Genomic DNA, 56660 nt, shown 5'->3' with positions numbered 1-56660 from the left:
TGTGAACGCCCTGAATCCACTGTGGGAGCCAGCCTGCTGGCGATAGTTATGCGCCAGGCTTGCTCTTACAGGGAATCTCCTGTGCACATGGCACTTGTGAACGCCCTGAATCCACTGTGGGAGCCAGCCTGCTGGCGATAGTTATGCTCCAGGCTTGCTCTTACAGGGAATCTCCTGTGCACATGGCACTTGTGAACGCCCTGAATCCACTGTGGGAGCCAGCCTGCTGGCGATAGCGATGGTTCAGGCACCGCCGATCTCAACCGAACACCCCTCCCCCAATCCCCGTATAATCGCCGTTTTTACCCGAAGGCACCCCGCTCGTGGCAGACAAACGGTACAGCTGCATTGGTTTGTATAACCCTAAATCACCGGAAAACGTTGGCTCGGTGATGCGCGCCGCCGGCTGTTATGGCGTGGCGTCCGTGTTTTATACCGGTAAACGATACGAGCGTGCCGCCGACTTCGTCACCGACACCAAGCGCGTTCACTACGATATCCCGCTCATCGGCATTGATGATCTGAAAAAAATCCTGCCGCTGGGCTGCGTTCCCGTCGCCGTAGAGCTGGTCGAAGGCGCCCGTTCGCTCCCCGAGTACACGCATCCGGACCGCGCGCTGTACATCTTCGGTCCGGAAGACGGCTCGCTGGATAAGGACATTCGCGACTGGTGCGAAGACGTCGTATACATCCCCACCACCGGCTGCATGAACCTGGCTGCTACGGTCAACGTCGTACTTTACGATCGGATGGCCAAAGGCCTGAACACGCGTTCCGGGGCGAAATTTCGCTGAGCAACGAATATTTGATGGAACAAGCCGCCCGCCCCGGCAGTCAGCTTAACTATCTATTCTTGAAGCAGCCCTTTCGCCAGGAGACAGATCATGACCGACATCAAACGCGTAGCTGAACGTATCGAATCCACTCCGTTCCAGACCCATACGGAACGCAACGTCCACGGCTGGGAACGCGCCGGCTCCCTCGCGGGTGGCGTAGTGATGATGGGCAAAGGCCTGCGTCGCGGCGGCATTTTCGGCCTGATTCAGCTGGCAATCGGCGGCGTGGCACTGGCGCGCGGCATCACCGGCCATTGCTCGGCCAAGAGTTTGCTGGAAAAGAGCCGTCACGAAATGAACACCGTGCGCGCAAAAATCGAGCGGGCTGGTGATGATCTGACTCGTTTGAAGGCCAATGCCGAAGCGGCGACCAGCACGGCGACCGTGACTGGCAATGATTCGCTGACATCGCCTAAAACCGGCGTTTAGGACAGAACCGATCGCAGCCCGCAGCAGCTCCTACGGGAATCTCTCGCCCACTGTAGGAGCTGCCGAAGGCTGCGATCTTTACCTATGTCACTGAATCCGTGTGCTGTCCAGGAACGCAAACGCGTTATCTGCCTATACACTCCGTTGTAAATTTCAGCCCGCGCGGAATATCAGGTGGTCTTCCCAATCGTCTTCGGCCACGCTGCCTTCGGCGAGCATGCGCCCTGATTGTGAAATTCGTTCGTGGTGCACGGCGTCGCGATCACCGCAGACCAGGTGATGCCACAGCGGCAGGTCCTTGCCTTCACTGACTAGCCGGTAGCCGCAGGTCGGCGGAAGCCATTTGAACTCGTCGGCCTTGCCCGGGGTGAGCTGAATGCAGTCGGGGACAAACTCCCGACGGTTCGGGTAATCGCTGCACTGGCAGGTTTTCAGGTCGAGAAGTTTGCAAGCGATACGTGTGTAATAGACGCTGTTGTCGTCTTCATCCTCAAGCTTCTGCAGGCAGCACAGGCCACAGCCGTCGCACAGCGATTCCCATTCCTGCTGATCGAGTTGATCGAGGGTTTTGCGTATCCAGAACGGTTCGACTTTGGCGGCCATGGTTCGAGCATCAACATCAAGGTGGTGAAAAGGCCGACAGTCTAGTGCCACGGCCCGTGCCGGCAAAAGCATTGGCGACTGCCAGTACAATCGGCGCGGGAATAGAGCGTTCAATACCCGCGATCGAAATCCACTTCGCCGCGCAATGCTTCGCCCGCCTGATAGGCCCGCAGATTCTCGACAAACAGCTTCACCATCAATGAAGGTGACGTCGGTGCCGAGCTATGGCCGGTCAGCAGCAGCCCCCAGGCCGTCCAGAACGGATGACGTTGTGGTAAAGGCTCCTGCCGGCAGACGTCAATAACCGCGCCCGCCAGATGCCCTTCCTTCAAGGCTTCGACCAGATCCGCATCGACCACCGCGACGCCGCGCCCGACATTGATGAACAACCCGGTCGGCTTGAATTGCTTGAACAGTGCTGCGTCATACAGGTCGTGGGTGGTCGGTGTGTTCGGCAGCAGATTGATCACATAGTCTACCTCGCCGACCAGGCGCGGCAGATCCGCCAGCGTTCCCACCTCGACAAAAGGCGCCAGCTCCCGCGCTTCGCTGGCAATGCCGTAAAGCTCGACGCCGAACGGCAGCAAAAAGCGCGCGACGGTCTGGCCGATGTCGCCGGTACCGACGATCAGGACTTTGCGCCCGGTCAGGCTCTGGCCCTGGCGGCTGTCCCACTTGCGCTCGACCTGGCTGACCAGACGCGGCAGCACTTCGCGCTCATGGCCAAGCATGTAGGTCAGCACGTATTCGGCCATCACCTGACCGAAAATTCCCACCGCCCGAGTCAGGCGATAGTGGCGTGGCAGACCATCGACCAGCAGCGGCGTGATGCCGGCCCAGGTCGATTGCAGCCATTGTGGCTGGTGCCCTTGACGCAGCAGGGTTGCCAGCAAGTCCGGCTGCCCTAGCCAGATCGGGCAATCAGCGGCCTGGCTGGCCAGCTCGGCAGAGTTACCGCTGGTAAGGACTTCCAGATCGGGAGCTGCCTGGCGCAGCAATTGGGCGTACACAGGGTGATCGTGTTCAGCAATCAGAACGCGCATGGTTCAAACCTTTCAAAAGCAGTGCAAACGGCCGCCGGTGGAGCAGCGCTCCAGCGCGGCGGCCATCGCCAAAATCATTCCAGTGTTTCAGGCAGATTCTGAACAGAACCTGTCTGCAGATCACATCGGATCGTTGCGCCGCAGCAATTCTTCCGGCAAGTGCTCGATGTACTCGTCCTCGGCCGGCGGCATTTGCAGGTGATAGCCCTGCTTCTCGAGATTGTCCAGGACCACGGTGATGTCCTCGCGCGACAGTTTGCGCTCAGGCGTCAACACCAGATCGAAGGCGTGATGCGGTTTGCCGAAGGCGGCCATCAGATTTTCCGGAACGCGCTCCAGTGCATCACTTTTGAGCACATAGAGGTACATTTCGTTTTTCTTCAGGCTTCGATAGATGGAGCAAATACGTTTCAAGGCTGTTCTCCGGGGGTGGCCAGGCTGTCGAGCAGCGCCTGGCCCATCAATTCGCGGCGCCAGCCACGCAGCGAATCAGGCAATTGGTAAGGACCGTTCGGGAAGCCGCTCTTGAGCAAGGCTTCAAGGGTTTTCTTGCGCAACATAAGCTCAGGCGCAATGTTCAGGCGCTCTGCTTCGGCCTGGCCAATGGCGCGCAACTGTTTGACCACCGCGGCGGCTTCTACTGGCAACGGCTCGGGCACATCAGGCGGCCATTGCTCGGGCGGGACATTAGCGCAGCGTTTGATCAGGTCCAGCAGGAATTCGCCGTCCTGACGCACAGTGCGCGGGTGCATGTCTTCGATTTTGGCCAGTGCACCGAGGTTGTCGGGCTGAGTTCGGGCAAGCGGCCACAGCGAATGTTCGCGCACGATGCGGTTGCGCGGCAGATCACGGGCGCGGGCTTCACGCTCGCGCCAGGCGCAGAGTTCACGCAGCACGGCGAGTTGCGCGCGGGATAGCTTCCACGCGAGCTTGGCGTCGCGGTACACCTCGTTCGGATCGATCTCGCGACGCAGGTTGGCCACCAGCTCGGCGCCGTCTTCCAGGACCCATGCGTATTTGTCGTCAGATAATTTCGGACGCAGCTGTATGAAGACTTCCGCAAGGTGCAAAGCATCTTCAGCGGCGTAGCTGATCTGCGTCTCGGATAGCGGACGTTGCAGCCAGTCAGAGCGCGTCTCGCCTTTAGGCAGGTCGATGCCGAGCACGTCCTGCACCAGACGCGAATAACCCATGGAGAAACCGAGGTTCAGGTAAGCGGCGGCCAGTTGCGTATCGAACAGTGGCACCGGCAGGCTACCCGTCAGGCGCAGCAGCACTTCGAGGTCTTCGCTACACGCATGCACGACCTTGACCACGGCAGGGTTTTCCAGGAGAGCCGCCAACGGTTGCCAGTTATCGATGGTCAACGGGTCGATCAGATAAGCGCGCACACCATCGCCAATCTGCAACAGGCCTGCGATTGGGTAAAAGGTGTCGACCCGCATGAATTCGGTGTCGAGGGCAACGAAAGGCAGCTGTTGCCACTCGGCACAAAACTGACCGAGGCTATCGTTGTCGCGAATCCAGTGAATATCGATGGCCACACGGCTCTCCCTTGAAGAATGGCGCGCAGTATATATCGCTACCGGCGACTTCCGCGCGTCCACTCATTCATTCTTTGCCGCGACCTGCGAGCGTGGCTGCAAACGGTTCAGGCATGATGCAGATACCAGCGCCAATCCTGCTCACCGACTTCGCCCATGAACTGTCGATACTCGGCTCTCTTCACGGCCATGTAGACGCCGAGAAATTCACCGCCAAACGCTTCCCGCGCCCAACTCGAACCTTCCAGTGCGCGCAAGGTGGTCAGCCAGTCGGTCGGCAACAATTCCGAAGCCTGGGCGTACCCGTTACCTTCAACGGGCGCGCCCGGGTCGAGTTGTTCGCGGATGCCGCGATGAATGCCGGCCAGAATGGCTGCCGCCGCCAGATAGGGATTGGCGTCGGCCCCGCAGATGCGGTGTTCGATATGCCGGGAAAACGCCGGACCACCGGGGACACGCAAACTCACAGTGCGGTTGTCTACGCCCCACGTGGCCGCCAGCGGCGCATAACTGTTGGTCTGAAAGCGCCGGTACGAATTGGCGTTCGGGCAGAACATCAGCAACGAATCGAGCAAGGTGCTGAGCATGCCGCCAACGGCCTGCCTGAGCAACGGCGTGCCATCCAGCGCTTCACTGGCAAACAGATTGTTGCCGTCCTTGTCCGCGAGACTGACGTGCATGTGCATGCCGGTGCCCGCCAGATCATCAAAAGGCTTGGCCATGAAACATGCAGTCATCCCGTGTTTATGCGCCACGCCCTTGACCAAGCGCTTGTAGCGCACCGCTTCGTCCATCGCCTGCAACGCGTCGCTGCGATGTTCAAGGGTGATTTCGACCTGCCCCGGCGCATATTCGGAAATCGCCGTGCGCGCCGGAATGCCCTGCAGTTTGCAGGCGCTGTAGAGATCGGCGAGGAACGGTTCGATTTGTTCCAGTTCGCGCAAGCCGTACACCTGCGTTCCGCGCGGCCGACCGCCATCGACGTCCCGCGCCGGTTGCGGCCGACCGTTGCTGTCGCGTTGCTGGTCGAGCAGGTAGAACTCCAGCTCCGCTGCCATGACCGGGTAATAACCATCGGCCTGAAGTCCCTCGATGACGCTCGCCAGCAGATGGCGCGGGTCGGCGACGGTTGCCGGCATGCCCTCCTTGGGATGCATGCTCACTTGAACGGCCGCCGTGGAAATCAGGCGCCAGGGCATGCGCGTCAAGCTGCCGCTGATCGGGTAGGCCCGGCAATCGATATCGCCGACGTCCCACACCAGTCCCGAATTCTCTACGTCGTCGCCATTGATCGTCAGGCCGAGAATGGTGCTCGGCAACGGCCGTCCGCTTTCGTAGACCGCCAGCAATTCATCACGATGCAACAGCTTGCCCCGAGGCACGCCGTTATTGTCGATGATGAACAGCTCGAACATTTCGATATCCGGGTTCTGCTCAAGAAAGGTCAGGGCTTCTTGCTTTGTGGCAAAAGAGGTCGTGGCACAACTCATGGGAATTCTCTGCTTTATACGTCAGGCATTCGCGCAGGCGATGCCGATTTGCCCGGCGCATGGCGCAGGACCTGTAAAACCATTCAACGCAGAAGGCAGGCATCCGGTGGGCGCGCGTGACGACAGTGCCACAACGCCCAAAAGGCGAGTTCGGAGGGTAAAGCGACTGGACAAGCGTCCATAAGGAAAACCGCAGCAGGCAGATGTTGGGCAGCGTCACATGCTGTGATGAGCCGATCAAGCAGGATATGACGAACCTTGGGTGAGAAATTACTAAACAATCGCTGAAATATGCTGCAAGAGTTTTTCCCGACGCCGTCCTCGCGCTACGATTATTTACATCAACCGTGCACGGAACGCGATGATCAAACGGGACAGCATGGGACCGACTCTCAAAGCATCCGCCATGTATCCCCACGTTGTGAAAAAGATCGAATGCCTCGATCTGTGTCACGCCGGGACGTAGTCGTTCATCCCGGCGTGACAACTCAGGCAAGGCTTGAGGTTAACTCAGTGCCCGATTGCCACTTTGCTGTAAGACTCGCGATCAATGTCCAGCAGCTCCACTGCGAGCTGGACCTCCACGTCTGCGGGCCACTGACAAAGATCCTGCACCACCGCCAACAGGCTCTCGGACAACTGCTTTTTGATCTGCGGCGAACGCCCGCTGAGCAAGGCAAGCTTCACATGCACAAAAGCACGCTCGCTCATCGCAGTCCCCACCTTGAAGGTCTCGAGCTTCACTGCACGGCTCTTGATGTCGAATTCGGCAGCAAACTGTCCAGAAGCCACCAGCGCATTATTCAGCCTGATCAACGCGACGTCGGCATTCAGCTCAGACAGATTGGCGGTGTATTCCATGTGCAGGTGAGGCATGAGTCGGCTCCTGAAAATAGGTGGAAGGGGCGTAGATATAACACAGCGTGGCTGCGATCACTCGGGCAACGGCAAGACCGCACGCTCACTCATGAAACCTTCAAGGCGCGAGCGCAGCCAGCGTTCAGCGGGATCGGTATCGACGTGGCTGAGCCAGACCATGGACAGGTCCAGCGTCGGTGTCTTGAACGGGAACGGCTCCTTGAACAGCAGGCCGGATGCGGCCATGGCCGCGGCAGTGTAATCCGGCAGACTCGCAATCAGATCAGTACCGGCGAGCAAGGCAGGCAACGCGCTGTATTGCGGCACCGATAACACCACCTGGCGCGTCCGGCCGATTTCCGCCAGCCATTCATCGGCGTAGCCGCTGACATTGGCAGTGTGCGAAACCAGCACGTGCGGGCGTGAGCAATATTCATCGAGCGTCAGCGGTGTATCGGAGGCATCGGCACGCAACACACTGGGCAGGATATGCCGTAGCAATTTGCGCTTGGCATTGGCCGGCAAACCGCGCGTCTGGCTGATCCCTACGGTGATGTCACCTGAGGCGAGCAAATCCGGAATCCGCCAGTAATCGACATGCTGCACAACGAACACCACCTTGGGTGCCTCCTGACGCAGCGCTCTCAGCAATGGCGGCAGCAGTCCGAATTCAACATCGTCCGACAGCCCGATACGAAACGTCATGGTGCTGCTGGCGGGGTCGAAATCATGGGTCAGGCTCAAGGCAATCGACAACGAGTCCAGCGCCGGCGACAAGTACTGAATCAACTCCTCGGCCCTGGCCGTCGGCTCCATCCGGTGGCCGACGCGAATGAACAGCGGGTCGTTGAACATCGTGCGCAAGCGGTTCAACGCCGAGCTGATGGTTGGCTGACCGAGAAACAATTTTTCCGCCACCCGCGTGACATTGCGTTCATGCATGAGTGTTTCAAACACCACCATCAAATTGATGTCGGCCTTGCGAAGCTCGTTGCGATTCATCCGTTGATTCCAATGCCTAGAACTGCTGACAGTTTAGGTATGTGGGGCGAGCGGCGTCTATCAGACATAAACACTAGAGGCTGGAGACTTGGGGTGTGAAAAGCTGCGGTGTTCGAGCTGCTCTCGATGGCGACGTCCGCTGCGATGTTCAGGTTCTGAGCGCTGATCAAGGCATAAGTGGCGCCGCCCTTGGCGAAGTCCGCACCCTTTGCGTTGATCACGACAGTCGAACCGCTGGCCAGCGTTGCATCGCCGGCCACTTTGATAACAGGGGTACCTGCCACGGTTGCGAAAGAGCACCGCATTCCACTCTGCCCGCAGACCATGAGGCTGCTCCGCCCTTTGATCGAAGATGCATCGAACGAGTCAGACTACCTTTTCCCCGGAAACAAACCCGGTACTCACCTCTCCAACATGGCCTTGCTTCAACTGCTGCGGCGGCTAGAGCGCCCAGGTCTCACCGCGCACGGCTTTCGCTCCACTTTCAGGGACTGGGCCAGAGAGACGACGACTACCCACTCTGCTCAACCGAAGGTGGTATTCCACCAAAAGCCTGGCCCCCTACACTGCAGAGAGCCGGGCCCCAGACGAAGGAAGCAGTTATAAGACGAAGGTCAAATGCACTTCCAGCTGGAGTGCGCGGCCCAACCCTTGCAACGTTGGGTAGCTTTTGCCCCTCATTTGCGGCCAACGCTCAATGAAAAACAGCCCCTTGTCGTCAATTTGAATTGGCGTGGTAATAAGTTCACCACTATTGGAGCGGTGGACCAGATTGACCTCGGTCCCTGAAGGCCGCTCGAAATGGAAACTACCGATAGCCCCGAGCCGCCCGCGGTCCGGCAGAGTTACGGCTTGAGGAGACGGGATACCGGCAATGCCGACCTCCAGCTTGAAATCACTGCGCACGGCCCGGGTGCCACGGGCCCCGATGCCCTCTTCGAAGATTTCCCAGCCGCCCGGGTGCAGCGCGCGTGCGCTGCCGGGAGCGACGTCGCGCACCGTCAAGCTGACCGCATCCTGCAATTGCACGATACCCGGCACACCCTGGAACATATTGGAGTGGGCGGAGCCCATGAATGCCACCCATTTATGCGGCCCCAATACTGCCTGATCCGCCTTGATCACCTCATTGGCGAAATAACTGAACAGGGTTGCACGGGGGTCCGTTCCTTTCAGGCCTTTGACGTTGTAACTGGAAACGCAATCCAGTGCCCTGACCCGTATCCCATACTTGTTCGCGGCTTTGACCACGTTGGTGTAAGTGTGCTCGCCCCCGTACCCGTACATATGCCCGATATCCTGTGTCTTCAAATAGAGTTTCAGGCTTTCCGGCATTTTCTGCGTACTGAAAAAGGCCTCCAGTTGCGCCTGATGCAGATCCGTGAGCAGGTGTTCCACGTACAGCGTCTTGACGCCCTGTGCCTTGAATAACTTCATGTGCTTGATCAGGAACTGTTTGCTTGAGCTGTGACCATGGACCTCGCCGATAATCAGTCCCAACTTCTGTTTGTAGAGTTTCTCGATAAACACCTCTTCACTGGCCGCCGTGGCGAGGTCGGAGAAGTCGGCACGCGCCGGGGGGATGTAATCGGCAAAAGCTTCGTTGGCGGTTTTCTCCAAGCGGTCACGGGTACCTATGAAAGCCTCGAACGCATCTTTATCCGGGCTTCCGGTTCGTGGCGCGTAGATGGGATCGAAGGGGTGACGCCACTGGCTCAATCCTTCCAGGTTGCTTTTATAGACCGCAGGCAGATCGAACGCACTGTAATGGGACGCTGCAGCGGGTACCTGTACCGTCTTTGAAGGGCCGGCAGTGGGCAGCGTTTGTGCGGCCGGGGCCATTGTCAGCTTGTAATCGCCTCGGGACAGCGCGGCGGAAGACGTATCGAACTCGACACCGACAGTTTGGCCCGGCGCAACGTCATCCACGCGCAGGGCAATGACATTCTGCAGATCGGTCAGGCCTGGCAACTCGTCAGAACGGCCTATGCGGTTGTGATCAACCAGGGCGATCCAGCCTTCATCGGCATTTTTTGCCGCCAGCGCCTTGTGAGAATAGAAGTTTCTGAGTTTGCTGCTGCGCGGGATAAACCGTTCGCCGCCGCGCAGCTCCAACACGTGTTCCATGTGATAGGAACTCGACGCATCCACGCCGTCGATCGCGACCTTGTGCTTGCGCGCTTCCTGCAACAGTTTGCGGTAGCTGAACGGGGCGTCAGTGCCCCAGCCCAAGGCTCTGTCGACCCGCGTAAGGTGGTCTTCGACGCGACTCAAGGCGTGAGCGATATTGCCCTTGACTTCCCCGTTGATAATTCTAAGTTTGCTGCGAAAAACATCGGCCGGCAGGTTTTCGATGTACACACGCTTGAGCCCTTGCTGGGCCAAGGCCTGCATATTGTCGATCAGTAGCTGCTTACTGGCGACGCTGCTGTTGGGCGCGCCAATGATCAGGCCCTTTTTGAGTGGGAACAGGGTGGCAAGCACGGCGGCGGGGCTGGCGTCCTGCGCCAGTACCGGCAAACCTTCGCGAGTGGGGCGCGCTGGGGGCGAGGTGTAGAACGCCTCGGCATCCTGGGTCAGCTGTTTCACCTGATTGGGATAGCTGTCGCGCAGCGGCGTCAACTCGAGATAGGCGCCTTCCCGTGCGCTTTGCGCAATGGCTTCGTCCCAATGACCGGCGAGGCTTTGCGTGAAATCAGGGTCGAGTGCCGCTCTGAAATCCCTGCCCTGCGCAGGTGAAATCTCATAGAGCGCCAGTGGCTGTTCAACCTCCTGCTGGGGTACCTGATACTTCTTGCGCCCCCCTCCCGCAACGCCAGAACGTACCCAACCGCCTTTGGCACTGTGATTGACCAGACGCGCGGTTGAACGCATCTGTCCGGTGAGTGGGTCATAGCGATACAGCAAATAACGCCCCAACGAATCCGGAGTGTTCTTTACCCAGAATGCCTTAGCGTCGAATAGCACGGGTTTCATATCCACAGGAATACGCGGATCAAACTCTTTGAGCAGCGCGGCCTGTTTTTGCGCTTTAAGGGCCGGCCTGATGGAAATCGCGTTGAACGGGCCTTTGAACGCTGGGCGAAGGTCGAACAACACGGCGCCCCCCAGGTTGCCCAGGTAACCGATGAAGTGTTGCAGCGCGCCGTCCTTGTCGCCCTGCTGGAAGGCATGGATGGCGAGCATCGCATCCTTGAACGCCAGCAAGCCACCCAGGCTCAGGCTCAGGACCGGAAAGGGAATGGTGGCAATGGCGGTGACCAGCTCGACACAGGTCCACAAAATTTCCATGATCATTTGAGTGCGATTAACCGTGGTGGCGGCCACGTCATCTGTCTTGCGTTGCAGCACCATGTTGTAGAACTGATGCCGCAAGTCGGTCAAGGGCGTGACACGGGCAATCGGGTCATGGCGCGCGGGGCTTGGCGTGGTGCGGTTTATTGCCTCCGGCAAGCCATTGCGGGCAGCTTCCAGGAAAGCCGCGACGCGGGCCTTGCCCTTGACCGTCACGCGGCTATGGAGATAGCCCGACACGCCGTCGACCTTTTTCAGCCAATAGTTGAACAGCTTCGCCTCACGCATGTCGACGCCGTCAGGAGCGTCGGGGGTGTACAGAAAAACCGTGTTATCGCCATGGCTGAACAGGTAACAGCCCATGACCCATTCGCCGTCGATCAGCAGCCGATGGACCTTGTAGAGGCTGCGAGTCGCGACCGCGGTATCACCAAGGCTGTCGATAGCACGCTCCAGCCAGGCCAGGTCGACACGGGCGATATGGCCGCGCAGGCAGCAGTCCAGCGCCGCATATTTCATCTGCAATTGGTTGATCGCCAGCGTGGCGTTGCGCCGTTCGGTGTAGCCCGGGCTGGTCGCGCTTTGCAGTTTGGCGCGAACTTCATCGGTGTAGCGCTGGCCGATCCACACACCGGTGACCGAGCGGGCCACGTTCTGTGGGGTAAGGCGGCCCAGGTCGACGCCGTCCGGCCCGCTGAAGGTGGCCGAGGTGGAGAACTTGGCGTCGATGAAGCCCACGTTATCCTCGTAGCCGTCTCTGTAGAGTCTGGTGTAGGACATGGGACGCGGCATGCCACCCAGCAGGGGCCAAGGGGCTGAAACGTACACGGTGTCCGGGTCGATATCGTTCTGGCGTCGGCCCAGCAGGGTGTTCAGGCTGAGTTTGGCTTGTGCGTGCAGGTAGGCGTTGAAGCTGATGAAGTTCGCTTCCGAATCGGGCCAGGCGTTATAGACGCGCAAGGCGCCTGCGGCGTCTTCGCCCAGGCGGGTCAACCGGGCCCGATCCGCCGCCGGGGCCGAGCGATACCACAACGGGGTGCTGTATTCGTAGTCGTCGATTGCCGTGCTTTGCGAATGAACCACCATGGCGTCCAGGCACACCGTAAGGGCGCACGAAGGCCCGAAGGTCACCTCTTCGTGTTCCTTCGCGCCGGGCTTGAAACCCAGCCCGGCGAGGAACGCGGCTATCTTCGGGCGATAACGCAGCGGGCATTGCTCAAGCAGGTAGTCGCTCATGGTCCGGTTGTTGTAGCGGGTTGTGTCATCGGCCCAGGCGATGATATGCGTCTGGCATTCGCGGTCGGTGGCAAATGCGATGAACTGCTGCTCGCGCGGCGAGCCGGGGGTGCACAACAGCAGGCGTCGGGTTTGACCGCCGCCGTCCTCCTCGCGCAGCAGCCACAGGTCTTTGAGCTGCGCGCCATGCAGCAGCACGGTCTGCCCGCGCAGTTGCGGGTTGGTACCAGCGCGCAGGTCTTCGAACAGCTGGTAATCCGCCTGGGCCAAGTCGCCGCGCAATTTTGCGACATAGGCCAGCAATACCAGGCGCTGATCGAACAGGTCACGGGCCGCCTGCTTGATTGCAGGCTGGCCCTGCATGTCTTTTTGCAACGAGGCAAACTCAAGGCGCGGTTGCAGGTCAGGCTCGCAGAGCATGTCGAGCAGGCCCTGCGCATTCAGGTCGGCATGCTCACCTTGCAGTGCCGCCCCCGCATAGGTAAGGGTGGTGTTAGCCAGAAAATCCGAGCCAGGCAGCTCGTCGCCTGCATGCAATCCCCAATAGCACAACTGCACCAGGCTGCGCTGCTGCTCGTAGGTACCGACGTTGGCGACTTTACGGCGGGTGGTGACTTGCAGGTGCTGGGGGTCCAGGTCATGCATCTCCAGCACTTCGTCGAGGTACTCGGTCAACTGGAACTGGGTCAGCGCCTGGGGTGAAGCGACAGGCCCGAGTAAATCGACCAGGGTGTTGCGGGCCTGGTTGTAAGCGCGGATGCACCGACTCAGGGTTTCCTGGGCCGACGCGTCTGCACTGCGATACCAGTCGGGCAGGCTGATGTACAGGCTGCGCTCCAGCAGCCGTTGTTGCCTGAACGCCAGGCGCAAGGACAAGTCCGGTAGCGCGGCTTTGACTGCATCCTCCAGCGCAGACTTGAGCAGCGCGGCATCCTGCGTCGGGTTGTCGACCAGGCTCAAGGCCCGGTCGATGTCCTGGCGGCGCTTGCCGAGCAATGCAGTGTAGGTGTGCTCAAAGAGCGGCTCGCCTTCAATCGGGAGCAGGTGCAGGGGCCAGATACCTGCGGCGTCCAGTGCCTGGTACTGCACCGGCAAGTGCCGGCAGATCTCGTCACGCCCTGCCGGCACTTTCAGAATCGCCTTGAGCGCCAGGTCGAGTTCCGCCAGGGAATCAAAGGGTTCCAAGCCTCGGTTGGGGGTAAACAACAGGACCTGGCCGAGGTCCTGCCCTGACACCAGATTGTCCACCACAGGACTGGATTTGCGCGTGAGGACGAAGGCCCCGGCAAACTCCACGGTTTGGTCCTGGTAACTGAAGTTGAGCGAATACATGCCCGGCCGGAAGGACGGGCCTCGGGCGCAGTCTTCAATCATGCGTTGTTCAGCGGGAGACAGCAGGTAATCACGCACATCAACGGCAGCCTGCTGTTCCAGCGCGGTGAGGCCCGCCGTCAGGGCGAAATAGCTCTTACGGCCCAGACCGTCCACCGGGTTGGCTTCGTCCAGGCGCTGCAGGTCGCTGTTCAAAGTGGCCTTGAGACTGGCGAGCAGCGCCTTGCCGGAGTCGAGGGTGAGGTCTGCCTGAGCCAGGGCCTGGAACAGGCTGCGCGACTGGCTCAGCAATTGTTCATTGGCGGCGATCAGTGTGGTATTGAGTTTTTCCAGCGCCAGCAACTCGACCGGCATCTGGACGGGAAGTCTGGTTTTGCTGCGCAGCTCAGGGTCGACTTCCAGCAAGTGCGTGCGCAGTTCCTGAAACGTCGGTCGGGGTGACGGAGTGTTCGGCGTGCTCATTGGCACTGTCCTCATGCTGATGGGATGAACCTTCAGTATGAAGAGAGACCCAGGCGTGGCCGCGGTAGATATTTATCGCGTGGTTGCCCCTCAGCTCAACCGAAACCTTGCCGTATTGCCACTCAACGCCTGGCTGCCTTTACTCATGGTATCGGCCGCCTGGTTGACCGCCCGGGGCCCCTCCAGCAAGCGCCCTGCCGCCTGATCCACTTGTTGGATATTGCCGCTGACCTCATCGGCGGTGGCGGCTTGCCCCGCCATCGCCGCGGCAATCTGCGCCAGGGTGTCGGATTTGCACCGCGCCGGCGATCTCGGCCAAACGTGCGCCCAGCCGGTGACGGACGAGCTGCGCACTTCATCGGCCACCACGACAAACCCCCGCGCCCTGTTCACCTGCGCGGGCGGCTTCAATGGCGGCAGGCGCCACCACGTAGCCATTGAGATCAAATTGGTAAAGTTGCTCTGCAGTCATTGCCCTCACCTTGGGCTCGCAAAAGCGTCCTTGGCTTGAAATGCCTCCAACTGCATATCGCTTTCTTTAGTTACATCGTCGAGCAGATCCCAACAACCTGAAAATACCCTCGGACAGGATTTTCATACCGAAACAGAAGCTGTTTGATCCGGCTGATCGAGAGAATCCAGGTCGCTAGCATGGCGCGCCGCTCGTCTTAAAAGACGATCCGTCCAGCAGCCACGGACAAGCATGAACGTCCATTGAATGGCGCACATCGTGTGATAGTCGATTTGATAGTAGACGGACAGTTCAGCGGGCAAAAAAAATCCCGCAGAGCGTTTAACTCGCGGGATTTCTTATATATTTATGGCGGAGAGATAGGGAATCTCAGATTTCAGAGCGACAGCCCGCAGAACACGGTATCTCTTGGCTTACAGCCTCAAGAGTGGTCAAATTGAGTGGTCAAAATAGAGATCTATCAGCATGGCGACTCACCTTGTACAGAAACCCGGCGAAAGCACTTGGTATGTTCGTATGGCAGTACCAGCCGGCGTTCGTCATGCCTTTGGTGGTCGCACCAAGCTGATCAAGACCACGGGCACCAGCAACAAAGCTGAAGCTATGGATAGACGACTTCCAATCCTTGCCCAGTGGAAAGCTCAGATTGCGGCAGCGAAGGAACAAAAGCTCACTGCGGGTGACCAGTGGCGCCCCGAACTGGCAGACAGAGGTTTGACGCTGGAACAGAAGATAAATGCACGTTTGCTAGATGCGATAAAGAACCGTCAAAAGGTTTAGATTTTCTCTCTCGTGCGTACCAGTTGGACGTCCCTGCACAAGAATTACCATGGTCCGGTAAACAACCGGGGCAACCAATCCCTAGCGAATATGTAGAGGTCATGAAGGCTGCTTTCAAACGAGAACCTTCCTCAACTGTCGATGCCGTGTTGGGTGGTTCTCAATTCACTGCTGACTTTATGGTGTTACTCGCCAAAGACAAATACAAACTTTCTCAGCTTGAGTCGGAGGAAGCTCGTGAGTTGATCCTTAACCCAACAAGCTACAAACCAGTTTCACCTATTACGGATCGCCGTTTGGAACAGTTCCGAGCTTACCGGGTGAAAGACGGTATTGCCGCGAAGACCATCGACCAGCAGGAAAGTAAGCTCACCAAACTGTCTGATTACCTCCGTGATCAAGGTTCGTCGCTGACCAGTGTGACCATTGCCGCGTGGCTGGAAACGCTCAACCTCTCGAGCAAGACTAAAGCTCAATACTTGCTAGCAGGTTCAACGTTCTGGCGGTGGGCAATAAAGAATGATGCGCGTTGGCAAGAGTTGCACCTGGGACTGGACAACCCGTTCAAAGGACAAGAACTTCCCAAGGTTCGTGGTAAAGCCAAAGCAGATGCAGCCCGCAAGGCGTTTGCCCCAGAGCAGATTGAACACCTGTACGGAGTCGCCAAAGCAGACGACAACCAGACGTTGTGTGACTTGATCACGTTGGGTGCCCATACCGGCTGCCGTATCGAGGAACTCGCCCAGCTGCGCAAGGAATCGGTGGTGAAAGTCGAAGGCGTTCTGAGTTTGAAGATTGACGACAGTAAGACTGTTGCTGGCATCAGGGAGATACCTGTTCACCCTTCCCTCTCAGCCACGGTAGAACGCCTGATTGCTGATAGTGCAGACGGATTCCTCCTACCAAGCTCAGCCGGTAATAAGTACGGGATTCGATCCGACTCACTCAGTAAAGCATTTGGTAGATTGAAAACAGCACAAGGCTTTGGCAAACATCACGTCTTCCATAGCGTGAGGTCTATGGTCGTTACCCTCTTACTCCGCAGTGGAGTACCCGGCCCTACCGTCGCAAACATCGTTGGTCACGAAACTGGATTGGTTACATTTGACGTTTATGACGAAGGTGCAAGCCCTAGGCAAAAGCTTGCCGCCCTCTCCAACCTGTCATTTAACTTTTCAGGCATCAACCTTCAAACCTCTTGACTGGCTGGCCTTAACGACCACTTTGACGACGACGAAAATAAATGACGAAAGTGGTTGACGTGGTGGCAAATAGTTGATCTATGGTCTTGACAGAAATGCGAATCGTTTGCTATAATGGCCAACATAAGGAGAGGGAAACTAACCACCCCATACCAGCACCCTCAATGTTCTGCGTTCCTCTACTGACCTTAGCCTTCCTTCTAAGCGTCAGTAACGTGTTAGTAACCTTCTCCGCCAAACTTTAGAGCCACAATCTTCACAGGTTGTGGCTTTTTGTTATCCGATGCACAACACATTCATCAACTCTTTGTAACCAACTCTAAATGGAGCGATAACTTATGCCTGTAGTAAAACATTGTCTGTCCTGTAACAAGCCTTTAGCTGGATACAGATCGCACGCCGTGACTTGCGGCAGTACGTGCAGGGGTCGCCAGTGGCGTGCAAACAAAGAAGTGGTTGTACCTGTAAAGCTTGCCTTTAGTGTAAAGCACTTTGAAGCTATTAGGACTGCTGCTGACAAGCACGGTGTAACAGTTGCAAGCTACATCATCAGCCGTTCAATCGGTTCTGATATCGCCACCATTATCAGCGTTTGATAGCAATGCTATGTAGTACTTACATATGTTTGCGCATCGACCTGTAAGCCTTATAGAGCGTGGCTTGTAGCCAGAAATAGGAGCATTAAAAATGAAAATTAGACTTAACCCTGAAGCGGTGGAACAACTCACCTCAATCATGGACAGAATGGGCTACACAAGTCCTACACATGTTATGCAGGTGATGATCTCATCGACCTATAACAAGCTAATCAAGAATGCTAACAAGCATACATCCCCAATTAGAGAGGATAAACATGGCAATCAATCGAGTAAGAGAATGTAAAACGTGTACTACGGAATTCAATACTAGTCAGTTCAATGCGAAGTACTGTCCTGATTGTCGGTCTACATCCTACAGCAGAGTACAGAAAGAAAAACGACAGACACTGGCACAGAAACGAACCTTAAAACTATCCCAGTCTGATGAATGGTTGTGGATCGCAAGAGAGTGCAAACGATCAGGTACAGTTGAAATACTTCAAGGTGTTGATATTGTTGCGCTACTCGCAGTGTACAAAGCTCGTTTCAAAACGTATGGTTACAATCCTGAGACGAAGAAGAGTCAATACCACCTTTGCCATATTTCCCCAGCAGTTGGAAAAGACAGTGTTGGTTTATTGAATCACCAGAATCTATTTGTTGGCACTGCATTTCACAACCTAAAGCACAGCAACAAGAGCTACAAAGATCGTGGGTTATGCATTCCAAAGAAGAAACTTAACTCCAAATGGAAAGTATCCAAGGAAACCAGTGATCGTATTGTGTTGGATAAGGTCACTGAATATCTTGGCAAAGTGTTAATCGACTACGCCAAAGAAAACCCGATCACAAAGAGTCAGCGATACTGTGTTGCAAAGTGGGTATTCCAGAATGATCCAGACAACACACTGTCACTGAGCAAACTTGAAAGTATGTCGATGTATGAGCTTCGTGCGATTAGGGCAAGGGTACAAGATAAAGAAGCTTTTACGATTGAGTATACAACCAAACGATCATTCATTGTCATGCTCGAAGAATGTCAGCGATTGTCTGTACAGCTACCAACTGGTCAACATCAGTCAGACATCGCGTTCATGATTCCAGTGTTGCAAGTTGCAATTGCTTTCCTTGGTCGTCAACCAGATCAACATGGATTATCTAGCGTACTGGCAAATCCATACGGTATTTCATGGAACCCATTAGCGCTGCGTGAAGATATGAGCGCATCGACGTTCCGTGACCTCATAGGATTCCAGACGTTTCAAGCGCTTCAGGGCGCTCCGGTTGACCGTAAGATGATACGTAGAACCATGAGTAGGTATTTGAACGTCACGTCGCTCACGCCGGATTACAGTCACTCTAGCAATGCCATTCAGAACCACTACGCAGATGGTTACACTCAGTTTGTTGGACAAGTGCCTGTGATCAAAAATGCAATCATTTCACTAGGCATGGTAGATAAATACATGTTGGCTGAAGAGATTGCAAAAGCCGAAGAAGCTGCATACGAAGAATCAATATTCGCCGGCTTTCAGATGGAACTATGTGAGGGCTTACACGATTACTCAACGATCCATTATGAGATTGAAGATGATTACATAGCTAACCCTAACCTTGTAACATTCAAAGAACCAGTATTCGTGCCACCTAAGCCTCTGCCTGCATACCTGTCGAACGTCTGCGAGTTCTAACACGGAGGTAGTACTTACCGATGATTGGGCATGTGCCTGAAAGCGTGATTCTACAAGGCTTGTAGCTACATAAAGCTTGTCATTCTCTGTCAAACTGAGACAGAGCCCCACATTTATACAAACAAACTCAAGAAAGGAAACCAGATGAACAAGATGAAAGAATTGACTACATACGATGTAGATCGAACATTGATTAACCATAAGGATGAATTGCAATGAATAGCGTAGAGTCATTCAGGCGGTCATATGCAGTTGCAGTCGCTAGAGTTAAAGATAGGAGTGCGAAGCAGCAAGTAACTGTACGACAGGTTGGCGGTGAAGTTGCCACCAAAGCTGCAACCACTAAGCCAATCACCACAACTCAACTAGATCGCGATGAACAATATCAAGCCACAATCACTAAGTTGATGATTAACCACATCAAACAGAAAAAGGAACCCCACAATGAATAACAAGACAAATGAACGCATCACCATCCAAGGTACTGCACCGAAATTTGATGAGGCAGTATTAAAGCAGCGCCAAGCAGCACGACATAACCAGTACCATTTAACATCTGAAAGCCACGCCGTCGCAAGAGGTACGATTGCATTTGAGTTTCTTACCAATGTAATCAAACTCGCTGGTCAAGGGTATGATCTGAGCAATAACTACCCTGTGACAACTGACCCAATGTCTTATCAAGCATACATGCGTAAACCAGATGCAATCCAACAAGCTGACCTTGAGGCACTTGATGCCAAAATGAAATTAGATTACATCGCCGACTTGGAACTTGAGCGAGAAGATTACCGAGTGAAGCTCACTGCACAATTACTTCAGACTGCTGAATTGAAAGAGCGGAAAAAGGAAGAAGAAAAGAGAGCAAAACTTCTGAAGGAAATTGAGAAAGAAGTTAACGATGCATTTGGTGAGCTTGTTATACCAGCGTAACCAATAATAACACCTGTAAGACTCTACAATTGGTTCTGAGAGAGTTTACAATGTTAGTCATAAAACCAGCAACGTTACGAGCCTCTGAGTGCCTACCAGCGTTCAGGGGCTTTTTCACATCTGTAATATGCCAACCAGTAAACAGGGTGATAGCAGGTTGCTATACAGGTACGGATACAGGCAGCCATAACCACCAATAAAGTGACCAACACCTCTGAAAGTATGATTATACCTGGGGTCGGTGGATTCCCTGTTAAACACACGCTTCGCATTCTCCTCCATTCGTGCACATAACTAAGCATTTTGATTGTAATTAACGATAAAACAATAAAACTCTACCGCAGTTGATCACTCGCCCGATAATCGGCACCAAAAGACAACAGGATTATCCAACCTTCAGATTCTTCATAGCATCACCATACCCTGCTTCCATTACAGCCCATTGGCGCTCTAGCTGACGCTGAAGGTTTGCCACATCACATGCAATGCCAAGGTCAGCCCGTATAGCGACCATAACTTTCAGTTGAAGCTTAGATAGCTCTTTCATTTCAGGGAAAAGCTTCATGCTATATTCGCGTAGTGCGGCGTTCAGACGCTCATAAGCAAGCGCCACTGCATCTGCGTACTGCTGAGTCTGATTAGAGTGAAACTCATATGATCCTTGAAGATTCTGAAATACCATCCGATCCTGCCGACCTTCTTCTTTTAATCTGTTCATCTCTTGAACAACTCGTGACACATCACCAGACGAACTTTCATGCAGTGACTGGTTGATCCCTATGTCGGTTCTCGCGTCCTGTATGACCGCAAGCTGAGGCAGTAGCTTTAGAAACAATGATCCAAATTCAACTCCTAGATTTCCGGCTAATATGGAGGTTTTAGGTTCGGCTACTAACCTTAACCTTGCGATAGACCCGCTAATCAGTTGAAGTTCTTTTGTGAAGTTTAAGTCGGTAAAGTCACGATTGGCCATTTCACTCAGACTGAGATTCGTGTTTTCAATATCTTCACTTACTTTCAAATATACGTCACGCCTAAGATCGCTGATTTTCTCTTTAGCTTTCTCGGTTGCGTCATGATCAAGTTGCAATTTGAGACGGGCAGTATTGCCTCTATTCGAAAGCATAACCCCAAATAAAGTTATGACTGATGCGAGAATCGCAGACCAGATCACATCTGGAACAATTTTAATAAGTTGAACAATTTCTGAGATCATTACATCACTCCTTGATATCCATGGTACTTCAAGCATGGCCGCCGCCCAGAATGATTAATCTGGATTGTTGTAACTTTCCTGATATTCATCGAACGCTGATTCAGACAGTCTTACTCCAGTTTCGATATTCACCCAATCCTTCACTGTTTTCGCCACGCCTTGATAGCCGGGAAAAAGCGTAGAGCCGTCAACCCCAAGCTTAGAGCAAAGGTCCAACAACTCCGGAGCTTCACTGATTGGTAATGTCATTTTTATGAGTGCCTGCGTGGGTTGTGCGTAAATCTCCTCCACGTCTTCCAGCGCCTCCACTTTATACACATCCCGAATGTCGTAGGTGGTGATGTTGTGTGTAGTGAACAGTCCAGACTGAGCCGCTTGGTTTTTACTGGTGCCACCCGGAGTCTTAATTACTTGGACCGTTTTCCACTCAGCCGAATGAGTCGTATCTAACGCCCAAACCGCTAGCTTTGCATCTCCTCTCTCAAGCTCGAAGTTTGCTGAAGACGCTGCAAAATAGCAGGCAACAAAGCTCCGCTCTGTCCAGTCCAGAAGCCGCGTTGGTACATCATAGTGCTGAGCGACGGCCATGATTTCATGCAGCAACGCAGGCGGCCAAGGTTTGTCAGTCTCCAAGTAGTTGTCGTAGTAGTATGAATCTGACAATAACCTCTTAACCTCCGTATTGTAGCTGGGTAATGTTAACCCTGCCCGGTCACAGCCGAGCAAGAATCTTCTGAGAACTTCATACTCGAATAAAACCTGGCCTGAAGTTGTTTCGTCAAATACTCTTCTTGGGGAGCCATGAGCAAAAGAACCTGCACCACGTCGGCAGACTGAAGGTGTAAGTGGGTATCCGTCACTCGGCTGACCTCTAAAGATGTACCCGCTCTTACGCCAGATAGGGTTCAGCGGGGACACGTAATCCAGCAACTCAAGTGCCGTAGTGAAAGGTATTACGCTCGGACTACCCATCGCTTTCCATTCCTCATCCAGTAGATATTCCCAGTGTACCAGCGAGATGCCACTACACCTGCTGAATGCCACTACAGGGCATCTACGTCGTCACAGCAGCTGCGCATTACGCCAGCTAGTCACGTCGAACTACCTTCCAGACGCCTGCCGATGAGGTAGCGTCTGATATCAGGCGGTGTCATGAATCGTCCATATAAAGCTACCAGCCTAAGACAACTAAAACTGGTGTCATAAAATAAGCTTGACCACTTAATGATACCAGATGATAATGACACCACACTAAAAGACACCAGTGACACCTTGTCATGGTAAGCGGGTAAGGACACACAGCATGAGCCGCACATTTCTCTACGCACGAGTAAGCACTACAGACCAGACCACAGCTAACCAAGTGCTGGAAGTTCAAACAGCAGGCTTTACCGTAGAGGCTCAGCGTGTAATTGCAGAGACTGTGAGCGGTAGTACCTTGGCAGCGGAACGTAAAGGCTTCATCAAACTATTAGAGCGTATGGAAACCGGTGACTGTTTGATCGTTACTAAACTGGATCGTCTCGGCCGCAACGCCATGGATGTACGCGCTACGGTAGATAAATTGGAAGCATCTGGTATCCGTGTTCACTGTCTTGCACTTGGTGGTGTAGACCTCACCAGTGCGGCGGGTAAGATGACCATGCAAGTATTGGCAGCAGTCGCAGAGTTTGAACGTGACCTACTTGTAGAGCGTACCCACGCAGGCATAGCACGTGCCAAATCACAGGGTAAAACACTAGGTCGACCAGCCGCTATCGGCACCACAGCGAAAGTACAGAAGGTTAAGGCTGATGGTCTGTCACAGAGTCAGGCGGCCGCCGCGCTACAAATTAGCCTCGCTACTATCAAACGCCACTGGAATATCTAAGCCTGCAAATCTCCTGCAATCCTATGGAAGCAACGTCAAGGCTTCGGGCGTGCTGAGAGTGTCGTGTTCAGCCGACACGTCCTGTACGCAATCCTGCGCACGCTGATCAGTGGATTCCTAGAAGATCGGACGGTACGGTATTTTGGGAAGTCTGGCGTGTCGAACCGCAGCGATCAATATCCACGGATTCCAGCACCATCAAAATACTGCTACACCTCGAAATCGAGATTCTAAATTAGGTAGAATTGGGCTGATGCGGCTGACGCGGTCAACGCCTGCTGAAACAATCCATTACCCCAACCTTCACATATTTTTGAGATGGGGATTTGGCGTGCCAGCGTCAAAGGCTTGAAGTGTAAATGTTTCGAATGATCCATCGACAACAATATCTACACTAGTAGACTTATCGACTTTATCGGTTCCGCCGACGATAGGCTGCCCATTACGCCACACAAATTTGCCGTGCTCCTTGAGCATCTTTGCAATCTCCTTCGCCACCACACCCTGCACGTACTGAGGGTCGAACTGCATCCTTTGCAAAATATCCACCTTCCCGTCTACTGGCCCTTCCTCACCCTTGTAGTAAACGTAGGACATGCTCACCGAAACTTCATTTGTGTCTACCACCCGGCTTCTCCTTAGCTTGGTTTAACAGTGCAGTGCCGCATAGACACTCGATAGCACAGTGCCACACAGGGGATAAGTTTACAAAGCCCGTGACGGAAGGAAAAATGGGGACAGATTGAGTGGTCAAACTGAGTGGTCAAACAACAAAAACAACAGACACAAAAAAGCCCCGCAAATCAAAGACTTACGAGGCTTTTCAAATAATGGCGGAGAGATAGGGATTCGAACCCTAGGTACCGGTGAAGGTACAACGGATTTCGAATCCGTCCCATTCGGCCACTCTGGCATCTCTCCAACGGCGCGCATCATAACAACACTTTTGCCGGAAGCGAACCCCCTGAGCGAAATATTTCTGTGCTATCAGATGCTTGCGTCGATTAAAGCGGTACGCCCAGACGATTGGCGACTTCTTCGTAGGCTTCGATGACGTCACCGAGGCCCTGACGGAAGCGGTCCTTGTCCATTTTCTTGCCGGTGGCCTTGTCCCACAGACGGCAGCCGTCCGGGCTGAACTCGTCACCCAGGACGATAGAGCCGTCCGAGAACACGCCGAACTCAAGCTTGAAGTCGACCAGCAGCAGGCCGGCGTCGTCGAACAGTTTGCTCAGTACTTCGTTGACCTTGAGCGACAGTTCTTTCATGCGCACGAGCTGCTCGGCAGTGCCCCAACCGAACGCCACGACGTGAGATTCGTTGATGAACGGGTCGCCCTTGGCGTCGTCCTTCAGGAACAGCTCGAAGGTGTAAGGGTTGAGCTTGATGCCTTCTTCAACGCCCAGGCGCTTGACCAGGCTGCCCGCTGCGTAATTACGTACAACGCATTCGACCGGGATCATGTCGAGTTTTTTCACCAGGCATTCGTTGTCGCCCAGCAATTTATCGAACTGGGTCGGTACGCCGGCGGCTTCGAGTTTCTGCATGATGAAGGCGTTGAACTTGTTGTTCACCATGCCTTTGCGATCGAGCTGCTCGATGCGTTTGCCGTCGAACGCCGAGGTGTCGTTGCGAAACAGCAGGATCAAGCGGTCAGCGTCGTCGGTGGTGTAAACCGATTTGGCTTTGCCGCGGTAGAGTTCTTCACGTTTTTCCATGATGGGCTCCGCTTGCTAAGTAGGTGGGCTAGGCGATGTGGCGCCAGTCGAGCCCTGAATCTTGATCGGCCAGTTGCAGCCAGTCCGGGTCGCACCCGAGGGTGTCGACAAAACATTGCCGGGCCAGCTGCGGCAGGTTGTTCTTGCTGCTCAGGTGGGCCAGGACCAGGTGTTGCAGGCCTTGCCAGCCCAACTCGGCCACCAGGAATGCTGCCTGATGGTTGTTCAGATGTCCGTGTTCACCGCCCACCCGCTGCTTGAGAAAGTAGGGGTAATGACCGCGCGCCAGCATGTCACGGCAATGGTTGGACTCGATCATCAACGCATCGAGGTCACGATAGCCGTTTAACACTCTGTCGCAATAAGAGCCGAGATCAGTCAGCAGGCCGAAGCGCCGCTCACCGTCACTGAACACATATTGCGTCGGCTCCTGTGCATCATGGGCCACCGCAATGACGCCGATGTCCAGGCTGCCGATCTGAAGTTGCTCGCCGCCTGCGAGCAGGCCGGCCGGTTCAATCGGTTTGCGCATCCCGCGCAGGGTGCCGCGGCTGAGATACACAGGCAGATTGTAGCGCCGAGACAGTAAGCCCACGCCATGCACGTGATCGGCATGCTCGTGGGTCACGAGTATCGCGCTCAACTGCGCAGGGTGAACACCCAGGCGCAGCAAGCGTTTTTCGGTTTCCCGCAGGGAGAATCCACAATCCACCAGCACGTACGTATCAGCACTGGCTATCAGCGTGCCATTCCCTTGGCTACCGCTGCCGAGAACGGCAAAACGCATGTGATCAGCCCAGATTGTCCTGAATCACGCTCAACACTTTGCGCGCTACGTCAGCCGGCGCCACGGTGTTGATGTTTTTCTCGACGGTGACCTGGACGTTTTCACCCACCTTGCTCAGGCGAACCTGATAACGCTCGGCGCGCGCTTCAACTTCTTCCTTGTTCGGCGCACTGCCAAACAGGCTGCTGAAGAAGCCGGGTTTGTCGTCGGCTTTCTCGGCTTTTTCGGCGAGGTTGATGTAGTACAGACCCAGGCTGCGGTTGATGTCTTCAACGCGCCATTCACCCTGTTCCAGTGCACGACCCACGCTCGACCAGGCGCGATCCAGATCAGGACCGACGTTCAGAACCGGGTTGCCGCTGCCGTCTTCGCTCAGGCTGACACGACTTGGCGTATCGAAATCACGCGAAGCCAGCATCGACACCGAACCGCCCTGCTCGGAGGTACTGCTCATGCTCGCGAGCATGTCGTCGACCAGTGCCGCGTCGAGGCCGGTGTTGACCGAACGGTTGGTGAAGGCGACATCGGCCGTGCTGCCGGCGGGACGTTCGGCGGTCACCACGTAGATTTCACTGGTGTTGCGCTGCACACCCGGCTCGATGCGAACACGAGCCCGCACTTCGCTGTCGCTGCTGACGCCGGCGGCGCCCAGGCGCTTGGCCATGGCGGCGGACAGCTCGTCAGAGTGCTGCCAGGTGGTGGTGAATTCCCCGGTCTGCGGGCGCTGCTCATCCAGACGGAAGCCGTTGTCCTGGAAGAATTGCACAGCCACTGGCCAGATTTCGGCAGGAGGATTTTGCGCGACGATCCAGCGAGTATCACCGCTCTTCTGCAGCGAGTAGGCGCTGGCGTCGGCGCCTGCGGTCATCGGCTGCGGACGCGGCACAATGTATTCACCCTTGACGCTGTCGTCGGCCACGTTGCGCGGGATCGGCAACAATGGATCCAGACGTTTGGCTGTGCTCACGTCCGTCGGCAATTGCATGGGTGCAGTCTGTTGCGCTTCCAGGTAGTCGCTACCACGGTCACGGAAATAACCTTCCGGGCCCCAGACCCATCCGCAGCCACTGGTGCTGGAGATAATCAAGGCAAGTGCGGAAAGTCCGGCCAATCGCTTCATGCGTCGTATTTCCTCAATTAAACCAGGACGCTGCACTGGCGCAGGGCCGTGCGAAGCGTTTCATGACAAGGTGCGCTCAGCCAGGTCAGCGGCAGGCGAATGCCTTCGTGCATCAGGCCCATTTCGACCAAAGCCCATTTCACCGGAATCGGGTTGGCTTCGATGAACAGGTCTTTGTGCAGCGGCATCAGTTTTTCGTTTATGGCCCGCGCGGTATCGGCGTCGCCCTTGAGCGCGGCCTCGCACAGGTCGGCCATTTCGCGCGGAGCGACGTTGGCGGTGACGGAAATGTTGCCCTTGCCACCCAGCAGGATCAGTTCGACAGCGGTCGGATCATCGCCGGACAGCACGATGAAATCCTTGCTCACGCCATCGATGATTGCCTTGGCACGCTTCAGGTCGCCGGTGGCTTCCTTGATACCGATGATGTTCGGCACGGTGGACAGGCGAATCACGGTCTCGGCCTGCATGTCGCAGGAGGTGCGGCCGGGAACGTTGTAGAGAATCTGTGGAATGTCGACCGCTTCAGCGATGTGCTTGAAGTGCTGGTACAAACCTTCCTGAGTGGGTTTGTTGTAATAAGGAACAACCAGCAGGCAAGCGTCAGCCCCGGCTTCCTTGGCGTTGCGGGTCAGCTCGACGGCTTCGCGGGTCGAATTGGCACCGGTGCCGGCGATGACCGGAATACGCCCGTTGACCTGTTTGACCACGGCGCGGATGACTTCAATGTGCTCTTGCACATCAAGAGTTGCCGACTCGCCAGTGGTGCCGACCGCGACGATGGCATGGGTGCCGTTTTCAAGGTGGAAGTCCACGAGTTTGCTGAGGCTGTCCCAGTCAAGACACCCTTGTGCATCCATGGGAGTGACCAGTGCCACCATACTGCCCGCAATCATGAAACCGCTCCTGCCGGAAAAAGAGAGCGGTAATGGTACTGGCGCCAAGATGCTTGCACAAGCAAAGTACTGCGCCGCCGCCATTCCCCTCGGCGTTGCTTTTCGCTACCCTTCAGACTTTGATCGGTACTGATCAGCGTGTTAGTCGGTTTACAGCCTCCCTTTTTGGTCTTCCAGGCCCCGTGCCAGCGTCGTATCAGCGCGCTCCTGCCATTATTGGAGCAAGTCACGATGCACGACCGGGGTTTTCTGCTCGGACCTGCGCAGGCGTTCCCCGGCAACCGATGCTCCTCATCTACCGACCGCTCATCGCTTTAGGAATGCTGCATGTCCACCCCCACAGTCCGCGAACAATTCCTTGTCATCAGTGCCCTCGGCGCCAACCCCATGGAGCTGACTAACGTCCTGTGCCGCGCCAGCCATGAAAACCGCTGCGCCGTTGTCACTTCCCGCCTGACCCGTCATGGCGAGTGCAGTGCGCTGGTCCTGGAGATTTCAGGAAGCTGGGACGCGCTGGCGCGCCTTGAAGGCAGCCTGCCGACCCTGGCCAAGAAACACGCTTTCACCGTCAACGTGGTACGCAGCGCAGCCCTGGAAAATCGTCCTCAGGCACTGCCTTACGTCGCCTACGTCAGCTCGGCCTACCGCTCGGACATCATCAACGAGCTGTGTCAGTTTTTCATGGACCATAACGTCGAACTGGAAAATCTGACCTGCGACACTTATCAGGCGCCGCAAACCGGCGGCACCATGCTCAACGCCACGTTTACCGTGACGTTGCCGGCGGGCGTGCAGATCAGCTGGCTGCGCGATCAGTTCCTGGATTTCGCCGACGCGCTGAACCTTGACGCGCTGATCGAACCGTGGCGCCCACAGAACCCAATGTAAGGAAGCTTTAATGGCCGTTGCCATCGACCAACCGGTTGCCGACTTTGAAGCACCTGCCACCAGCGGGCAGACCGTCAGCCTCGCGAGCCTCAAAGGCAAGCAGGTGGTGATCTACTTTTATCCGAAGGACAGCACGCCGGGTTGCACGACCCAGGGTCAGGGTTTTCGCGATCATCTGGACGCGTTCAAAGCGGCGAACACCGAAGTTTTCGGCGTTTCTCGCGACAGCCTCAAGTCCCATGAGAACTTCAAGGCCAAGCAGGCGTTCACATTTGAATTGATCAGCGACAAAGAAGAAGCGCTGTGTCAGTTGTTCGATGTGATCAAGCTGAAGAAGTTGTATGGCAAGGAATATATGGGCGTTGATCGCAGCACATTCCTCATCGACAAGGATGGCTTGCTGCGCCAGGAATGGCGTGGCGTGAAAGTGCCGGGGCATGTGGATGCAGTGTTGGCGGCGGCTCAGGCGCTGGATAAGGCTTGATTCTGTAGCGCCCTCTCGGACGCTATCGCCAGCAGGCTGGCTCCCACAGTTGACCGCGTTATCCAGACAGACGCGATTCATGTGGGAGCCAGCCTGCTGGCGAAGAGGCCATAGGCCTCACCGCAGAATCCTGACCTTACAGCAGCGGCGCCACCACCGGTTCCTTGCGCGGCCACGCATCAAGCACAGCCTTGAACAGGGTCGCCAGCGGAATCGCAAAGAACACCCCCCAGAACCCCCACAAACCGCCAAACAACAGCACCGCGCAGATAATCGCGACCGGGTGCAGGTTCACCGCTTCCGAAAACAGCAACGGCACCAGCACGTTGCCATCCAGCACCTGAATGATTCCGTAGACCGCCATCAGATAAATGAACTGATCGCTCCAGCCCCACTGGAACAGCGCGATCAGCAGCACCGGCACGGTCACTACCACTGCGCCGACATAGGGCACCACCACCGACACGCCCACCAGCAATGCCAACAGCGCCGCATAGTTGAGCCCGAGCACCACAAAACCAATGTAAGTCGCCCCGCCACAAATAAAGATTTCGATGACTTTGCCGCGAATGTAATTGGCAATCTGCCGGTTCATCTCATGCGCGACCCGAGTGATCAGCGCGCGCTCGCGCGGCAGATACCCGCGCACCCATTCGCCGATGATCTGCCGATCCTTGAGAAAGAAGAACACCAGGATCGGCACCAGCACGAGGTAGATCATGATATTGACCAGCAGCGGCAGGCTCGACAGTGAGAACGTCAGCGCCCATTGACCAAAATTGCCGATCTCGCCCCTCGCCACTTCGATGGCGCGCAGCACCTGTTCATCCGATACCAGATGCGGGTAACGCTCGGGCAGCAGCAACAACAGCGACTGCCATTTGGCGAGCATCCCGGGCAATTCGTTGAACAGCGTGATCAACTGATGCCACAGCAACGGCACCACAACCACAATGAACACCATCAGCACGCTCATGAACAATGCGAACACCAGGCCCACCGCCACGCCGCCCGGCATGCGCAGACGCTCGAGTGTCACCACCAGACCCTGCATCAGATAGGCAAGGACCATTCCGGCAAGCACAGGCGCCAGCATGCCGCCGAGGGTCAGCACGGCGGTAAATGCCAGAACCAGCAGGACCGCCAGCACCACTGCCTCCTCATCGGAGAAATAGCGCTGGATCCAGTCGCGTAATACTTTGAACATCAATAATCCTTATTCACGAACGCTGCGGGTCTCAGGCTTTTTTCAACCAGTAACGGTAGATGCCCGCCTCGTCTTCTTCACGCAGCAGCGTATGACCGGCCAGGCGGGCGAAGGTGCGGAAGTCGCGCTGGGAGCCCGCATCGGTGGCGGTAACCTTGAGCACCGCGCCGCTGGCCAAGCGATTGAGTTCAAGCTTGGCCTTCAATAATGGCAGTGGGCAATTCAGGCCGCTGGCGTCGAGTTCAGCGTCATGGGCTACAGCGTCGGTCATTGAATCACTCCGGGTCGGGGGTCGAGGCGCTTAGAATATCTGGTCCCGGGCGTACTGTCCGGCTACAGTAAGGTCTTTGTCGACTAAGGCTTTGTGCATGACTTTTTTGCGCCCTACCCTGCTGACGCTCGCTTGCCTGCTCGCCTCACCGAGCTTCGCCGACGACCTGCCGTCACTCGGCGACGCCAGTTCTGCCATCGTCTCGCCGCAACAGGAATATCAACTGGGTCGAGCCTGGCTGGCGCTTTTGCGCAGTCAGGTATCGCAACTCAACGACCCGCAACTCAAGGACTATGTCGAATCCAGTGTTTATCGACTGGTGGAGACCAGTCAGGTCAATGACCGACGCCTCGAATTCATTCTGATCAACAGTCCGCAGCTGAACGCGTTTGCGGCGCCGGGCGGGATAATCGGGGTCAACGGCGGACTGTTCCTGAATGCCCAGACCGAAGGCGAATACGCCTCGGTAATGGCTCATGAACTGGCCCACTTGTCGCAACGGCACTTCGCCCGCGGCATTGAAGCGCAACAGCGCATGCAGGTGCCGATGATGGCTGCGCTGCTGGCCGGGATCGTGATCGCTGCCGCCGGTGCTGGTGATGCCGGGATCGCAGCGATTGCCGGCTCGCAGGCAGCGGCCATCCAGGAACAACGACGCTTCTCGCGCCAGAACGAGCAGGAGGCGGATCGTGTCGGCCTCCTCAACCTCGAAAAAGCCGGGTATGACCCGCGCTCGATGCCGACCATGTTCGAGCGATTGTCCCGTCAGTACCGCTTCGATGCCAAACCGCCGGAATTTCTGCTGACCCACCCGGTGACCGAGTCGCGAATAGCCGACACGCGCAACCGCGCCGAATTGGCCAAGTCAGGCGGCATCGAAGACACCGTGCGCTACCAGTTGATTCGTGCGCGGGTGCAACTGATCTACGAAGAAACACCGGGGCTGGGCGCCAAGCGCTTCCGTGCGCAACTCGATGAAAACCCGAAAAACGATGTGGCCCGTTATGGCCTTGCCATCGCCCAGATCAAGGGCGGACAGTTGAACGAAGCTCGAGAAAACCTCAAGGCGCTGCTGCTCAAGTCACCCAACGAGATTATCTACAACCTCGCGCAGGTCGATCTCGACATCACCAACAACCGTCTGCCCGATGCACAATCACGGGTCGACCGCTTGCTGACGATGTATCCAGGCAATTATCCGTTGAATTCGGTGCGGGTGGATCTGCTGCTCAAGCAGAACCGTGCACCGGAAGCCGAGAAAGCGCTGGAGAGCTTGCTCAAGAGCCGGCCGGATGACCCGGACGTCTGGTACATGGTTGCGGAAACACGCGGCCTGTCAGGCAATATCATCGGCCTGCATCAGGCCCGTGCCGAGTACTTTGCGCTGGTCGGTGATTATCGCCAGGCGATCCAGCAACTGGACTTCGCCAAACGTAAGGCCGGCACCAACTTTCCGCTGTCTTCACGCATCGATGCGCGTCAACGCGAGCTGATGGAGCAGGAGCGCATGGTCAAGGACATGATGGGCTGACGCTTTTGCGCAGACACAAAAAAACCGCCTCAATCGAGGCGGTTTTTTATTCAGCTTTCAACCGGACTATTCAGCCAGCTTGAAGGTGATGAAGCTGGCCCGACCCTGACGCAGAACCCGCATTGACACCGAGCGGTTCTTCGGCAACGCCTTGGCGATGTCGGTGAACTCCTTGGGAGAGCCAATCGCCTGGTTGTTCAGGTGAGTGATCACGTCGCCGGGCTGCAGGCCAATCTGGGAAGCAGGACCGTCCTGCACTTCCTTGATGACCACGCCGCCTTTCAGGTCGTAGGTTTTCTTCTGTTCGTCGGTCAGCTCGGCCACCGCAACGCCCAACCGATTACTGCTACGCTCGGCACCGGATTTGGCCAACGAACTCTGGTCGTCGCCATCTTCGGGAATTGTGCCAACCGTCAGCTCGACATTCTTGCGCTTGCCTTCACGGATCACTTCCAGATTGGCTTTCGAGCCTGCCTTGAGTGCGCCAACGAGGTGAGGAAGATCAGCGGACATGACGATCGCCTGACCATTCATGCTCAGGATCACGTCCCCGACTTGCAGACCACCTTTGGCCGCCGGCCCGTCGTCCTGAATTTGCGCAACCAGTGCACCGGCCGGCTTATCCAGCCCGAATGACTCGGCCAGGTCCTTGCTGACTTCCTGGATCACAACGCCCAACCAGCCGCGGCTGACCTTGCCACCCGTTTTCAACTGATTGGAAACATCCAGCGCGACATCGATAGGGATCGCGAACGAAACGCCCATGAAGCCGCCGGAACGGGTGTAGATCTGCGAGTTGATGCCGACCACTTCGCCCGCCAGGTTAAACAGCGGACCACCGGAGTTGCCCGGGTTGATCGGTACGTCTGTCTGAATGAACGGCACGTAGTTTTCGTTAGGCAGACTGCGACCAATGGCACTGACGATGCCTTGAGTCACGGTATGGTCGAAACCAAACGGAGAGCCGATTGCCACAACCCACTGCCCGGCCTTGAGGTCCTGGGATTTGCCGAGCTTGAGCACCGGCAGGTCTTTGCCTTCGATTTTCAGCAATGCCACATCGGAACGCGGGTCAGTGCCTACCAGTTTGGCTTTCAATTCGCTGCGATCGGCCAGACGGACGAGAATTTCGTCGGCGTCGGCGATCACATGGTTATTGGTCAGAATATAGCCGTCTGGCGAGATGATGAAACCCGATCCCAGGGATTGAGCTTCGCGCTGACGATCGCCACGAGGCGAGCGGGATTGCGGCGGCATGCCTCGTTCGAAGAACTCGCGCAGCATTGGCGGCAAGCCTTCAAGATCGGGCATCTGCTGATTGACCTTGCGGTCCGGAAGTTTCTGCGTGGTACTGATGTTGACCACTGCAGGGGAGGCCTGTTCGACCAGTTGCGTGAAGTCTGGCAGTTCGACCGCTTGGACAGCGACCGCCTGACCGAGCACCAGCACAGTGGCAAAGATGGAAAGGTAAGATTTCAAGCGTGTTATCGACATACGGCTCCCGTTACGACGAGCAGGGTTGAGCGATATGGAGCAAAGGAACACCGGAACGATACGCCGGTATTTTTGTTCCGGGAACAAAAAACAAGGCCAGAGCCGAGAGGCTCTGACCTATAAGAAAATTGGGTGGGATTTGCAAACTGAAATGCTCACCAAACATTTCGATATCGACTCACTGCGTGGTGGTGGCAGCATCTTTACGCATGGACAACGCAATACGCTCAGCGGTACCGACCGGTATTTCACCAACGACGGTCACCATCATTTCGCCTTGCGGGGTCGTCAGACGCCGAGAGACCGCAACCGTAGGCCCCAACTGAGTGCGGGTATCGGTAACGGTGGCACCATTCAACGGTTCAAGAAACACCGAGAACCGGGCCAGGCCATCGTCATACATCAAACTGTTGACCTGAGCCTTGGTCGACGCATCCTTGTGGGCAGTGCTGTTAATCAGCTCGAAGCCAGGGGGCAGCCAGTCTGAACGCCAGGCTTGCGCGACTTTCTCCGCCGACGCCTTGCTGGTATTGATGGCAACCGCCTTGCAATCGGCCCCCGGACGCAAATCCTTCTCGGAAGGCACACCCGCTGTCTCGAGTCGAGTGAACTGGAACCGCTCCAGCAACTGCCCTTTGTCATTCAGCAACAATGACTTGAGGGGCAGACCGGTTTCTTTATCCAGGTGTAACTCAAAGCCATAACGATGCTGATCCCTCGGCGTCAGTGCAATGATGACTGCCGGGCGACCGGCCACGCGGGATTTGCCGATGACAGCGAGGTCATACCAGTTTTTGAGTTTTTTGGGATCGAGCGCCCGGGCTGCAGCGCTGGGAGAATCCCCGAGGCCGGCGATCAGGGTGCCGCTGACACATTGAGTGAGTCCGTCAATGCGTACGACTTCCTGCGCAGATCCATCGAGCTGGAGCAAACGCTCGCTGACCTTGCCACCTTGAACACGATGCCAGATGTTGTGGGTTGAGAAACTGCCACTACGCTCGTAAACGAAGGTGCCTTGAAAGCTTTGCTCTTGCTCGGCGTGACCAAGACGAGTCAACCAGTCCTGAGCTTCGTCGGCATGGGCTGGAACAACGAACCAGCCACCGAGCAGAAGCGTAAGTAGAGGTATGGCGCGCATGATCCTCCTTAACGGTTTTCCAGGCTTGCAGCGCGGGCGTAAGGCAGAGCGCTCTCGGTACCTTTCAGCGCAGCCTGTTGCGCATGCTGACGCAGATAGCTCGGCAGACGCTGATCATGCCAGCCCGGCTGCCCTTGCAGAACGCCGTTGGCCATAGGGCCAGTGGCTTCCGAACTCTCGCTGTAGCCAGCCAGTACTGCCGGGCCTTTTACCTGCGGAGTGGCAAGACCTGGTTGAGTGGACTGCTGAGCAAGCTCGACACCCGCGATCTCATCCTGGTTGTACAGACGAACACCAGCCAAAACAGCAACGGTCACCGAGGCAGCAACTGCCAGACGACCCAGGCTACGCCATGGACCACGGGTGGCTTTTGCCGGTACGGCTTCGTCGGCAAGCGCAGCAGAAACTGCCGCAGCAATGTCCAGACGTGGAAGCAGCAAGTCCTTGTGCATTACTGCCCGAGCGATTTGATAACGAGCCCACGTTTCACGGGTTTCAACATCGTCAAAGGCATTAAGCACTCGACGCAGTTCCAGTTCGTCCGCTTCGTTATCCATCACTGCGGACAGCGATTCCTGCAGGGCTTCACGACTCATGGCGTTCCTCTCTTGGCTATCGCCGCTGTCTCAGTTTTCCTGCAACAACGGTTGCAGGGCTTTATCGATGGCCTCCCGAGCGCGGAAAATCCGGGAGCGCACGGTACCCACCGGACATTGCATGACGCTCGCAATGTCCTCGTAACTCAGACCATCAAATTCACGTAAAGTTAAGGCCGTACGCAAATCTTCTGGCAGTTGCTGGATGGTTCGATGGACAGTTCCTTCGATCTCATCCCGCAGTAATGCACGTTCTGGCGATTCGAGATCCTTGAGGCCATGATCGCCATCATAAAATTCCGCGTCTTCAGAACTGACATCACTATCCGGCGGCCGGCGGCCGCGTGAAACCAGATAGTTTTTCGCCGTGTTGATGGCGATGCGGTAGAGCCACGTGTAAAACGCGCTGTCTCCGCGAAAATTTCCCAGCGCACGATACGCCTTGATAAAGGCTTCCTGCGCCACATCCTGGGCTTCATGGGTGTCGTGCACAAAACGCACGATCAACCCGAGAATTTTGTGCTGGTATTTCAGCACTAGCAGATCGAAAGCTCGCTTGTCACCGCGCTGCACGCGTTCAACCAGCTGCTGATCCTCTTCCTGGGTTAGCATGAACTCTCCTCGATAAGCTCGGAGGAGGCTTGCATAACTAAACGACCAGACTTGCAAACATAGACTCGGGCTTTTCGCAAAAGTTCTCCCCCTTCCAAGCAAGTTTCCTGCGGGCTCTGTTTTGGCACGCACGAAAAGCGCAGCTCGGAACAATCCGACTGCGCGAATAATCTTGTCATCGGATCGGCGGCGAGGATCAAATCACAACCCCGCACGTAAACCCGATGCTGTCCCTTGATTCAGGCAACGGTCTATTGATCTTGGGCCTTTGGCAAAAGTTCCAAATATTTCTAGCCGTGTCCGCGCTACAGTGTGCAACCTTGAGCGGAAATCAGTGTTAAATCCACGATACAGTCGCCGTGTCGCCGAATCGGCTGAAAAAGCATCCGACGAAGCGTCGACCATTTTCAGTTCATCGTAGTTTCACATTGCCATATGTGCCCGGCTATTGTGCCGCTCCCCCCCTCTATATACTAGTGGGCTGTGTGGTTGCGTTGCCAAGCCGTTACATTAGTCGTGCGCCAACCCGGATTCGGGTCGCTTTGAGCGGAATTTCGAAATGAGCCAACAGTTCCAACACGATGTCCTGGTAATAGGCAGCGGCGCTGCCGGCTTGAGCCTCGCGCTGACCTTGCCGGGTCATTTGCGCATCGCAGTACTGAGCAAGGGCGACCTCGCCAATGGCTCGACGTTCTGGGCGCAGGGCGGAGTTGCCGCCGTCCTTGACGATACTGACACCGTGGAATCCCACGTCGATGACACCCTGAACGCCGGCGCAGGTCTGTGCCACGAAGAGGCCGTACGTTTCACGGTCGAGCACAGTAAGGAAGCGATTCAGTGGCTCATCGACCAGGGGGTGCCTTTCACCCGTGATGAACAGTCCGGCACCGAGGACGGCGGATTCGAGTTTCACCTGACCCGTGAGGGCGGTCACAGTCACCGGCGCATTATTCACGCCGCCGATGCCACGGGCGCGGCAATCTTCAAAACCTTGCTCGACAAGGCAAAACAGCGTCCTAACATAGAGCTGCTGGAACAGCGGGTTGCTGTCGACCTGATCACCGAAAAACGACTGGGCATGGAAGGCGAGCGTTGTCTTGGCGCCTACGTTCTCAATCGCGGCACTGGCGAGGTGGACACCTACGGTGCCCGATTCGTCATCCTCGCCTCCGGCGGCGCCGCCAAGGTCTATCTCTATACCAGCAATCCCGATGGCGCATGCGGTGATGGCATCGCCATGGCCTGGCGCTCGGGCTGCCGAGTGGCGAATCTGGAATTCAATCAGTTCCACCCTACTTGCCTGTATCACCCTCAGGCCAAGAGTTTTCTGGTGACCGAAGCCTTGCGCGGGGAAGGCGCGCATTTGAAGCTGCCCAACGGCGAACGCTTCATGCAGCGTTTCGACTCGCGTGCCGAGCTCGCACCCCGCGATATCGTCGCCCGCGCGATCGACCATGAAATGAAGCGCCTCGGCATCGACTGTGTTTACCTGGACATCAGCCACAAACCTGAAGACTTCATCAAGACGCACTTCCCGACGGTGTATGAACGCTGCCTCGAATTTTCCATCGACATCACCAGACAACCCATTCCGGTGGTTCCAGCGGCCCATTACACCTGCGGCGGGGTGATGGTGAACCAGCAGGGCCGCACTGATGTGCCTGGCCTCTACGCCATCGGTGAGACCAGCTTCACTGGTTTGCACGGTGCAAACCGAATGGCCAGCAACTCGCTGCTGGAATGTTTCGTCTACGCCCGTTCCGCGGCAGCCGACATACTTGAGCAATTGCCGCAGATCGCAACGCCCGTCGCGCTGCCAGTCTGGGATGCGAGCCAGGTTACCGATTCGGACGAAGACGTGATCATTGCGCACAACTGGGATGAATTGCGGCGGTTCATGTGGGACTACGTGGGCATCGTGCGCACCAACAAGCGTTTGCAACGGGCACAACATCGCGTGCGCCTGCTGCTGGATGAGATCGACGAGTTCTACAGCAACTATAAAGTGAGCCGGGATTTGATCGAGCTGCGCAACCTGGCTCAGGTCGCCGAATTGATGATTCTGTCGGCCATGGAACGCAAGGAATCCCGGGGTCTGCACTACACGCTGGACTACCCGCAGATGCTGCCCGAGGCGCTCGACACTATTCTGGTGCCGCCCACCTACGCCGGCTGAACGTGAGCCGAACTCGCAAGCGACGGTGCAAATCCGCCGACTGCGAATCGCGCGGCACGCAGATGGAGCGGGTCCGCCGCTCGCCCTTCAGCCGAAAACGCAGCACTACAATCAATGGCAGGGCCAGGCTGTCTGGCCTCAGCTGCACAGGCTGCCAACCGGAAGCCCTGCTCCATAACTGCCAGCCATCGCCATCGCGCCGCAGCCCTGTGAAGGCCTTGAGATGAGTCAGCAAGATCTGGCGCGGCAGGATCCACGCGCCATGCGCCAGGCAGGCGCAAATGCCGAGCACAGTTGCCCAGACGGGAATCGATAGAAGAACCAGCGCACCCAGCGCGGACAGCTGGGCCAGGAGATACACCGCCAGCAACTGCCGCGAGGCATGCCAACGGCATTCAAATGCATTACTTGGGCTGAACACGGTCCAGGATCATCCGAACCATGCGCTGAAGCTCCGGATCTTCCGATTCGGCGCGCTCCATGAACCAGCCGAACATGTCCTGATCTTCGCATTCGAGCAGACGGACATAGCAGTCGCGATCAACCTGATTGAGGTGCGGATAGACCTCTTTGACAAACGGCACCAGCAATACGTCAAGCTCAAGCATGCCGCGGCGGCTGTGCCAGTAGAGGCGATTCAGTTCAACATCTTCGACCATGGAGCGCTCCTCAAATAGGCGGCAAGTATACAGTCCCGGACGCCCTCGAACAGTCGGCTTTGGTCGGGCATCACCTACCTTTGGAAACTACCCATTTCATGGGTACACCCTTATGATGTGCCCCAGACTCTTTACCCTGCGATGACCCATGGCCGACTCTGCTTTTTTCTGCACCCTGTCTCACGAAGGCGTACTCGCTGTCCGCGGGGCCGATGCCGGCAAATTCCTGCAAGGGCAATTGACCTGCAACCTCGATTACCTGAATGAACATCGGGCCAGCCTCGGCGCGCGCTGCACGCAGAAAGGCCGAATGCAATCGAGTTTCCGCATCCTCTTGCAGGGTGACGGCGTGCTGATGGCCATGGCCACCGAGTTGCTGGAGCCGCAGCTGGCGGACCTGAAAAAATACGCAGTATTTTCCAAATCGAAGCTCACCGATGAAAGCGCTGCGTGGGTTCGGTTCGGCGTCGTTGAGGGCGATAGCACCCTGGCAGGTCTGGGTCTTGAGCTGCCGGCAGACACTGACAGCGTTGCGCGTCACGACAACCTGATTGCCGTGCGCGTCTCGCCGGCCCGTGCGGAACTCTGGGTGCCCGCTGATCAAGCCGATGCGGTCAAAAGCAAGCTGTCTGCGGCACTGGCGAGCGCCGATCTGAACCAGTGGCTGCTGGGTCAGATCCGCGCAGGGATCGGTCAGGTGATGCCAGCGACGCGCGAAATGTTCATCCCGCAGATGCTCAATTTGCAAGCCGTCGGTGGTGTGAGCTTCAAAAAGGGTTGCTACACCGGCCAGGAAATCGTCGCGCGTATGCAATACCTGGGCAAACTCAAGCGCCGTTTGTATCGGCTGAGCCTGCCCGCTGATCAATTGCCCGAGCCGGGCACCCCGCTGTTTTCGCCCTCGCACGGCAGTTCCATCGGCGAAGTGGTGATCGCCGCGCACGCGGAGCGAAATATTGAACTCCTGGCGGTGCTGCAAGCCGAAGCAGCAGAGGGTGGTGACATTCACCTTCGCGCGCTCGAAGGGCCCGCTTTACAGTTGCTTGACCTGCCTTACGACCTGAATCGCGATCGCGAAATCCAGCGTTGATGCAGCACTTGCCGCAATCCCTAGAGATACGAAATGAGCGAACTGGCGGATAAAGTCCAACAGGATTTGGTTGCGGCCATCAGTAATGATGACCTGGTGCTGCCTACGTTACCGGAAGTTGCCCTGCAGATTCGCAAGGCCGCGGAAGATCCGGAAATCAGTGTCAGCGCGCTGAGCAAAATGATCGGGCGGGATACGGCGCTTTCAGCGCGCTTGATCAAAATCGTCAACAGCCCGCTACTGCGTGCCACGCAGGAAGTCACCGACCTGCACACCGCTATTACGCGGCTGGGCGTCAATTACAGCAGCAATCTGGCGATCGGCCTGGTGATGGAGCAGATATTCCACGCACGCTCCGAGGTGGTGGAACATAAAATGCGCGACGTGTGGCGCAAGAGTCTGGAAATTGCCGGCGTGAGTTACGCCTTGTGCCGTCGCTATACCGACCTCAAGCCTGACCAGGCGGCGCTCGGTGGGTTGGTGCATCAGATTGGCGTACTGCCGATCCTGACTTACGCCGAAGACCATAATGAGCTGCTGGCGGATCCGGTCAGCTTGAACCATGTGATCGACAAGATTCATCCAGTGATCGGTGAAAAATTGCTGCGGGTTTGGGATTTTCCGGAAAAACTGGTGAAGGTTCCGGGGCTTTACCTGGACTTCGAGCGCGAATCCGAGCGAGTCGATTACGTTGACCTGGTCCAGATCGCCAGCCTGTATTGCCACAAAAATACCGATCACCCCCTCGCGCGGATCGATGCGTTCAGCGTGCCGGCGTTCAAGAAGCTGAAGATTGATGCGGAGCACGAAGCGATGCGTAGAGACCTGGAGGAATCGCGGTCAATGTTTTATTGACCCTGTGGCGAGGGGGCTTGCCCACCTTTGCTTTATCGACCTGTGGCGAGGGGGCTTGCCCCCGTTCGGCTGCGAAGCAGTCGTGATAGCGGTCAACCAATTATTCAAGAAACTGCAGCAGCCATTTTGGGACCGCTTCGCAGTCCAACGGGGGCAAGCCCCCTCGCCACAGGTTCGCGCGAAACCCCGGCAGCCACTTTGGAACCGCTTCGCAGTCCAGCGGGGGCAAGCCCCCTCGCCACAGGTTCGCGCGAAACCCCGGCAGCCATTTTGGGACCGCTTCGCAGTCCAACGGGGGCAAGCCCCCTCACCACGGGTTGGCGCTCAGTCTCCGGCGGGAAAGCTTACGCGCACGATCAAGCCTGCTTGCTCGCCATCATGCAGACTTATCTGCGTCAGATGCGCTTGCTCCCTTTGTATGATTGACCCTGTGGCGAGGGGGCTCGATCACCTTTGTATGATTGCCCCTGTGGCGAGGGGGCTTGCCCCCGTTCGGCTGCGAAGCAGTCGTGATAGCGGTCAACCAATTATTCAAGAAACTGCAGCAGCCATTTTGGGACCGCTTCGCAGTCCAACGGGGGCAAGCCCCCTCACCACGGGTTTGCGCGAAACCCCGGCAGCCATTTTGGGACCGCTTCGCAGTCCAACTGGGGCAAGCCCCCTCACCACAGGTTTGCGCGAAACCCCGGCAGCCACTTTGGGACCGCTTCGCAGTCCAACGGGGGCAAGCCCCCTCACCACGGGTTTGCGCGAAACCGCAGCAGCCATTTTGGGACCGCTTCGCAGTCCAACGGGGGCAAGCCCCCTCACCACAGGTTTGCGCGAAACCGCAGCAGCCATTTTGGGACCGCTTCGCAGTCCAACGGGGGCAAGCCCCCTCACCACGGGTTTGCGCTCAGTCTCCGGCGGGAAAGCTTACGCGCACGATCAAGCCTGCTTGCTCGCCATCGTGCAGACTGATCTGCGCCAGATGCGCCCGGCAAATCTCGCCGACAATGGCCAGGCCCAGCCCTGAACCGGCGACCTGCTGATTGCGTCGATAAAACCGCTCGAATACCCGGTCGCGTTCCTCAAACGGAATACCCGGGCCGTCATCTTCGACTTCCAGCACCGCTGGCGTCGACACCCGCAGAATCACGTTGCCGCCCGGTGGCGTGTGCGCCAGCGCGTTATCTACCAGGTTGCTCAGCAGTTCATTCAACAAGGTCGGCTCGCCGCGCAGCCATACGGGCTCATCCGCCTCCAGCGCCAGCGCCACACCGCGCTTGTGCGCGAGCGGCGCCATGGCCATGCCGAGTTCGCGTGCCAACTGACTGAGGTCGAGCAACTGTGCACCGCCCTCGGCAATGGCCCGGGCGCCGTTCTCCACCCGTGCCAGCGAAAGCAATTGATTGGCCAGGTGTGTCAGGCGATCGGTGTTCTGTGCCGCTGTCTCAAGAGTCTCGCGCCAGGTGTCGGCTTGTGTCGCCCGCAAACCCAGTTCCAGTCGCGCCTTGAGCGCCGCCAATGGTGTGCGCAACTCATGCGCGGCATCGGCGATGAACTGCGCCTGGCGCTCGAACTGCCCACGCAGCCGCTCGGTAAAGTGATTGAGCGCGCTGACCAGTGGCGACAACTCATGTTGCACTTCCACCAGTGGCAGCGGCCGCAAATCGTCGGGCTGACGTTCTTCCACTGCCGTGCGCAAACGCTCCAGCGGACGCAATGCCGCGCTGACCGCAAACCACACCATCAACAATGCTCCGATGGCCAGCATGCCCAGTCGCAGCAACGTGTCTGCAGCCAGACTGCGCGCCATGCTTACCCGAGCCTCATCGGTTTCCGCCACGCGGATTTCCGCCATGCCGTTCATGTTGGGTTCGCTGACGGGTTTGAGCAGGCTGACTACACGGACGTTTTGACCTTGGTACTGCGCGTCGTAAAAACGCGCCAGCGCCGGGTAGTTATCCGTGCGCGGCGTTCCCGGAGGCGGAGGCGGCAGGTTTTCGTAACCGGAAATCAGCTTCTGATTGATGTCGTTGACCAGATAGAAAATTCGCCCGGCGCTGTCATACGCGAAGGTATCAAGCGCTACATACGGCACGTCGAGGCTGAGGCTGCCGTCGCGCTCGGACAGACCGGCGGCAATGGTTCGCGCGGAGGCCAGCAAGGTTCGGTCGTAGGCAGTGTCGGCAGCTTCGCGACCGTTCCAGTAGGCACTCAAACCACTCGCAAGCATCAACACCACCAGCAAAACGGCGAGGTTCCACAGTAAACGCCAGCGCAGGCTGCTGGCCTTATGCATCGCGGCTTTCCAGCAAATAGCCGAGCCCGCGGAAGGTAACGATGGCGACTGGCTGGCCATCGAGTTTCTTGCGCAGACGGTGGACGTAGATCTCGATGGCGTCGGGGCTGGCCTCTTCGTCCAGGCCGAACACTTGCGAAGCGAGCTGCTCCTTGCTCATCACGCGACCAGGGCGAGCGATCAAGGCCTCAAGCACGGCTTGCTCGCGGGAGGTGAGGGTGAGTAATTCATCGCCGAGGGTGAAGCGTCGGGTGTCCAGATCGTAAGCGAGTACGCCGCAGGTCTGCTGACGTTCGCCGCCGAGCACACTGCGGCGTAGCAGTGCTTTGACCCGGGCTTCCAGTTCCGTGAGTTCGAAGGGCTTGGCCAGGTAGTCATCGGCGCCGAGGTTCAGGCCATGCACACGGTCCTTGACGTCGCTGCGCGCGGTCAGCATCAGCACTGGCAGGTTTTTGCCTCGCGCCCGCAAACGCGCCAGCACTTCGAAACCATCCATGCGTGGCAAGCCGACATCAAGGATCGCCACGGCGTATTCCTCGCTGCTCAACGCCAGGTCGGCCGCGACGCCATCGTGCAATACATCCACGGTCAAACCGGCGCTCTTGAGCGCCTGGGCGACACTGTCGGCCAGTTGCAGATGGTCTTCGACGAGCAGAACACGCATGGATCTTTACCTCATTCAGGGATGGTCGACGCCATTCTTGGCGCGGAGTTTACAGCCGCGTAAGTCACTGTGAAGCCCGAAAAACGCGAATCTCCCGCTGAAGGGCTAATGAAAGGTTGCTGAAAGGTTCGCCGGTTACATTCAGGCCACGGATGGTTTGAGCAAAGCATCAACCGTGCTCTGAAATGTAGCTCCCGAAAAACGCCACGAAGCGTTTTCGCCAATAAGAACAATAAAACGAGGTACGCATCATGCTGGCTCAAAAGCTTCAGGCTTGCCCGCCCTACTCCTTTCCTCAAATTTCAATCTCTACGTATGCCAGCGCCGGCAATGGCTGAGCAGCGCGAAATCGTCGCACCTGAAACATTCCCAAAAACAACAACTCCCCTGGAGACAACCATGAACCGATCAATGCGCCGTTTCGCCCTCGCCGCCAGTTGTGTGCTGTTTGCCGGCCACCTGATGGCCGAGCCCAAACGCCCTGAATGCATCGCCCCGGCTTCCCCGGGCGGCGGTTTTGATTTGACCTGCAAGCTGGTGCAGAGCGCGCTGGTGAATGAAAAACTGTTAAGCAAACCGATGCGCGTTACCTATATGCCAGGCGGTGTCGGCGCCGTGGCGTACAACGCCGTGGTCGCGCAACGCCCGGCCGACGCCGGCACATTGGTGGCATGGTCCAGCGGTTCACTGCTGAACCTGGCCCAAGGCAAGTTCGGCCGCTTTGACGAAAACGCCGTGCGCTGGCTCGCGGCAGTCGGCACCAGCTACGGTGCCATCGCGGTGAAAGCCGATTCGCCCTACAAGACGCTGGACGATCTGGTTAAAGCGTTGAAGAAAGATCCGGGCTCCGTGGTCATCGGTTCCGGCGGCACCGTCGGCAGCCAGGACTGGATGCAAACCGCGCTCATCGCCAAAGCCGCCGGGATCAATCCACGCGACCTGCGTTATGTCGCCCTCGAAGGCGGCGGCGAAATTGCCACTGCCCTGCTCGGTGGCCACATTCAGGTTGGCAGCACCGACATCTCCGACTCCATGCCGCACATCCAGAGCGGTGACATGCGCCTGCTGGCGGTATTCTCCGAAAACCGTCTGGACGAGCCGGAAATGAAAGACATTCCGACCGCCAAAGAACAGGGCTACGACATCGTCTGGCCGGTGGTTCGCGGTTTCTACCTGGGGCCTAAGGTCAGCGACGCAGACTACGCCTGGTGGAAAGACGCTTTCGACAAAATGCTTGCTTCCGGCGAGTTCGCCAAGCTGCGCGATCAGCGTGAACTGTTCCCGTTCGCCATGACCGGCCCGGAGCTGGACACCTACGTGAAGAAGCAGGTTGCCGACTACAAAGTGCTGGCTAAAGAGTTCGGCCTGATCCAGTGATGGTCCCTGTCTAGCGGCTGCGGCACCGAGTGATCGGGGTCGCAGCGCAGGAGTTTCCCATGCTCGTACAACGCATTTTTGCTTCGGTGCTGCTGCTGGTCTGTGCCGGCCTGGCGCTGATGGCGTGGCCGTATCAAGCGGCTTTTTCCTATGAACCGGTCGGACCCAGGGCATTCCCCCTGTTGATGCTCGGCCTGATGGGCCTCGGTCTGCTCTACATGGTGTTTCGTCCGACGCCGATCGTGCACAGCGACGATGACCCGCAACTGGACCGCGACACCTTGGTCAAGATCGGCATCTGCGTCGTCCTGCTGCTGATTTTCGCCGGCACCTTCGAGCCCCTCGGCTTCATCGTCGCCAGCATCCTCATCGGCGTGCCGATGGCTCGCCTGTACGGCGGTCGCTGGCTGCCCAGTGCCGTGATCATCAGCCTGATGGCGGTTGGTCTCTATCTGCTGTTCGACAAAGTCATGGACGTGCCACTGCCTTTGGGCGTGCTCGACGTTCTGGAGAACTGACATGGATACGCTTGGTTACTTGGGTCAGGGCTTCGGCGTTGCGCTGAGCCCGTACAATCTGGTGACTGCCTTGTGCGGCACCCTCATCGGGACCGTGGTCGGCTTGTTGCCGGGTCTGGGTCCGATCAACGGCGTGGCGCTGCTGATTCCGATTGCGTTCGCCCTCGGCCTGCCGCCGGAATCTGCGCTGATTCTGCTGGCGGCGGTGTACCTGGGTTGCGAATACGGCGGCCGGATCAGCTCGATTCTGCTGAACATTCCGGGCGAAGCCTCCACTGTAATGACCACCCTCGATGGCTACCCGATGGCCCGCAAAGGCCTGGCCGGCGTGGCCTTGTCGTTGTCGGCGTGGAGCTCGTTCATCGGTGCATTTATCGCGACCTGCGGCATGGTGCTGTTTGCGCCGCTGCTGGCGAAATGGGCGATTGCCTTCGGACCGGCGGAATATTTCGTATTGATGGTGTTTGCGATTGTCTGCCTCGGTGGCATGGCCGGCGACCGTCCGCTGAAAACGTTTATTGCAGCCTTGATCGGCCTGTTTCTGTCGACCGTCGGCATCGACGCCAACAGCGGCGTTTATCGGTTCACCGGAGACAACATCCATCTGACTGACGGCATTCAGTTCGTCGTCCTGGTGCTCGGCCTGTTCTCCATCAGCGAGATCTTGCTGCTGCTGGAAAAAACCCACCGGGGTCAGGAAGCGGTGAAAGCCACCGGCCGGATGATGTTCAACTTCAAGGAAGCTTCGGCGGTGTTCGCGGTGAACGTCCGTTGCGGCGTGCTGGGCTTCATCATGGGTGTCTTGCCGGGTGCCGGTGCGACGCTGGCCAGTGCCGTGGCTTACATGACCGAGAAACGCATCGCCGGCGCCAAGGGCACCTTCGGCCAAGGTGACATGCGCGGCCTCGCCGCTCCGGAAACCGCCATCGGCGGTGCAGCCTGCGGCGCACTGGTGCCGATGCTGACGCTGGGCGTGCCAGGTTCGGGCACCACGGCGGTGATGATCGGCGCACTCTCTTTGTACAACATCACACCGGGTCCACTGCTGTTCCAACAGCAGCCGGACATCGTCTGGGGCCTGATCGCATCGTTGTTCATCGCCAACATCATGCTGGTGATCCTCAACATCCCGATGATCCGCATCTTTACCCGCATCCTGGCCGTGCCGAACTGGGCGCTGGTGCCGGTGATCGCGATCATTACCGGGATCGGCGTTTACGCCGTGCACGCCACCACCTTCGATCTGTTCCTGATGATCGGGATTGGCATCTTCGGTTACATCCTGCGCAAGCTGGACTTCCCGTTGTCGCCGGTGCTGCTGGGTTTCATCCTCGGTGGTTTGATGGAGCAGAACCTGCGCCGCGCGCTGTCGATTTCCAACGGTGCGCTGGAGATCCTCTGGTCCAGCCCGATCACCTTTGGTGTCTGGGTGCTGACCGTAATCATGCTGTTGATGCCGATCGTGCGGATCTGGCGCAAACGTTCGGCTGCCCGGCGCACCCTCGCCGATGTCTGATCGAACACCGTTCAACGCCTGGTGGGGTACGCCGCTGGTGGGCGCGCTGGGCGGTTACCTCGCCAGCCTGGTAGGCTGGCCACTGCCATGGATGGTCGGCTCATTACTGGCGATCATCCTGGTGCGCTGCCTGACGCCGTGGCAGCTGGCGGAAATTCCCGGCGGGCGCAAGTGCGGCCAATGGGTCATCGGCATCGGCATCGGCCTGCACTTCACTCCCGTGGTGATGGAGCAGGTGCTGAGCCACTTCGGTTTGATCTTCTTCGGGGCGCTGATCACCAGTCTGTCGGCGGTGGTTGGCGTCTGGCTGATGCGGCGCACCGGCGAGGATCGCGCCACGGCATTTTTCTCCAGCATGCCTGGCGGCTCCGGGGAGATGGTCAACCTCGGCGCGCGCAACGGCGCGGTGCTCAGTCGCGTCGCGGCGGGACAAAGCTTGCGCGTTTTAGTGGTCGTCCTCTGCGTGCCGGCCGCGTTCAAATATCTGCTGGGTGACGGCGCGCCGATGTTTCATCCGGCCAGCGTCAATTGGGCATGGCTCGCCATCCTGCTACCGGCCGGCGCTTTGGCGGCGTTGCTATGGGAACGCCTGCGTCAACCCAATCCGTGGCTGTTCGGGCCGTTGCTGGTGAGCGCGACGGTGAGCATTGCCTGGGATTTGCACATCGGCTTGCCGGACGGCGGCAGTCAAATCGGCCAATGGTTGATCGGCAGCGGACTGGGGTGTCACTTCAATCGGCAGTTCTTTCGGCGCGCGCCGTCCTTTATGGGGCGGACGTTGATCGGCACAGTGCTGACCATGTTGATCGCGACAGTGGCGGCGCTGGCGTTGAGTGCGTTGACCCACCTGGATCTGCGCTCGCTGACCCTGGGGATGATGCCCGGCGGGATCGCGGAGATGAGCCTGACGGCGGAGACCCTGCAATTGTCGGTGCCACTGGTGACGGCCATGCAGGTGATGCGATTGTTGTTTGTGTTGTTTCTGGCGGAGCCGTTGTTCAGGTATTGGAATCGGGATTCTGTGTAGAAACCGAGTCGCCTCCATCGCGAGCAGGCTCGCTCCCACAGGATCAGCATTGACCTTGTGGGAGCGAGCCTGCTCGCGATGGGGCCGGTGCTGTCACCGCATCAAACCGGCGGCAATCGCCACTCGATCGGCGCCTCGCCATTCTGCTCGAGAAATTTGTTCGCCCGACCGAAATGCCCGCAGCCCAGGAAACCGCGATAAGCGGAAAGCGGCGACGGGTGCACCGACGTCAACACCAGATGCTTGGTCGCATCGATCAGTTTCTGTTTGCTTTGCGCATGTGCGCCCCAGAGCATAAATACCAGATGCGGCTGCTGCTGACTCACCACTTCAATGATGCGGTCGGTGAAAAACTGCCAGCCTTTATCCTTGTGCGCATTGGCGTTCGCACGCTCCACGGTCATGGTGGTGTTGAGCAACAAGACGCCCTGGTCGGCCCAGCTTTGCAAATAGCCATGGCTGGGAATATCGATGTTGAGGTCGCGCTTCAATTCTTTATAAATGTTCACCAGCGACGGCGGCGCCGGCACGCCCGGTTGCACGGAAAAGCACAAGCCGTGCGCTTGCCCCGGACCGTGATACGGGTCCTGACCGAGAATGACGACTTTGACTTTGTCCAGCGGCGTCGAGTTGAGCGCATTGAAAATCAGCGGACCCGGTGGATAAATTTCCTTGCCCGCCGCACGCTCCTGTTGCAGGAAGTTGCGCAACTCCGCCATGTACGGCTGGTCGAATTCAGCACGCAGTGCCTCCTTCCAGCTCGGTTCGAGTTTGATACGGTCGTCAGCAGTCATGGTTACATCCGGCAAAGACAATGGGGCGAACCCTAGGAAAGCCCGTCACGCTTGTCAATTGATCTGACGCCCATCCGGCACTTTCCTGCACAGCGATCATACTGATCGTTCAAAAACCCGATTGAGGTCACGATGAATCTGCACTTCGAAGAACTCACCGGCACCCACGGCGCACGCATCGGCATCGCCACGCTGGACGCCGAGAAATCCCTCAACGCCCTCTCCTTGCCGATGATCAATGCCCTGCGCGACCAACTGGATGCCTGGGCCAGAGAACCGCAGATTGTTTGCGTACTGTTGCGCGGCAACGGCGCCAAGGCCTTTTGCGCCGGCGGCGAAGTGCGCAGCCTGGTCGAAGCCTGCCGCGCGACACCCGGCGAAGTGCCGCCGTTGGCCGCGAATTTCTTCGCGGCGGAATACCGGCTCGATTTCAATTTGCACACCTATCCGAAACCGCTGATCTGCTGGGGTCACGGCTATGTGCTGGGCGGCGGCATGGGCCTGCTGCAAGGCGCGAGCATTCGCATCGTCACGCCGAGCAGCCGCCTGGCGATGCCGGAAATCAGCATCGGCCTTTACCCTGACGTCGGCGCCAGCTGGTTTCTGTCGCGACTGCCGGGCAAGCTCGGTCTGTTTCTCGGCCTGACCGGCGCGCACATGAACGGTCGCGATGCGATTGATCTAGACCTCGCCGACCGTTTCCTGCTCGATGAACAGCAGGAGGATCTGATTGAGGGCTTGCTGCAATTGAACTGGCAGGAACAGACATCGATGCAACTCAACAGTTTGCTCAAGGCGCTGCAGCAGGAAGCACTGCCGCAAATGCCCCCCGCGCAGTGGTTGCCGCGTCGCGAGCGAATTGACCAATTGCTGGATGTCAGTGACGTGCGTTGCGCCTGGAAGGCTATCAGTCCGTTACGCGATGACCCGGACCTGGTGCTGAGTCGCGCAGCCCGAACCCTGAGCGAAGGGTCGCCGTTAACCGCTCATCTGGTCTGGGAACAGATCGTTCGCGCTCGCCACCTCTCGTTGGCGCAGGTCTTTCAGATGGAATACACCGTCAGCCTCAATTGCTGCCGTCATCCGGAGTTCAGCGAGGGTGTTCGGGCGCGATTGATCGACAAGGATCAGAAGCCACATTGGCATTGGCCGGATGTTAATACTGTGCCGGAAGCGGTGGTGGAAGCGCATTTTCACAAGGCCTGGGAAGGTCGGCATCCGTTAGCGGATTTGACGGAGTATTAATTCGGAGGCACTAAAAACGGCGCGTTATGCGCCGTTTTTTTTGCAGTGTATCAGCGGTGACCGCCTCTGCCATCGCCACCACGACCATTATGGTCGCCGCGCCCGCCCCGGTTATCGCGCCCACCATGGCCGCCACGGTAATCGTTGCGGCCACCGCGTTCACGGCCGTCCCAGCCGCCACGACTGCGACCTTCCCAGCTGCGGTTCTGATGCGCCCGGTAGTCGGCCCGCGGCGCATGTTGGTAGTAACGCGGCGCTGGTTGATACACGCGCGGCTGATGGTAATAGCGCGGTGTCGGTTGATAGTACCGAGCGGGCGGCGCGTAGTACCGGCGCGGCGCGGTGTAATAGCCACCGTTGGAGTAATAGGCCCCGCCATTCGAATAATACGGCGCCGGGGATGTGTAAACCTCGGAACGGTAGTAGCTGCCTCCTCCATCGGCATAGGGCACGCAAGCACTCACAGACAAACCCAGTACAGCTATCAGAAGAAGTCGGCGATACATGGCGGCCTCCTGGACCGCGAGTGACCACACCAGCGACGCTGGCGGGCGACAGTCAATCAATCGGGGACTGTCGAAAGATAAGACATCGATTTCAGAATCTGGTGCGTTCTCGCAATACGTTGAAACAAGTCGCCGATGAAAGGTTTTTCATCGGTCAGTTATCGGTTCATCTCAACGCGGTCTGTGTAGAATCCGGAAACACCCGTGATCATGGCTCTTAATGAAAACCCCCGACCTATGCCCGGCTTGCGGCGCTTCCAACGACTGCACCCTGGCAGACCCGCGCACCGCGGCTCACGCCTGCTGGTGCTTCAGCGTCAGCATCGATCCGGCAGTGCTTGAAAAGCTGCCGGCCGAGCTGCGTAACGCCTCGTGCCTGTGCCCGCGCTGCGCTCAGGTCCAGGCACAGTTGCAAGCAGCGGCCAAGCCGATCACGTAAGATGCGCGGCCCTTTCCTGCCGATCATTCGCCATGCGTGTTGACCGATTCCTCAGCAACCTGCCGCGCTTCAACCGTCAGCAGGTTCGTCTGTTGCTGGTGGAAAAGCGCGTCCGGGTCGACGGCAAAATCGTCAGCGATCCCCATGCCGAGGTGCGCGAATTCAGTCGCGTAGAGGTCGATGACGAAATCCTGCAGACCGGCAAACCGCTGCGCCATTTCATGCTGCACAAACCGGCCGGATGCGTCAGCGCCACGCGCGATCCCGAACACCGTACGGTGCTGGATTTGATCCACGAGCCCGACAAGGACGACCTGCACATCGCCGGACGTCTGGACTTCAACACCACCGGCCTGATGCTGATGACCAATGATGGCAGCTGGTCGCGCCGCCTGACGCAACCGCAGACCAAATTACCCAAGGTGTATTACGTCGAAACCGAACAGGACATTGGCCCGCACTACGCCGCCACTTTTAGCCAAGGGCTGTACTTCGCCTTCGAAGACCTCACCACTCAACCCGCCGAGTTGAACGTACTGGGGCCAAAAACGGCGCGCCTGAGCATCGTCGAGGGCCGCTATCACCAGGTAAAGCGGATGTTCGGCCACTTCGACAACAAAGTCCTGCGCCTTCATCGCGAAAGCATGGGCCCGCTGAGGCTCGACCCTTCACTGAAACCCGGCGAATACCGCGCTTTGACCGCCGCCGAGATCGAATTGATCTAAGCAGCCTACCGCTCAGCAGAGTTGTCTAACAATTTACCAACGGCACTTGCGAAGTCCTCCGGCCCCTGCTTGAATCAGGTCGTCAGCCGAAATGTGACTGATGAGTCACCCCATACCTCTAAGAAACTTTTTGTCGGTAGAGAACCCTCAGGTTCCGCCTTGCTCCGGCAGATTGCCCGCCAATAACAATACCCGTCGACCGGACTGCAATGGATCGACATGGGCCCCCCGAAATTCTCAGGCATATGCCTACCTGTCACAAAGCTCGTGCAATGTCGATTGCGCGCATACCCGCTTGCCAGGAGTCTTATGACATGAGGCCAGAAATCGCTGTGCTGGATATACAGGGTCAGTTTCGGGTTTACACGGAGTTCTATCGCGCAGACGCCGCAGAGAAGACCATTATTCTGGTCAACGGCTCGATGGCCACGACTGCGTCGTTTGCACAAACTGTGAAAAACCTGCACCCGGAGTTCAACGTGGTGTGCTACGACCAGCCCTACGCGGGCCGATCCAAGGCGCACAATCTGCATGAGAAAATGCTCACCAAGGAAGCCGAAGGGCAGATCCTCCTGGAGTTGATCGAACACTTCGCCGCCGAGCACGTACTGTCGTTTTCCTGGGGTGGCGCCGCAACGCTGGTCGCCCTCGCCCAGCAGCCACGACGAATCGAAAAAGCAGTGATCAGTTCGTTCTCGCCGGAGATCAACGCGCACATGCTCGACTACCTCGAGCGCGGCGTCGATTACCTCGGCAGCCGGGACGGTGGCCGGGTCGGCACGCTCGTCAACAGCACCATCGGCAAACACTTGCCGACGCTGTTCAAACGCTTCAACTATCGGCATGTCAGCAGTCTGGCCGAGCACGAATATGGGCAGATGCACTTCCACATCAGCGACCTGCTGCACAGTGACCGACAGTACTTTCTCAAGGCGTCAGAGAACATCAAGGTGCCGGTGCTGTTCGTCAACGGCGAATGGGATGAGTACACCGCCGCCGATGGCGCCCGGTTATTTGCCAACCACCTGCCGCACGCTTCGTTTACTACCGTGGAAGCCACCGGCCACTTTCTCGATATGGAACACAAAGCCGCGTGCCGCGACAGTCGTAATGCGCTGATGGGTTTCCTGAAGCCTGCGCAACAGGCAAGTCGACCGCGTTATCACTACGTTCAGGACCAACATGCATTGTCCATCTGAAACCGCGTCATCGCGAGCAAGCCTGTTGCTGCATACCATGATGTTCTGTGGGAGCACGTGGTGCGGCATTCCGACTTGCCCGCGATTGGCCATCACACGGTTTTTGCGTGGCTACAGCCCGATGCCAGAGCACTCGGTACAAAGAAAAACTTCATTTTCATGCGCACATCTGGTACAAAGTCAGCCGCTCTGAGCGGGTGTCGTATAATGGCATTACTCCAGCTTCCCAAGCTGATAACGAGGGTTCGATTCCCTTCACCCGCTCCAATCGAATTTTAGTCTCACGTTGTTTTTGACGGGGGATGCAGATTAAAAAACCGGCCTTGATGGCCGGTTTTTTTTGCCTGAAATTTGGTGCGAGAACGGGCGACGGCTTTGGCCTTTAACGTTTTCGCATCAGATTGGGATTTCGTTAAGGTTTGTCGGCATTGATAACGAAAACGCGGTATTCAATAAGGCCCTGCTGCCATCATGTCGCTGCTTTTAGTTTTGCGCCTTCGCGATTTGTCGGCTCTATGTCCGACTTGGAGGATGTCCAATCCTACGAAAGCCATCAAATTCCGCATGGAGCAGCAAGGACTGATCCATCGTTGATCAGAGTCGCAAAAAACTGCAATACAGATTTCTCGATCTTTTCCTTCGCCGTCCCCCACCAATGATTAGACTTTCAGCCCATCAACCTGTGAGTCCGCGAGAAAATTCAGTGGTTATAGTGTTGATTACGAAAATCAGGTAGGTATAGTAACCACCGAAGCACACCACATGGAGGTGATGTGAACAGTCGTTTTTTGATTAGCCAAATTGTTGCGGATGGGTGGTATCTGGTTCGAATCAGAGGCAGTCACCATCATTTCAAGCATCCGAACAAGCCGGGGCTGGTGACGGTTCCTCATCCGAAAAAGGATCTGCTCAAACAAACGGCTTTGAGTATTTTGCAACAGGCGCTGCTTTGACGATGTCGGACGCGGCGACTCAAGAGGACAATCACATGCTTTACCCGATTGCGATTTCAATGGGCGATGATGATCACGCGTGGGGCGTGGAGGTGCCGGATATCCCAGGCTGTTTTTCGGCTGGTGAGGATCTCGATGACGCGATGGCGATGGCTCGGGAAGCCATTGAAGGCCATTTCGAAATCCTAGCAGAGGACGGTGCGTCTATACCGCCTGCGAACAAAGTCACCCTGCATGCAAACAATCCGAAATACGCGGGCTGCACCTGGGCGCTGGTCGATATAGACGTCACCAAATATTTAGGCAAGGCCCAGAAGCTGAACATCACCCTGCCCGGCTACCTGCTCAATCGCATTGATGAATACGTGCTGCATCATCCAGAAGAAAAGAGCCGTTCAGGATTTCTCGCTTCGGCGGCGCTTAAGGTGCTGCAACAGAGCTGACGGTTTTACCACAAAAATGACCGGCCACGATTGGCCGGTTTTTTTATGGGCGGGATTTGGCGGGCTGCTGATATTTGCTGTTGAGTGCACATCACATTTGGGTGGGTGATTGCGCTCTTTCCGCAGCCCGAAGCGTGAAAAACTGTTGATTAGGCAACGTCCTACAATACTCTGGGAATTGTCCGTACACTTGCGCATTGCTGTGTTTTTGTCTCGAAGCCTATAGTCCGTTCACGCCCAAATGGCGTATCGGGTTTGGCGACTCGATGACAACGACCCAGCGGCTTTCAAGTTTTTTCGAAGCTCGCTGACTGCACTTTGCTGCGCTTTTTTGGTGGCTGTGCGTGGGAGACCCCCGGGTCTGCCGGTTTTACCGTTGTCCGGTTCGCCAACCCGCGTACGGCTACCACCCTATTGTTTGGCGACGATCGAGTGGTAGGTCTTTCACCTACAAAACGGTAAGCACTCATGAACGAATATATGGCTTTAACCAGCAACGCCGACGACCTCCCCTCGCTCTACGTAAACACCACCCAACCGCTTCACTCTCTGCTAAGCACCGCCCGCTACCGAATTGACGCGGTCACGCAGGTGCTCGAAAACCTCGCAATGCGCAGCGACATCAACACTGATTCGGTCATCCTCAGCGACTTTGCAATGCTGTGCTGCATACCGCTGCGCGATGGTTGCGATGTGCTGGATGTGGTGGCGCGTCGGATGGATGCAGAAAAGTAGATCGTCTATCAGGGCGCCTTTAGAGGCGCCCTTCGCGTAATGACCCATACTCGAACGATGCTCGATATGGGCGACCAGGCTTCTGTGCCCAATAACCATTGCGATTCTGCTCGTTAGCGTTTTCCCGTAAACCACCTAAATTAATATCAAATTTTACATCCTGTTAGCATTTTAAATCCCCACGAAAATTAGCGTTTTCGCATAGTATCGACATTCTGTTAGCGTTTTCACGAGCGCAATAAAGGATTTCGCCATGCAAGTCGGTTTCATGACCCTCGCCAGTTGCTACGGCATCGCACTCGCGCAGCCTCTGCGGGTCGAGTCCACCATCGGCACCGCACGCGTCCGCCGCGAGGGCGTCGGGCATGTGCAGAACAAATACTCGTCCAGCTATCGGCCGGCGGACGATTTTGCAGGGCATTTCGAATTCGGCCTCAAATACGAGGAGATTCATCTCGAGTTCTTTGCTCGCCTGTTTGCGAAAACAGGCCCGCAGCCGATAGAAGACTGGTGTCGACGGGAGCCCTTCGGCCAGTACGCTCGTCGCACCGGGTTCCTTTACGAATGGCTGAGAGGAGAACGTCTGGATGTGCCAGACGTGACTAATGGCGGCTACGTCGACGCCATTTCTTCAAAAAGTTACCTGACTCGCCGTGACCCAATACGAGCGCGACGTTGGCGAGTCAATAACAACCTGCCCGGGACGGCTGAGTTTTGCCCCGTGGTGCGGCGCACCGGAGCGTTGCAGGAAGCTTTGCAATTTGATCTGCGCGCAGCACTGGCTGAGCTGGATCAAACCTTCGGCCCCGATATTTTGCTGCGGACCGCCAGTTGGCTGACGTTCAAGGAATCGCGCGCGAGCTTTCTCATCGAAAAGGAGGCAGATCAGGCCGACCGCATCCAGCGGTTTGCGCATGTCATTGCTCAGCACTGCGGGCATATTGAAAACCCGTTGAGCAACGCCAGTCTGCAATCCCTGCAAGCCGGGATTCTGGGGCAAGACGCCATCGGACTGGGCTTGCGACGCTCTCCCGTGTTTGTCGGTCAAGCGACGATGCGCGAAGACATCGTTCACTATATTGCACCCCATTGCGCTGACCTCGCGCAGTTACTGGCAGGACTTAACGAGTTCGAGGTCGCAACCCGTGGAGCAGAGTCACTTGCACGTGCTGCGGTATTGGCATTTGGCTTTGTGTATATCCATCCCATGCGCGATGGCAACGGTCGAATTCATCGCTTCCTGATCAATGACACCCTTATTCGGGATAAAGCGGTGCCCGACGGTGTGATCCTGCCGGTGTCAGCCACCATTACCAGCTCGATTGATTTCAGGGCTGGCTACGATCGAACGCTCGAAGTGTTCTCGCGACCGTTCATGCGACGCTACGCGACAGCCTATCGGTTCGGCGAACTGGTGACTTACGAGGATGGCACTCCCAGCAACTTCCTCTTTGATGATTACGAAGACGCGCGCTTTGCCTGGCGATATCCGGATTTAACCGAACACGTCCTGTACACCGCAAAAGTCGTAAAGCACACCATTCGAACGGAAATGGCGGATGAAGCCAGGGTGCTGGTGATTTTTCAGCGGGCTCAGGAACAGTTGAAAGAGGTGCTCGAGATGCCCGATCAGGATGCGAACCGGATCATCCGCTCGATCAAAGAGAATGGCTGGAAGGTCTCCGGGAAGTTGAAGAACGGCTATCCGCAACTTGACGATGACAGTGTTGCACAACGCGTTGTGGAGGCTGTGCGTTCGGCGTTTGAAGAAACGCCTTGAGGAGCGCCATTCGCGTTTAAACGCGCACCCAAAGGCACTCGATCTGTAGCAGCTGGCGAAGC

53 protein-coding genes, 2 tRNA genes and 1 pseudogene are annotated in these 56660 nt (G+C 57.0%); 27 read left to right on the top strand and 29 right to left on the bottom strand.

Features of this window, described 5'->3' with window-relative positions:
* The first annotated feature begins 323 nt into the window (after positions 1-323).
* Both F8N12_RS07460 and F8N12_RS07455 read left to right on the top strand, forming a co-directional pair.
* The gene (locus F8N12_RS07460; RefSeq protein ID WP_150579882.1) at positions 324-794 is read left to right on the top strand and encodes an RNA methyltransferase; all 471 of its coding nucleotides are present in this window, start codon (positions 324-326) and stop codon (positions 792-794) included.
* 90 nt (positions 795-884) lie between these two features.
* On the top strand, positions 885-1265 hold the full coding sequence (locus tag F8N12_RS07455; protein ID WP_150579881.1) for a DUF2892 domain-containing protein: 381 nt from the start codon (positions 885-887) through the stop codon (positions 1263-1265).
* 153 nt (positions 1266-1418) lie between these two features.
* On the opposite strand, the gene F8N12_RS07450 is transcribed toward F8N12_RS07455, so the two are convergent.
* The 9 genes and pseudogenes from F8N12_RS07450 to F8N12_RS07410 all read right to left on the bottom strand — a co-directional run.
* Positions 1419-1868 carry a YcgN family cysteine cluster protein gene (locus F8N12_RS07450; protein WP_150579880.1) on the bottom strand — a complete coding sequence of 150 codons (450 nt, stop codon included), beginning with the start codon at positions 1866-1868 and terminating at the stop codon, positions 1419-1421.
* 110 nt (positions 1869-1978) lie between these two features.
* Positions 1979-2911 (bottom strand): D-2-hydroxyacid dehydrogenase, encoded by a 933-nt coding sequence (locus F8N12_RS07445; protein ID WP_150579879.1) that lies wholly within the window; start codon positions 2909-2911, stop codon positions 1979-1981.
* Positions 2912-3031: 120 nt separating this feature from the next.
* Positions 3032-3325, bottom strand: a complete 294-nt coding sequence (locus tag F8N12_RS07440; protein ID WP_150579878.1) for a YcgL domain-containing protein — start codon at positions 3323-3325, stop codon at positions 3032-3034.
* The gene (gene rnd / locus F8N12_RS07435; RefSeq protein WP_150579877.1) at positions 3322-4455 is read right to left on the bottom strand and encodes a ribonuclease D; all 1134 of its coding nucleotides are present in this window, start codon (positions 4453-4455) and stop codon (positions 3322-3324) included. Before rnd ends, F8N12_RS07440 begins: the two co-directional genes overlap by 4 nt.
* A 107-nt stretch (positions 4456-4562) precedes the next feature.
* Positions 4563-5945, bottom strand: a complete 1383-nt coding sequence (locus F8N12_RS07430) for a glutamine synthetase family protein (RefSeq protein ID WP_150579876.1) — start codon at positions 5943-5945, stop codon at positions 4563-4565.
* Positions 5946-6455: 510 nt separating this feature from the next.
* The gene (locus F8N12_RS07425) at positions 6456-6821 is read right to left on the bottom strand and encodes a 5-carboxymethyl-2-hydroxymuconate Delta-isomerase (RefSeq protein WP_150579875.1); all 366 of its coding nucleotides are present in this window, start codon (positions 6819-6821) and stop codon (positions 6456-6458) included.
* A 57-nt stretch (positions 6822-6878) separates the two neighbouring features.
* The gene (locus tag F8N12_RS07420) at positions 6879-7805 is read right to left on the bottom strand and encodes a LysR substrate-binding domain-containing protein (protein WP_150579874.1); all 927 of its coding nucleotides are present in this window, start codon (positions 7803-7805) and stop codon (positions 6879-6881) included.
* A gap of 600 nt (positions 7806-8405) precedes the next feature.
* Positions 8406-14129, bottom strand: coding sequence for a membrane-targeted effector domain-containing toxin (locus tag F8N12_RS07415; protein ID WP_150579873.1), 5724 nt, complete (start codon positions 14127-14129; stop codon positions 8406-8408).
* A 90-nt stretch (positions 14130-14219) separates the two neighbouring features.
* A pseudogene (locus tag F8N12_RS07410) lies at positions 14220-14550 on the bottom strand (methyl-accepting chemotaxis protein); the annotation flags it as partial.
* Between the two features lie 516 nt (positions 14551-15066).
* On the opposite strand from F8N12_RS07410, the gene F8N12_RS07405 reads away from it, so the two are divergent.
* From F8N12_RS07405 to F8N12_RS07385, 5 genes are all read left to right on the top strand, one after another.
* Positions 15067-15381: a DUF6538 domain-containing protein gene (locus F8N12_RS07405; RefSeq protein WP_150579872.1), complete on the top strand. Its 315-nt coding sequence runs from the start codon at positions 15067-15069 to the stop codon at positions 15379-15381.
* A gap of 101 nt (positions 15382-15482) precedes the next feature.
* On the top strand, positions 15483-16583 hold the full coding sequence (locus tag F8N12_RS07400; RefSeq protein WP_150579871.1) for a tyrosine-type recombinase/integrase: 1101 nt from the start codon (positions 15483-15485) through the stop codon (positions 16581-16583).
* 853 nt (positions 16584-17436) lie between these two features.
* Positions 17437-18852 (top strand): hypothetical protein, encoded by a 1416-nt coding sequence (locus tag F8N12_RS07395; RefSeq protein ID WP_150579870.1) that lies wholly within the window; start codon positions 17437-17439, stop codon positions 18850-18852.
* Positions 18853-19067: 215 nt separating this feature from the next.
* Positions 19068-19304 carry a hypothetical protein gene (locus F8N12_RS07390; RefSeq protein ID WP_150579869.1) on the top strand — a complete coding sequence of 79 codons (237 nt, stop codon included), beginning with the start codon at positions 19068-19070 and terminating at the stop codon, positions 19302-19304.
* Entirely contained in the window at positions 19297-19785 is a 489-nt protein-coding gene (locus tag F8N12_RS07385; protein ID WP_150579868.1) for a hypothetical protein, read from the top strand. The genes F8N12_RS07390 and F8N12_RS07385 overlap by 8 nt, the downstream gene beginning before the upstream one ends.
* Before the next feature lie 385 nt (positions 19786-20170).
* Here the strand turns inward: F8N12_RS07385 and F8N12_RS07380 are convergent, their stop codons facing one another.
* Both F8N12_RS07380 and F8N12_RS07375 read right to left on the bottom strand, forming a co-directional pair.
* A complete protein-coding gene (locus tag F8N12_RS07380; protein WP_150579867.1) occupies positions 20171-21001 on the bottom strand; it encodes a hypothetical protein in 831 nt (276 codons plus the stop codon).
* A gap of 54 nt (positions 21002-21055) precedes the next feature.
* Positions 21056-21973 (bottom strand): FRG domain-containing protein, encoded by a 918-nt coding sequence (locus F8N12_RS07375; RefSeq protein WP_150579866.1) that lies wholly within the window; start codon positions 21971-21973, stop codon positions 21056-21058.
* Positions 21974-22304: 331 nt separating this feature from the next.
* On the opposite strand from F8N12_RS07375, the gene F8N12_RS07370 reads away from it, so the two are divergent.
* Positions 22305-22871 carry a recombinase family protein gene (locus F8N12_RS07370; RefSeq protein ID WP_150579865.1) on the top strand — a complete coding sequence of 189 codons (567 nt, stop codon included), beginning with the start codon at positions 22305-22307 and terminating at the stop codon, positions 22869-22871.
* A 303-nt stretch (positions 22872-23174) separates the two neighbouring features.
* Here F8N12_RS07370 and F8N12_RS07365 read toward each other — a convergent pair whose 3' ends face one another.
* The 6 genes from F8N12_RS07365 to dapA all read right to left on the bottom strand — a co-directional run bounded on the left by F8N12_RS07365 (position 23175) and on the right by dapA (position 27392).
* Positions 23175-23498 (bottom strand): hypothetical protein, encoded by a 324-nt coding sequence (locus tag F8N12_RS07365; RefSeq protein WP_150579864.1) that lies wholly within the window; start codon positions 23496-23498, stop codon positions 23175-23177.
* A 204-nt stretch (positions 23499-23702) separates the two neighbouring features.
* Positions 23703-23792: transfer RNA gene (locus F8N12_RS07360), tRNA-Ser, on the bottom strand.
* Positions 23793-23875: 83 nt separating this feature from the next.
* Positions 23876-24589, bottom strand: a complete 714-nt coding sequence (gene purC, locus F8N12_RS07355) for a phosphoribosylaminoimidazolesuccinocarboxamide synthase (protein ID WP_150579863.1) — start codon at positions 24587-24589, stop codon at positions 23876-23878.
* Positions 24590-24617: 28 nt separating this feature from the next.
* Entirely contained in the window at positions 24618-25376 is a 759-nt protein-coding gene (locus tag F8N12_RS07350; RefSeq protein WP_028621870.1) for an MBL fold metallo-hydrolase, read from the bottom strand.
* A 4-nt stretch (positions 25377-25380) separates the two neighbouring features.
* Positions 25381-26496 carry an outer membrane protein assembly factor BamC gene (gene bamC / locus F8N12_RS07345; RefSeq protein WP_150579862.1) on the bottom strand — a complete coding sequence of 372 codons (1116 nt, stop codon included), beginning with the start codon at positions 26494-26496 and terminating at the stop codon, positions 25381-25383.
* Between the two features lie 17 nt (positions 26497-26513).
* The gene (gene dapA, locus F8N12_RS07340; protein WP_150579861.1) at positions 26514-27392 is read right to left on the bottom strand and encodes a 4-hydroxy-tetrahydrodipicolinate synthase; all 879 of its coding nucleotides are present in this window, start codon (positions 27390-27392) and stop codon (positions 26514-26516) included.
* A 327-nt stretch (positions 27393-27719) separates the two neighbouring features.
* On the opposite strand from dapA, the gene F8N12_RS07330 reads away from it, so the two are divergent.
* Both F8N12_RS07330 and F8N12_RS07325 read left to right on the top strand, forming a co-directional pair.
* Positions 27720-28280 carry a glycine cleavage system protein R gene (locus F8N12_RS07330; protein ID WP_150579860.1) on the top strand — a complete coding sequence of 187 codons (561 nt, stop codon included), beginning with the start codon at positions 27720-27722 and terminating at the stop codon, positions 28278-28280.
* Between the two features lie 10 nt (positions 28281-28290).
* The gene (locus F8N12_RS07325; protein WP_150579859.1) at positions 28291-28764 is read left to right on the top strand and encodes a peroxiredoxin; all 474 of its coding nucleotides are present in this window, start codon (positions 28291-28293) and stop codon (positions 28762-28764) included.
* A gap of 136 nt (positions 28765-28900) precedes the next feature.
* On the opposite strand, the gene F8N12_RS07320 is transcribed toward F8N12_RS07325, so the two are convergent.
* Positions 28901-29971, bottom strand: coding sequence for an AI-2E family transporter (locus F8N12_RS07320; protein WP_150579858.1), 1071 nt, complete (start codon positions 29969-29971; stop codon positions 28901-28903).
* A gap of 31 nt (positions 29972-30002) precedes the next feature.
* On the bottom strand, positions 30003-30242 hold the full coding sequence (locus F8N12_RS07315) for a sulfurtransferase TusA family protein (protein ID WP_090181214.1): 240 nt from the start codon (positions 30240-30242) through the stop codon (positions 30003-30005).
* A 97-nt stretch (positions 30243-30339) separates the two neighbouring features.
* Between F8N12_RS07315 and F8N12_RS07310 the strand changes: the two genes are divergently transcribed.
* Positions 30340-31773 (top strand): M48 family metalloprotease, encoded by a 1434-nt coding sequence (locus F8N12_RS07310; protein WP_150579857.1) that lies wholly within the window; start codon positions 30340-30342, stop codon positions 31771-31773.
* Positions 31774-31839: 66 nt separating this feature from the next.
* Here the strand turns inward: F8N12_RS07310 and F8N12_RS07305 are convergent, their stop codons facing one another.
* The 4 genes from F8N12_RS07305 to rpoE all read right to left on the bottom strand — a co-directional run bounded on the left by F8N12_RS07305 (position 31840) and on the right by rpoE (position 35613).
* Entirely contained in the window at positions 31840-33267 is a 1428-nt protein-coding gene (locus F8N12_RS07305) for a DegQ family serine endoprotease (protein WP_150579856.1), read from the bottom strand.
* Positions 33268-33445: 178 nt separating this feature from the next.
* Complete coding sequence (locus F8N12_RS07300) at positions 33446-34405, bottom strand: MucB/RseB C-terminal domain-containing protein (RefSeq protein ID WP_150579855.1); 960 nt, start codon at positions 34403-34405, stop codon at positions 33446-33448.
* A gap of 8 nt (positions 34406-34413) precedes the next feature.
* Entirely contained in the window at positions 34414-35001 is a 588-nt protein-coding gene (locus F8N12_RS07295) for a sigma-E factor negative regulatory protein (RefSeq protein WP_150579854.1), read from the bottom strand.
* A gap of 30 nt (positions 35002-35031) precedes the next feature.
* Positions 35032-35613, bottom strand: a complete 582-nt coding sequence (rpoE, locus tag F8N12_RS07290) for an RNA polymerase sigma factor RpoE (protein ID WP_003172477.1) — start codon at positions 35611-35613, stop codon at positions 35032-35034.
* 559 nt (positions 35614-36172) lie between these two features.
* Between rpoE and nadB the strand changes: the two genes are divergently transcribed.
* The gene (gene nadB / locus F8N12_RS07285) at positions 36173-37789 is read left to right on the top strand and encodes an L-aspartate oxidase (RefSeq protein WP_150579853.1); all 1617 of its coding nucleotides are present in this window, start codon (positions 36173-36175) and stop codon (positions 37787-37789) included.
* On the opposite strand, the gene F8N12_RS07280 is transcribed toward nadB, so the two are convergent.
* Together F8N12_RS07280 and F8N12_RS07275 are read right to left on the bottom strand one after the other, a co-directional pair.
* Positions 37758-38210: a protein YgfX gene (locus F8N12_RS07280; protein ID WP_150579852.1), complete on the bottom strand. Its 453-nt coding sequence runs from the start codon at positions 38208-38210 to the stop codon at positions 37758-37760. The genes nadB and F8N12_RS07280 overlap by 32 nt on opposite strands.
* Positions 38194-38448, bottom strand: coding sequence for a succinate dehydrogenase assembly factor 2 (locus F8N12_RS07275; protein WP_028624454.1), 255 nt, complete (start codon positions 38446-38448; stop codon positions 38194-38196). Before F8N12_RS07275 ends, F8N12_RS07280 begins: the two co-directional genes overlap by 17 nt.
* A 148-nt stretch (positions 38449-38596) precedes the next feature.
* Here F8N12_RS07275 and F8N12_RS07270 point away from each other — a divergent pair, with 148 nt between their 5' ends.
* A complete protein-coding gene (locus F8N12_RS07270) occupies positions 38597-39538 on the top strand; it encodes a YgfZ/GcvT domain-containing protein (RefSeq protein ID WP_150579851.1) in 942 nt (313 codons plus the stop codon).
* Between the two features lie 33 nt (positions 39539-39571).
* The gene (locus F8N12_RS07265; protein ID WP_150579850.1) at positions 39572-40393 is read left to right on the top strand and encodes an HDOD domain-containing protein; all 822 of its coding nucleotides are present in this window, start codon (positions 39572-39574) and stop codon (positions 40391-40393) included.
* Between the two features lie 895 nt (positions 40394-41288).
* On the opposite strand, the gene F8N12_RS07260 is transcribed toward F8N12_RS07265, so the two are convergent.
* Together F8N12_RS07260 and F8N12_RS07255 are read right to left on the bottom strand one after the other, a co-directional pair.
* Positions 41289-42677 carry a sensor histidine kinase gene (locus tag F8N12_RS07260; protein ID WP_150579849.1) on the bottom strand — a complete coding sequence of 463 codons (1389 nt, stop codon included), beginning with the start codon at positions 42675-42677 and terminating at the stop codon, positions 41289-41291.
* Positions 42670-43341, bottom strand: a complete 672-nt coding sequence (locus F8N12_RS07255; RefSeq protein ID WP_150579848.1) for a response regulator — start codon at positions 43339-43341, stop codon at positions 42670-42672. The genes F8N12_RS07260 and F8N12_RS07255 overlap by 8 nt, the downstream gene beginning before the upstream one ends.
* 399 nt (positions 43342-43740) lie before the next feature.
* Between F8N12_RS07255 and F8N12_RS07250 the strand changes: the two genes are divergently transcribed.
* The 4 genes from F8N12_RS07250 to F8N12_RS07235 are packed head-to-tail and all read left to right on the top strand — an operon-like array spanning position 43741 to position 47779.
* On the top strand, positions 43741-44718 hold the full coding sequence (locus F8N12_RS07250; protein WP_150579847.1) for a Bug family tripartite tricarboxylate transporter substrate binding protein: 978 nt from the start codon (positions 43741-43743) through the stop codon (positions 44716-44718).
* A gap of 59 nt (positions 44719-44777) precedes the next feature.
* Positions 44778-45236, top strand: a complete 459-nt coding sequence (locus F8N12_RS07245) for a tripartite tricarboxylate transporter TctB family protein (RefSeq protein WP_150579846.1) — start codon at positions 44778-44780, stop codon at positions 45234-45236.
* 1 nt (position 45237) lies between these two features.
* Positions 45238-46752, top strand: a complete 1515-nt coding sequence (locus tag F8N12_RS07240) for a tripartite tricarboxylate transporter permease (RefSeq protein ID WP_150579845.1) — start codon at positions 45238-45240, stop codon at positions 46750-46752.
* Positions 46745-47779 carry an AbrB family transcriptional regulator gene (locus F8N12_RS07235; RefSeq protein WP_150579844.1) on the top strand — a complete coding sequence of 345 codons (1035 nt, stop codon included), beginning with the start codon at positions 46745-46747 and terminating at the stop codon, positions 47777-47779. The genes F8N12_RS07240 and F8N12_RS07235 overlap by 8 nt, the downstream gene beginning before the upstream one ends.
* A 101-nt stretch (positions 47780-47880) precedes the next feature.
* Here F8N12_RS07235 and ung read toward each other — a convergent pair whose 3' ends face one another.
* Positions 47881-48573, bottom strand: coding sequence for a uracil-DNA glycosylase (gene ung / locus F8N12_RS07230; protein ID WP_150579843.1), 693 nt, complete (start codon positions 48571-48573; stop codon positions 47881-47883).
* A 132-nt stretch (positions 48574-48705) separates the two neighbouring features.
* On the opposite strand from ung, the gene F8N12_RS07225 reads away from it, so the two are divergent.
* Positions 48706-49818 carry an enoyl-CoA hydratase/isomerase family protein gene (locus F8N12_RS07225; RefSeq protein ID WP_150579842.1) on the top strand — a complete coding sequence of 371 codons (1113 nt, stop codon included), beginning with the start codon at positions 48706-48708 and terminating at the stop codon, positions 49816-49818.
* Positions 49819-49868: 50 nt separating this feature from the next.
* On the opposite strand, the gene F8N12_RS07220 is transcribed toward F8N12_RS07225, so the two are convergent.
* On the bottom strand, positions 49869-50324 hold the full coding sequence (locus F8N12_RS07220) for a hypothetical protein (protein WP_150579841.1): 456 nt from the start codon (positions 50322-50324) through the stop codon (positions 49869-49871).
* 220 nt (positions 50325-50544) lie between these two features.
* Here F8N12_RS07220 and F8N12_RS07215 point away from each other — a divergent pair, with 220 nt between their 5' ends.
* The 8 genes from F8N12_RS07215 to F8N12_RS07180 all read left to right on the top strand — a co-directional run bounded on the left by F8N12_RS07215 (position 50545) and on the right by F8N12_RS07180 (position 56598).
* Complete coding sequence (locus F8N12_RS07215) at positions 50545-50763, top strand: cysteine-rich CWC family protein (RefSeq protein WP_150579840.1); 219 nt, start codon at positions 50545-50547, stop codon at positions 50761-50763.
* A 32-nt stretch (positions 50764-50795) separates the two neighbouring features.
* The gene (locus tag F8N12_RS07210; protein ID WP_150579839.1) at positions 50796-51488 is read left to right on the top strand and encodes a pseudouridine synthase; all 693 of its coding nucleotides are present in this window, start codon (positions 50796-50798) and stop codon (positions 51486-51488) included.
* A gap of 314 nt (positions 51489-51802) precedes the next feature.
* Entirely contained in the window at positions 51803-52687 is an 885-nt protein-coding gene (locus F8N12_RS07205; RefSeq protein WP_150579838.1) for an alpha/beta fold hydrolase, read from the top strand.
* Positions 52688-52880: 193 nt separating this feature from the next.
* Positions 52881-52954 (top strand) — tRNA-Gly (locus F8N12_RS07200).
* A gap of 506 nt (positions 52955-53460) precedes the next feature.
* Positions 53461-53640 carry a type II toxin-antitoxin system HicA family toxin gene (locus tag F8N12_RS07195; RefSeq protein WP_150579837.1) on the top strand — a complete coding sequence of 60 codons (180 nt, stop codon included), beginning with the start codon at positions 53461-53463 and terminating at the stop codon, positions 53638-53640.
* 35 nt (positions 53641-53675) lie between these two features.
* Positions 53676-54083: a type II toxin-antitoxin system HicB family antitoxin gene (locus F8N12_RS07190; protein WP_150579836.1), complete on the top strand. Its 408-nt coding sequence runs from the start codon at positions 53676-53678 to the stop codon at positions 54081-54083.
* Between the two features lie 468 nt (positions 54084-54551).
* Positions 54552-54818: a hypothetical protein gene (locus F8N12_RS07185; protein ID WP_028622216.1), complete on the top strand. Its 267-nt coding sequence runs from the start codon at positions 54552-54554 to the stop codon at positions 54816-54818.
* Between the two features lie 253 nt (positions 54819-55071).
* Positions 55072-56598: a Fic family protein gene (locus tag F8N12_RS07180; protein WP_150579835.1), complete on the top strand. Its 1527-nt coding sequence runs from the start codon at positions 55072-55074 to the stop codon at positions 56596-56598.
* Positions 56599-56660 lie beyond the last annotated feature (62 nt).

It is taken from the genome of Pseudomonas fluorescens (assembly GCF_902497625.1).
In the GTDB taxonomy this organism is placed as follows: domain Bacteria; phylum Pseudomonadota; class Gammaproteobacteria; order Pseudomonadales; family Pseudomonadaceae; genus Aquipseudomonas; species Aquipseudomonas fluorescens_BQ.
This window is presented reverse-complemented; position numbering and strand designations above follow the sequence as displayed.

What these genes read in the sequence shown, in the direction of transcription:
- F8N12_RS07455 (WP_150579881.1), top strand. Translation starts at nt 885, where the DNA reads ATGACCGACATCAAACGCGTAGCTGAACGTATCGAATCCACTCCGTTC.
- F8N12_RS07450 (WP_150579880.1), bottom strand. Translation starts at nt 1,868, where the DNA reads ATGGCCGCCAAAGTCGAACCGTTCTGGATACGCAAAACCCTCGATCAA.
- F8N12_RS07445 (WP_150579879.1), bottom strand. Translation starts at nt 2,911, where the DNA reads ATGCGCGTTCTGATTGCTGAACACGATCACCCTGTGTACGCCCAATTG.
- F8N12_RS07430 (WP_150579876.1), bottom strand. Translation starts at nt 5,945, where the DNA reads ATGAGTTGTGCCACGACCTCTTTTGCCACAAAGCAAGAAGCCCTGACC.
- F8N12_RS07425 (WP_150579875.1), bottom strand. Translation starts at nt 6,821, where the DNA reads ATGCCTCACCTGCACATGGAATACACCGCCAATCTGTCTGAGCTGAAT.
- F8N12_RS07420 (WP_150579874.1), bottom strand. Translation starts at nt 7,805, where the DNA reads ATGAATCGCAACGAGCTTCGCAAGGCCGACATCAATTTGATGGTGGTG.
- F8N12_RS07415 (WP_150579873.1), bottom strand. Translation starts at nt 14,129, where the DNA reads ATGAGCACGCCGAACACTCCGTCACCCCGACCGACGTTTCAGGAACTG.
- F8N12_RS07405 (WP_150579872.1), top strand. Translation starts at nt 15,067, where the DNA reads ATGGCGACTCACCTTGTACAGAAACCCGGCGAAAGCACTTGGTATGTT.
- F8N12_RS07400 (WP_150579871.1), top strand. Translation starts at nt 15,483, where the DNA reads ATGAAGGCTGCTTTCAAACGAGAACCTTCCTCAACTGTCGATGCCGTG.
- F8N12_RS07395 (WP_150579870.1), top strand. Translation starts at nt 17,437, where the DNA reads ATGGCAATCAATCGAGTAAGAGAATGTAAAACGTGTACTACGGAATTC.
- F8N12_RS07390 (WP_150579869.1), top strand. Translation starts at nt 19,068, where the DNA reads ATGAATAGCGTAGAGTCATTCAGGCGGTCATATGCAGTTGCAGTCGCT.
- F8N12_RS07385 (WP_150579868.1), top strand. Translation starts at nt 19,297, where the DNA reads ATGAATAACAAGACAAATGAACGCATCACCATCCAAGGTACTGCACCG.
- F8N12_RS07380 (WP_150579867.1), bottom strand. Translation starts at nt 21,001, where the DNA reads ATGATCTCAGAAATTGTTCAACTTATTAAAATTGTTCCAGATGTGATC.
- F8N12_RS07375 (WP_150579866.1), bottom strand. Translation starts at nt 21,973, where the DNA reads ATGGGTAGTCCGAGCGTAATACCTTTCACTACGGCACTTGAGTTGCTG.
- F8N12_RS07370 (WP_150579865.1), top strand. Translation starts at nt 22,305, where the DNA reads ATGAGCCGCACATTTCTCTACGCACGAGTAAGCACTACAGACCAGACC.
- purC (WP_150579863.1), bottom strand. Translation starts at nt 24,589, where the DNA reads ATGGAAAAACGTGAAGAACTCTACCGCGGCAAAGCCAAATCGGTTTAC.
- F8N12_RS07350 (WP_028621870.1), bottom strand. Translation starts at nt 25,376, where the DNA reads ATGCGTTTTGCCGTTCTCGGCAGCGGTAGCCAAGGGAATGGCACGCTG.
- bamC (WP_150579862.1), bottom strand. Translation starts at nt 26,496, where the DNA reads ATGAAGCGATTGGCCGGACTTTCCGCACTTGCCTTGATTATCTCCAGC.
- dapA (WP_150579861.1), bottom strand. Translation starts at nt 27,392, where the DNA reads ATGATTGCGGGCAGTATGGTGGCACTGGTCACTCCCATGGATGCACAA.
- F8N12_RS07330 (WP_150579860.1), top strand. Translation starts at nt 27,720, where the DNA reads ATGTCCACCCCCACAGTCCGCGAACAATTCCTTGTCATCAGTGCCCTC.
- F8N12_RS07325 (WP_150579859.1), top strand. Translation starts at nt 28,291, where the DNA reads ATGGCCGTTGCCATCGACCAACCGGTTGCCGACTTTGAAGCACCTGCC.
- F8N12_RS07320 (WP_150579858.1), bottom strand. Translation starts at nt 29,971, where the DNA reads ATGTTCAAAGTATTACGCGACTGGATCCAGCGCTATTTCTCCGATGAG.
- F8N12_RS07315 (WP_090181214.1), bottom strand. Translation starts at nt 30,242, where the DNA reads ATGACCGACGCTGTAGCCCATGACGCTGAACTCGACGCCAGCGGCCTG.
- F8N12_RS07310 (WP_150579857.1), top strand. Translation starts at nt 30,340, where the DNA reads ATGACTTTTTTGCGCCCTACCCTGCTGACGCTCGCTTGCCTGCTCGCC.
- F8N12_RS07305 (WP_150579856.1), bottom strand. Translation starts at nt 33,267, where the DNA reads ATGTCGATAACACGCTTGAAATCTTACCTTTCCATCTTTGCCACTGTG.
- F8N12_RS07300 (WP_150579855.1), bottom strand. Translation starts at nt 34,405, where the DNA reads ATGCGCGCCATACCTCTACTTACGCTTCTGCTCGGTGGCTGGTTCGTT.
- F8N12_RS07295 (WP_150579854.1), bottom strand. Translation starts at nt 35,001, where the DNA reads ATGAGTCGTGAAGCCCTGCAGGAATCGCTGTCCGCAGTGATGGATAAC.
- rpoE (WP_003172477.1), bottom strand. Translation starts at nt 35,613, where the DNA reads ATGCTAACCCAGGAAGAGGATCAGCAGCTGGTTGAACGCGTGCAGCGC.
- nadB (WP_150579853.1), top strand. Translation starts at nt 36,173, where the DNA reads ATGAGCCAACAGTTCCAACACGATGTCCTGGTAATAGGCAGCGGCGCT.
- F8N12_RS07275 (WP_028624454.1), bottom strand. Translation starts at nt 38,448, where the DNA reads ATGGTCGAAGATGTTGAACTGAATCGCCTCTACTGGCACAGCCGCCGC.
- F8N12_RS07270 (WP_150579851.1), top strand. Translation starts at nt 38,597, where the DNA reads ATGGCCGACTCTGCTTTTTTCTGCACCCTGTCTCACGAAGGCGTACTC.
- F8N12_RS07265 (WP_150579850.1), top strand. Translation starts at nt 39,572, where the DNA reads ATGAGCGAACTGGCGGATAAAGTCCAACAGGATTTGGTTGCGGCCATC.
- F8N12_RS07260 (WP_150579849.1), bottom strand. Translation starts at nt 42,677, where the DNA reads ATGCATAAGGCCAGCAGCCTGCGCTGGCGTTTACTGTGGAACCTCGCC.
- F8N12_RS07255 (WP_150579848.1), bottom strand. Translation starts at nt 43,341, where the DNA reads ATGCGTGTTCTGCTCGTCGAAGACCATCTGCAACTGGCCGACAGTGTC.
- F8N12_RS07250 (WP_150579847.1), top strand. Translation starts at nt 43,741, where the DNA reads ATGAACCGATCAATGCGCCGTTTCGCCCTCGCCGCCAGTTGTGTGCTG.
- F8N12_RS07245 (WP_150579846.1), top strand. Translation starts at nt 44,778, where the DNA reads ATGCTCGTACAACGCATTTTTGCTTCGGTGCTGCTGCTGGTCTGTGCC.
- F8N12_RS07240 (WP_150579845.1), top strand. Translation starts at nt 45,238, where the DNA reads ATGGATACGCTTGGTTACTTGGGTCAGGGCTTCGGCGTTGCGCTGAGC.
- F8N12_RS07235 (WP_150579844.1), top strand. Translation starts at nt 46,745, where the DNA reads ATGTCTGATCGAACACCGTTCAACGCCTGGTGGGGTACGCCGCTGGTG.
- ung (WP_150579843.1), bottom strand. Translation starts at nt 48,573, where the DNA reads ATGACTGCTGACGACCGTATCAAACTCGAACCGAGCTGGAAGGAGGCA.
- F8N12_RS07225 (WP_150579842.1), top strand. Translation starts at nt 48,706, where the DNA reads ATGAATCTGCACTTCGAAGAACTCACCGGCACCCACGGCGCACGCATC.
- F8N12_RS07220 (WP_150579841.1), bottom strand. Translation starts at nt 50,324, where the DNA reads ATGTATCGCCGACTTCTTCTGATAGCTGTACTGGGTTTGTCTGTGAGT.
- F8N12_RS07215 (WP_150579840.1), top strand. Translation starts at nt 50,545, where the DNA reads ATGAAAACCCCCGACCTATGCCCGGCTTGCGGCGCTTCCAACGACTGC.
- F8N12_RS07210 (WP_150579839.1), top strand. Translation starts at nt 50,796, where the DNA reads ATGCGTGTTGACCGATTCCTCAGCAACCTGCCGCGCTTCAACCGTCAG.
- F8N12_RS07205 (WP_150579838.1), top strand. Translation starts at nt 51,803, where the DNA reads ATGAGGCCAGAAATCGCTGTGCTGGATATACAGGGTCAGTTTCGGGTT.
- F8N12_RS07190 (WP_150579836.1), top strand. Translation starts at nt 53,676, where the DNA reads ATGCTTTACCCGATTGCGATTTCAATGGGCGATGATGATCACGCGTGG.
- F8N12_RS07185 (WP_028622216.1), top strand. Translation starts at nt 54,552, where the DNA reads ATGAACGAATATATGGCTTTAACCAGCAACGCCGACGACCTCCCCTCG.
- F8N12_RS07180 (WP_150579835.1), top strand. Translation starts at nt 55,072, where the DNA reads ATGCAAGTCGGTTTCATGACCCTCGCCAGTTGCTACGGCATCGCACTC.